Here is a 57,671-nt window from a genome sequence, read left to right as displayed (position 1 = left end):
GTAAATTCGATCAGTTATATACATATAATTGTTCATATTACTTTTATGATTAAATAATCTAAATATTTTAACTAAAACAAATAAAAACAAAAATATTCCTAAAATGTATAATAAAACGCTAATCATACTACTGACACCTATGTATTTTTTTAAAATTGCATGATTGAATATATATATAGATTTTAATTGAATTAAATTAAATAATTTCATAAAACTATCCATATCATATTGAATTAAAATAACTTTATTTTATTTGATTAGACATCAACTTTATAATACGAACACCATATTTATTATTATGAACAACCAATTCTCCTAAAGCAATTAAAAAATTATTTACAAAAATATTTAATGGCTCATCTACTTTATCTTCTAATGCTAAAATAGAACCATTTGATAATTGTAATAATTCTTGAATAGTAATTTTCTTTTTTCCTAATTCTACAGTTAAATGTAAAGGAACGGACATAAAAACAGAATTATCCAGTTTAGAAGAATCTATTTTTTGAAATATATCATCTGACGCACTTCTTTTTTTTTTAAAAAAATTAGCATTATTAGAATAATTTTTATTTTTTTCTAATACTGAGTTATTTGTTATTTCTGTTGAATCCATTTTATTTAATTCTTTATTTTTTTCTTTCATGATATTACCTATATAATTTATATTTTTTTAAAATTGAATTATCAGATACATGTCACTATGTATTACATTACAGTTAACATCATAGATAAATAAAATTTTTATAAAAATAATTTAAATTATAACTAAAAATTTATTTTTGAAAATTTTTTACCATATTTAAAGGTATATAGATATATAAATTAGTAACAATTCTATTTAAAAATACTTTAAAAATTAAACAAGCATAAGAATCACTAGAAAAGCAATGACATTGAAAATATTTTAATTTTACATACTCAAAATTATTAATAATAGAACAGTTGAAATCAAAAAAAAGTGTCTTATTCAAAATTTTAAATATTTTTTCAAAGAAAGATTCTGCAATAATTATTTCATTCTTTGTTAAAGATTTATTATTCTTATGTATAGAAAATTGCCTATTTCCAAATAAATAATTAATAAAAAAAGAAAAAAAATTTTTTTTAATTATAATAGCGCATATATCTGTAATACTTTCTTTTAAAAAAAACTGTTTTCCTATATATTGAGAACATAAATATTCTATATCTGTTCGAGGATTGACAAAACATCGCAAAAAATCTATTGTAATATTACAAGAAAAAAATTCTTCAAATTTTTTTTTAAACAACAAACAAAAATCATGCAAAATAAATTGAAAAAAGAAAGTTTTTCTTTTTAAATAAAAATTAATAAAATTTATTCGATTCAACTTTTTATTTTTAGAATCATGACAAAATAATTTAGATTGTAATTTTAACATAAATATTTTTTTAAATAGATAGAGAAGGGATAATATTTTTTATAAAAATTATTATACATTATATTTAAAAAATAATACAAATAATAAAAATCTAGATCATATCTAATTTTTATTTTAAATAAATATTATAAATATTTAAACACATAATATTTTCTTCGCGTTGTTCTGTTAACATTCGTTTTTTTTTTATTCGATACTTGAAACGCGATTCTAATATTTTCCATTGTTCTAAAGTAGAATATAGTCGATTATATATAACATATTTCCTTCTAATCTTTTTCTTAAAATATGTTACCCAAAAATTTTGCTTTTTCATGGCTACTTGTAACATTAATATAAAATTAATATATACTTTAATGATATATTTTTTAATTCCATATAAATATTTCTTATATAATAAAAAAATGTATTTTTTTATATATCTTTTAATTTTTAATAAATATTCTTGTATTTTTTTTTTTTTATTTTTATAAAAATTTAAAGAAGTTAGATTCTTTTTAATATCTAATTCTATTTTTTTTTCATAATATATATATGTGATACATTAAAAACCATACAACCTCCCGTATTTAAAATTTAACTTTATTTTAATAACTTTGATAAACCTATAACAGACTCGTAATATGAAAAACTACTCAAAAGATCTTGCTGTAAAAAATCTGTTAAATATGGCCAAATACGTATTGATTTATCTAGTAGTTTATTTGTTCCTGGAGAGTAAACACCCAAATTAATTATATCATAATGATTATTATAACATGAAATTATTTTTTTAGCATAAATAGCATTTTTATAATGATCACTATCTATAATAGAATGCATAGATCGACTAATAGATTTTTGAACATCAATAGCCGGATAATGTCCTGATTGCGATAAAGTATTAGATAATATAATATGACCATCCAATACAGATTTTGCTATATCTAAAACAGGATCGTTATACAAATCTCCTTCAGTTAGGACTGTATAAAAAGAAGTAATTGATCCTAATCTATTATGGATATTACCTGTACGCTCAACTAAATATGGAATACTCGAAAAAATAGATGCAGGATATCCTTTTAATACCGGAGCTTCTTTCATTGAATTAGATATCTCTCTATAAGCCATAGCATATCGCGTTAAAGAATCTACTATTAATAATACATGATTCCCTTGTTTGCAAAAATATTCTGCTATAGATGTAGCATATTGTACTGACTGTATCTTATACATCGGTGTAACATCAGCCGGGGAAACAATTACAACAGATTTTTTTAAACTCTTTAATCCTAAAATATTATCAATAAAATCTTTTACTTCTCTTCCTCTTTCTCCAACTAAAGAAACTACAATAATATCAGCGTCTGAATGCCTAGAAATCATACCAAGCAACATACTTTTCCCTATCCCGGCTTGAGAGAATATTCCCATCCTTTGTCCTTTACCAATCGTTAATAGACTGTTAATAACACGAACTCCAGTATCTAAAATTTCTGTAACAGGAGCCCTTTTAAGGGGATTGATAGGAGTTTTAAAAAAATTAAATAATTTTTTCTTAGAATGAACAATCCCTTTATTATCTAAAGGAAATCCTAGCCCATCTAAGACACGACCTAATAAATTTTTACTTAAAGGAAAAATATTATTTTTTATACCATGATTGGTTGTATCATTCTGATTAAAAACTCTAGCTCCAGGAAAAATACCATCTAAATTTTGCAAAGGTGTTACAAAAACAATTTTTTTATTAAAACCAACTATCTTACACATCATTAAAGAAATTTGTTCTTTATGTATTCGCTCAACCCAGCAAAAATTCCCAATAGGCGCATATATCCCAGTAATTTCAATGATTGAGTTATTAACACTTAATACTCGACCCGAATATATTGTATTAGTCAGATAGGATATATTTTCTTCAAATATATCAATTTTATTAAACCAAGAATTTAATGATATATTCATATATTTTTAATCCGATAAATTAGCCGCATTATTTACTCGATTCCAAAAAGATGACATAGAAGCATCTAATTCTCCTTCTTGTGTAATAATTTTATAGCTATTAGTATCTATTTTTTCGTTTAAAACTATTATCCAACCATACATGTTCATTAATGTTCCAAATTTCTTCTTTACTATATCATAATCTTCTGGATGAACATGTAGTTGTAATTTTTTAAACATAAGATGTGATTTTTGTGTTAATTGTTTAATTTTTTCTTTTATATAATTTTTATTAATTATAAAAATATCATCTACTAAAATTTTTGATAATCGTAGTACAATTCTCATTAAACGTTTTGAAAAACCATCATTAAAATGATATATAGCTATCTGAAATTTTTTTAATAAATTTGCGCATTGTATTTGAATACAACGAGAAAAAGTTTCTAGAAATAAATTATTTCCAGCAACACGGCCTTGAAACCAACCAGAATAATATCCTTTTTTATAACCGTCTAACCACCCTTGATTATATCCTTTTTTATAAATATGAGAATATTTTAATTTATCAAATTTTTTTTCTTTAGAAAAAGGTTCAGATAAAATTTTTTTATATTTTTTTCCGTCTAGGAAATTGACTAAATGAAATGATTTGTCTAATTTCCTAGGATTCCACTTTTTCCATAAATCATTTTTTATAAATTTTTTCATATATTCTACCTAATTTTATTCTATGAATACCTTCCCGTCCCTTATATATTGTTTAATTTTTGTCAGCAATAAATTTCTTTTTAAATATATTTTTTCTAACGAGACCTGTGAATTCACGAAAGAAGTATCTTTGAAATATTTCAAGTTATTTATCGACATATTATTAATAAACTTTTTTTTTACAATATTATCTTCATGAGTTAATACAATACATAATTGATTAATATCAATATTATTAATAATAAACTTAATACTACTATCCGTTAGATCTATAATATTTTCAAATTTAAAATATTTAATAATTCTATTATTTAATATATATGAGTATGATGTATTTATTTTTTTGATCCATTGAATAATATTATTTTTTTTAAAAAATAATAGTATACTAATAATTTTATCAATTCTGCATTCTTCTAAAGACGATTTTTGATAATCTAATAAAATGCAGTGTACTATTTTATTTAATTCAATAAAAACTGTTTCCTGAAGATCTACACAATACATTATTCTAATTAAAATATCTGATCTTTTTTTTTTCTCAAATAATGCCAAAATCTGTGCAGATATATTATAATTTATATACATTAATAAAGTTGAAATAATATTTAAATTTTCATTTTGAATTAAAAAAAATATATTCTTTGAACCTAACAACTCTAATCTAGAAATATTATGTAAAAAAACACTTTTCATAAAACTATTTTTTAGTAATTTATTAGATTTCCGTTTTCCTATAGATTTTTCTACTATTCCAGATATATGTGATTTCATATCAAAATTAAAAATTTGATTTTTTTTTAAAATAACATAGAAATCATGAAGCACTACATCAGAAAACTGAATTATATTTGCATCAAAGGATACAATCGTTTCCATAAAAACACTAATTTCTAATTCAGTAAAAAATTTTAATACCTGTACGGACTCTTCTAAATCTAGAGATAATAACAATAAAGCGCTTTTTTGTATACCATTTAAATGAATCATTTCCTTTTTATCCAATAACGTATTACTCTCTCAACAATTTTAGGATTTTTATTAAGTACAACTTTCTTAATACAAAAATTATTATTTTTTAATTTATTATTTTCTTTATGATTTGAGATAATATTTGTATGTGTACCCCGAGAAATATCATTTTTTTTAAAATTATCTAACCAAAAATTTAAAAAAACTTTTTTTAAAAACCATACAAAAAAAAGGGAGAAGATACCCAGACAAAAGAATAAAAGATAATAAAAATAATAATAAACTAAGACAGATGAGTTCTTAACTGGTATTTCATTTTTTGAGTCATTGAACATAAAATTAATTATATTAACTCGATCACCTCTTTCTTTTGAAAAATTAATTACGGATTTAGTTAATAAATTTATTCTTTTTAACTCTTCATTAGATAAAGGAACAAAAATACCTGATTTGTTTTTTTTATAATTTACTAAAATTGTTATTGTAAAATTTTTAATTTCATTTTTTCTAAATCCAGGGAAAAAATCATTTTTATTTGTTTGTTTTAAATCATTACTCCTTAATTTAGTATCTTGAAGATTATTCATAAATTTATGAAAATCTAACTGATCTGATTTAACATGAGGAGTTGATTTAATATTAAATAAGTCTAGATATATTAATTTTCCTATATCATCGTTATTAATAAAACAATTACCAAAAAAATTTGGAAAAAAAAATTTTAAGAAATTAAATCTCAAAACATTAAATAATGTAACATTATTTTTAGAATCAGACTGAAGATATACAGAATTATTTAACAATTGTTTAGTTGGATATGATACAAGTGGAGTTTTTTTATGGATTAGATTTATAGAATCACTATAAAACGATACATTAGCTTGAACATTAACAACTAAATTTTTTAATCCAAATAATGGAGTTAAAATTTTTTTAATACGATTACAATAATATTCTTCTAAAATATCAATTTTTTTATACTTATTTTCATTAAAAAATTCAGTTTTCAGTAAATTATATTTATTAAGTATAACTCCAGATTGATTGACTAATACTATATGATCAAAGGATAGATTGGGGACACTACTAGAAACTAGCAAAGTAATAGCATCAATTTGCTCCTGTTTCAATTCTGTATTTGGAAGTAATGTCAATACTACAGATGCAGAAGGAATCTGTGAGTCTTGAAAAAAATCAGTATCTTTTTTAAAAACTAAATGAATACGAGCATTTTGAATAGGAAAAATACGCTCTAAAGTTTCAGATAATTCACCTTCTAAACCTCGATGATAATTTACCTGTTCATGAAATTGACTAATTCCAAATTTTTCTTGATCTAATAAATCTAGACCATATCTTTTTTTCTGATCATGATTATTGTGCATTAAAGAAAAATGTAATTGGGATATATTTTTCTCAGGAACTAACAGAGTTTTTGAAGAATCACGTAATTGATATGGGATATGCATCTTCTGTAATCTAGATTTAATACATTGACTTTCTAGGGTGGAAAGATTTTTATATAAAACTATATAATGAGTTTTTTTATTCCATAAAAAAAAAGAAAACATTGTGATACAAAAAATTAAAAAAATGCAGATAAAAAACTTTAACTGAAAGGACCAATCAAACAAAAAACTCTTTCCTTGTTGTTTAATTTGTAAAAATAATTTTTTAATCCAATCCATAATTTTTTCCTAAAAATAATTGTGATAAAAATATAAATTTGCAACGATAAAATTATAAATTAATGACATTTAATTATTTAAAATAAAAACATATCTACTAATAAACTTTTTTTATATGATAAAATAAAAATTTTACTATAAAATATAGTATATCAAAAATAAGGAAAATATTATGAAAATAAATTACAACCACCCAAAAACAACGACATCAAATAAAATAATAAATCTATATAATAAAAATCAGAATAAAAAATCCTATAAAATTTGGAATAACTTTTTACAAATATCTTATAAAATTAAAAAAATTAAAGAAAAAGAAAAAAATAATATTCAAAAAAAAAATTTTTTTTTAAAAAAAAACAATACAACCTCAAAAATTAAAAACAAAAAAGAAATAATTAAAATTTTTATGCAAGCTCAAAATAAATTGCTTAGTATATATGAAGAAATAATGCATATACAAGTATAATCAAAATAACATTCTTATTATATTTAATTTTAACACGAATATATTAATAAATTAATTTAATTATAAAATATCAAATTAAATATCCTATACATATTATATGTCTAATTAAATTTAATAATATTTAACATTGAAAAGAATTATAAATTTATTATTATTCTATAAGAATGACATATAATATGTAGTTACTTAATTATAAATATCACTACAAAAAATTCCCTAATTGTCAGTTAAATCATTTAAAATTATAAATAAAATATTATTTATTTAAATAATATTTTATATATTCTATAAAATTATTTATACGAAACAATAATTTATCTTTCCCTATATAAAGTATAATAGAAGAAATATTAGGTGTATTTTTTTTTCCTGAAATTCCAATTCTAAGTAAAATTGCTACATCTTGAAAAAATATCTTAAAATATAATACCGATTTTTGTATTTCTTCTAAAATATTTTTAGTATTCCATACATTTAATAAAGAAAAATTTTGATGTAAAAATTTTAAAATTTTTACATTCATAGCACTACAATAAAAATGCATATTATCTACTTTAGATAAATTAATATCTTCATAAAAATAACTATATGAAATAGAAAATTCTTTTAAAGTATTGTAATGACATAAAAAATCTTTTATTAAGCCTCGAATATCGCTTTTTGAATCTAAAATAATTTTTTTATCTTTTATATAAGTAGAAAAATACTTATATTTTTCTTTTAAAGATAAATGATTAAAATAGTAATGATTTAACCACAATAGTTTTTTATAATTTAAAATACTAGGAGATTTACTAATAGATTTTAAATTAAATAAACTTATCATTTCCTCTCTAGAAAATATTTCCTTATCTTTATAAGACCAACCAAGACGAACAATATAATTTAATATAGCTTCAGGAACAAATCCTTCCTCAATGTAACTTTTAAGACTCATAACATTATTTCGTTTAGACAACTTTTTTCTACTAGGATCTAAAATCATAGAAGCGTGTGCATACATAGGAATTTCAGCTCCTAAAGCATTTAATAAATTAATTTGTCTAGGCGTATTATTAATATGATCATCTCCTCTAATCACATGAGTAATATTCATCTTCCAGTCATCTACAACAACACAAAAATTATATGTTGGTGTACCATTAGATCTCTGTAAAATTAAATCATCTAATTCTTCATTAGAAAATCTAATATTTCCTCTAACCATATCTTTAAATGTCACAAACCCTTTATCAGGATTTTTAAAACGAATAACGTACGGGATATTAGATTTCTTGAAAATAAACAAAGCATTGCGACACTTTTTATCATATTTTGGTTTTTTTTTATTTAAAATTTGTTTTTTCCGTAATTTTTCTAAACGTTTTTGAGAACAATAGCATTTATATGCTATCTTTTTTTTTAACATAAACAATATTATGTCTTGATATATTTTCAACCGATCACTTTGATAAATAGGACCTTTGTCCCATGACAATCCTAAATATTTTAATCCAAACAAAATATCAGTAACTGAGTCTTTTTTAATGCGCTGAATATCTGTATCTTCAATACGTAAAATAAATGAGCCTCCATATTTGCGAGCAAATAACCATGAATACAAAGCAGTGCGTACCCCGCCAATATGTAAAAAACCAGTAGGACTAGGAGAAAATCTTGTTGTAATTTTCATAAAATACTCAATTTTAAAATTTTATCACTAAAAAGATCAATTAAAACAAACTAAATTCATATTAATTGTATATTTTTTAATCAAATAAACTAATATATATAAAATATATATTGACTCATAATATATCTACTCTTACAATAGAATGTAAGGGTGATTAGCTCAGTTGGTAGAGCTTCTCCTTTACACGGAGAAGGTCGGCGGTTCGAGACCGTCATCACCCAAAGAATAAAAGGGTCGTTAGCTCAGTTGGTAGAGCAGTTGACTTTTAATCAATTGGTCGCAGGTTCAAATCCTGCACGACCCAATACTTTAATATTTATCAATTTAATTTATATATAAAAAATAATTATTTATAAACAAATGAAATATTTAATAATTTAATTAAACGTAATATAATTTTGATATTATTTTTATTTTTTATAAATGTCATAATTGACTGATTAATATTACTTCCAATTCCATTAATTTTTGATAATTCATATTTATTAGTATATAAAAATTTTTTTGCAGACTGGTAATAATTCGATATGCTTTTAGCAATCGCTTTACCTACACCTAATATACCTAATGAACAGATAAATTTATCTAACGTAACACAATTTTTAGCTAGTTCAATATTCTTAATAATTTTAATAGATAATTTTTCCCCTATTCCAGGTATATTTCCTAAAATCTTTATATTTAAAATAAAAAAATCTACAGGGGTTCGTAAATAAGCATATTTTATTAATTTAATAATATTTTTTTTTCCTAAACCTTGAATATTAATTCCACTTTTAGAAGCAAAATAAATTAATCTTCTTGAATTTTGATCAGGACATGAAAAACCAGCAGGACAATAAAATTCATGAAAATGAGATGAGAAAATTAATTTAGTATGACATGAAACACAATGTTTAGGAAAAAAAATTTTTTTAACTAACTTAATATCTCGTTTATTTATTAAAATATCCCTAATTTTAGGAATAACGTCTCCTGCTCTATACACAGTAACTACATCATGAATATGGATATTCAATCTTTCCATAGTTTTTAAATTATATAAAGATGCTTTTCGAATGACTACACCTGAAATATTAACAGGATTAAAATAAGCGACTGGTGTAATTACTCCTGTTCTACCTACTTGAAAAGAAATTTTAGTAATTCTTGTTTCTACATCATGAGAAAAAAATTTTAAAGCTATAGCCCATCTCGGGTATTTTTCAACATATCCTAACTTTTCTTGAGAAAAAACTGAATTTACTTTTACGACAATACCATCAATTTCAAAATCTAAACGAGATCGTTTATTATTTGCTTGATTATAAAAATCTATTATATCCGTTAATTTATTGGAAACAATATAATCCGTGTATACAGGGAATCCCCATTTTTTTATTTGCAGCAATCGATTAAAATGACTATTTATATATTTTTTATAAGAAAACAAACCATATCCATAAGCAAAAAACATTAAATTTCTCTTCTGAGTAATCTCTGGATTTAACTGACGCAAAGAACCAGCAGCAGCATTTCTTGGGTTTGAGAATAACTTTCTTCCTAATTGTTTACAAGACTGATTTAAAAGAAAAAAATCAGATTTCTTCATAAAAACTTCCCCACGTACTTCTATTTTTCTAGGAATATCTTTTCCTAAAATTTGACGAGGTATTGAAGATATAGTATGAATATTTCTAGTAATATTTTCTCCAACTCTTCCATCCCCCCGGGTAGAAGCAGATTTTAAAAAACCATTTTTATAATATAAATTAACAGCTAAACCATCAAATTTAAAATCACAATAATACAAAATATCATCTATATTATTTAAATATTTTTTTATTTTTTTATTAAAACACACAATCCGATTAATATCGTGAGTGCTTTGTAAAGAAAGCATAGGAGTTTTATGAAAAGATTCAGAAAAAACTTGTAATTTACATCCACCAATTTGTTTTAATAATGGCTGGGATAATGGTAATAAACTACTATTTCTATATTTTTTTTCTAAATTTATTAAATTTTCATATAATGAATCATATACATCATCAGAAATAACAGGGGAATCTAAAGTATAATACAGGTAATTATGATATCTTAGTTGTAACCTTAATTCTTTAATTTTTGCGTGAATAAATTTCATAATATATCCGTAATAAAAATAAAAATTTCATATTAATAAAAATCAATCAATACTTCAAAAATTCAAAATAAACGCTTTTATAAATAAAATAAAAAAAATCTTTAATCTAAAATTAAATTGAACTCTATAAAACTTCTAAAAATAACTACTAAAAATATAAACAGTTAATTATATATAAAATTATAAGGATATATAAAAATGGATAATAAAAAATATATTTTTTCACCAATCTCTGGAAATATCAAAAAAATCTTTGAAAAAAAAAAAAATAAAATTTATAAAAAAAAAATAACTATATGCTCTCAAGGAAACATCATTGTTGCTCCATGTAACGGAATTATTTATAATTGTCAATTAGAAAAAATGTCTTTCATAATGCAATTAGATTCAAATATAACAATTACAATAAAAAATAAATATAAAAAAAAAAATAAAGTATATCAAATGATTAAAAATAAAAAAAATCAAAAGATTTGTGCCGGAACTATTATTTTTACCATAAAAAACTCTAATATAAAAAAAAATATTATAAATCTTGATACATTAATAAAAATATATAGTAACAAAAAAATGAAGAAAAAAAAAAATTTTTTATACTATGTACGAGCTGGAATCAGTATATTAGCAGTAATATAAATTTTTTAAAAAAAATTATATTCATTACAATAATGAATATAATTTAATAAATAAAAACTAGAAAAACGATGGAATATATATAGAAAACCAAAATAGTAAATTTTACTTTAATAAAAGTGATATATTTTTTTAAAAAAAAATTAAAATTTATAAAAATAAAATTGTAACACCTATAAAAAAGCAAAAAATCAAAAATTATTTTTTCTCCATTGTTGTAATCTCTGTACTCGCAAACGATACAATTCATTTTTTATTTGAATACCTTGAAATAACTTTTTATCTGAAAGTGAATCAATAGATACAGTTTTAACAATTAAAAACATGCGTTGTAACAAAAAACCTAATGATTTATTTCGATTAATACTTTTATAAAATGTTAAATCATAATCAAAATCTAAGTATAATAATTGATCCACCCGGTTTGGTTTTCTCCATAAATCCATGATATTAAAAAAATTAACAATTAGCTCAGAACTTTGTATTTCTATAGTTTGTAAAAAATAATGGAATCCGCATAATAATATCGAAAATTTCTGCGTTTCTTTAGGAACCTTTAATCTTTTAAATAAGTTATTTAATAAAAAAACTGAATTTTTACAAAAAAAAATATTTTTTTTATTCATATGAGAGAAAAAATAAATTTGACCAACAAATTGAAAAAAATAAGCTAAACGAATATCAACATTTTGAGTCTTCTTAGAAACTCTAGATAATTGAATAAAACTTTTGTTAACAATATTAATATATTTGTTAGCAAATACAGAAGAAAATTCTCTTGAATAAAAATAATTAATTTCTGGAAATAAATACATTAACGCATTACAACGATGAAGTACTTGAAAATAAACTTGGGGATTAGGAGTGCATAACCCCTTATAAGTTTCTTTCCATATTCGCTCTGGAGTTAAATATAATAATTCTTTACTATTACAAATACTTTTCATGAAAGACAAAGTTTTTTTTGAAATATAAAAACCTAAATGTGATAACATTGCAGCAAACCGAGCAACTCGAAGCACCCTTAAAGGATCTTCTTTAAAAGAAGAAGATACATGTCTTAAAACTCTCCTCTTAATATCTTTTTGACCACCAAAAAAATCAATAATTTTTCCTGATTCATCTTGTGCCATTGAGTTAATAGTTAAATCACGCCTCATCAGATCTTCTTTTAAAGTAATATTAGGAGAAAAATTACATAAAAAACCTAAATAACCCAATCCATTTTTTTTTTCAGTTCTTGCTAAAGCATACTCTTCATGAGTAATTGGGTGTATAAAAACAGGAAAATCTTTTCCTACTTGTTGATATTTTTTTTTTAACATATCCTGAGGACTAGAACCTACTACTACCCAATCACGATCATTAATAGGGAAACCTAATAAGCGATTTCGAACCGCTCCTCCAACTAAATAAATTTTCAAAACTATACCCACGATAAAATAAAAAGTATAAAAATTATAAAAATTACTTTAATATAAAAAGTAATAATAATTTTATAGTAATATTTTGATAATTAATAATATATTTTGTATGACAAATCTAATTATAATGTTTATTATAAAAATGATTAAATCATGTCATTAATCAATAAATTTGGATGCACTGAAATTAATGTATCTTCAAAATATAAACCTAATTTATATCTCAAAAAACCTACATATGCAATCATAGCTGCATTATCTGTACAAAATTTTTTTTTAGAAACAATAAACCGCCCGTTATATGATCTTGTTAAAAATTTTAATTTTTTTCTTAATAAGGAATTTGAACTTACTCCACCACAAACAAGAATATTCCTTAAATTAGTTTTTCTAAGAGCTAACTCACACTTTATGACTAAAGTATCTACTACAGCTTCTTCAAAAGCTTTAGCAATATTAGCTTTTTCTTGACAAGAACCAGAACTACTTAAAATAACATTTTTTACATGTGTCTTTAAACCAGAAAAACTAAAATTTAAATTAGGATATTTAGTCATTGGACGAGGAAAAAAATATTTTCCCGACCAACCATGTTTTGCTAAATTCGACAATTTTTTACCACCAGGATAACCTAAACCTAATAATCTTGCTATATAATCAAAAATATTTCCAACAGAATCATCTAAAGTATCTCCTAATATAGAATACTTTCCTAAACGCTGAGCATCAATTAATTGCGTATGAGCACCTGATACTAATAACACTAAAAAAGGAAACGTATCTTTTGTATTATTTAACATAAACGATAATAAATGTCCTTCTAAATGATTAACTAAAATACAAGGAATACCTAAAGAAAAAGATAACGAGCAAGCAATAGTTGCTCCAACTAATAATGATCCAACTAAACCGGGACCTGTTGTATAAGCTATAGCATTCAAAACTCCACTATGAACACCTAATTTCATATCAATAGAAAATTTTAAAACAACTTTTTTAACCAATAAAATTAATTTTTCTAAATGAGATCTAGCTGCTAATTCAGGTACAATTCCGTGAAATGGGGCATGAACTTTATTTTGATTTAAAGTAGAATGAAAAACTAATCCTAATTTTTCATCATAAATAGCTACAGAAGTATCGTCACACGAAGTTTCTATTCCTAATATTTTCATAATTCTTCCAAAATTAAATTATTAAATTTTTAATTAACAAAATATAGAATATATATCGCGTAATGTATATTAAATAAATATGATATAATATATACTAAACAAAAAATTATTCATATAATATATTTGAATAAAATTATATTTTATCTAAATAAATTGTTTATTTTTGTTAATTTAAAATATAAAAATCCGCTTTAAAAAATAAGAAACCTACATGGGAATGATTATGCCCTTCATTAAAATCAGAGAAAATGAACCCTTTGATGTTGCTCTACGAAGATTTAAGAGATCTTGTGAAAAAGCTGGAATACTCGCAGAGATACGTAGAAGAGAATTTTATGAAAAACCTACTACTAAAAGAAAAAGATCAAAAGCATCAGCTATTAAACGATTAGCTAAAAAACTAGCACGAGAAAATTCTAAACGTATACGAATGTATTAATAAATAATTATTTTAATACTCTAAAATATTGAGACCGTTTATTTTAAATAATGACGGTCGAAAAAAATTAAAAATTAATATATGATAATTAAAAAACCGAGAAAAAAAATCCCTCAAAATTTTATCCATGAATTAATAGAACGTACGGATATTGTAGAATTAATCAACAAACATCTTTCATTAAAAAAAACTGGTAATAATTATAAAACTTTATGTCCTTTTCACTATGAAAAAACACCATCATTTACAGTAAATCCACAAAAACAATTTTTTTATTGCTTTGGGTGCGGGGTACACGGGAATGCAATAGACTTTCTTATTAAACATGAAAAATTAGACTTCTTAAGTAGCATTAAAGAATTAACTGAATTAAACGGAATTGATTTACCTTACATTCAAAAAAATAGTGAATTAAAAAAAAAATATTTTTATAAAAAAAATATATATTTTCTTTTAAAAAAAATATCAAGTATATATAAAAAAAATTTACTTAAAATTCCAAATGAAGCATATAGTTACTTAGTTAAACGCGGGATTACATATATATCAATGAAAAAATTTTCATTAGGATTCGCAATATCAGAAAATAATCAAATAACTAATTATATTAAAGAAAAAACTGCTATTAATACATCTATTTTAATAGATTGTGGGATAAGCATTCAAAATATAAAAAATAATTATATTGATCGATTTAAAAAAAGAATTATATTTCCAATAAAAGATCAATACGGTAGAATAAAAGGTTTTGGAGGAAGAATAGTAAATGATAAAAATTACCCTAAATACCTAAATTCACCTGAAACAATAACATTTCATAAAAAAAAAAACCTATACGGAATATACGAACTTTATTTACATAATCCTAAACCTAAAAAAATATTAGTAGTAGAGGGATATTTAGATGTTATTTCACTAACTCAATTTAAAATTAACTATGCAGTAGCTTTACTAGGAACAATAATTACTTCATATCAAGTAAAAAAACTTTTTCAGATTAGTAAAAATATTATATTTTGTTTTGATGGAGATGATGCTGGTCGAAAAGCAAATTGGGCCTTACTAAATACATGTCTACCTTTTTTATATGATCACTATAAAATAGATTTTTTGTTATTACCTAATAATGAAGATCCTAGTAGTTTAATTCATAAAGAAGGAAAGAAAAAATTTGAAAAAAGAATACAGCAATCTGAACCACTCTATTCATTTTTATTTAAAAGAATTCCTTACAAAATTAATTTTAACTGTATTCAGGATTGCATTAAACTAAGCCTATTCATAATTCCATTAATTAAAAAAATACCTAGCACGGTCATAAAGATTCATCTAAGAAAAATTTTAGGGGATACGATAGGGATATTAGATACATACCAATTAAAAAAATTAATTAAAATCAAAAAAAAAAATACCAGTCCATTAAAAATTAAAACAATTAAAATGACTACAATGCGATTACTAATAAGTTTAATTATACAAAATCCAATATTAGTAAAAAAAATCAAAAATATTAAAAAAATTCAAACATTTCAAATTAACGGAAAAAGCATTTTTATAGATTTAATTCAATTAATTATTAAAAAAAAAATCTTTAAAACTGGGCATCTTTTAGAATTTTATAGATTTACTAAATGGGAAAAAATTTTTCAATATTTTAGTATTTGGGATCATATGATTTCAAAAAAAAACGTACATAATATATTTAAGGAACTCTTACATAATCTTGAAATACAAGACCTAGAATATCAATACAATCAGTTAATTATACAAGAAAAAAAAAACGGGTTAAATACCTCTGAAAAAAAAAAATTATGGAACATAACTAAAAAATTAATAAAAATTAAAAACTTTATATATCAGTAATTAATAATTTTCTGTCACTATATACCTCCCTTAAATAAGTTATACGATAAAGTAAATCAAGATTTATTTATATAAAAATATATACACAATACTATATAAAAAAATTACTTACATAGTTTAATATATATCATTATTTATCGCAAATAAATTAATCAGCGTACATGGATATTCGTCTTATGAAAAAAAAACCAAAATCACAATTACAACTATTGGTGTCACATGGGAAAGAACAAGGATATTTAACATACTCAGAAGTTCATGATCACCTCCCAGATGATATCATTGACTCAGACCAAATTAAAAATATCATACAAATGATAAAAGATTTAGGTATTCAAGTAGTAGAAGAAGCCAGAGAAATCGAGGAATTAATTATAAACGAGACGCCAGCCGATACTGATGAAGACTCAGTAGAAGCCGCTGCACATGTCTTATCTACAGTAGAAACGGAAATTGGAAGAACAACAGATCCTGTAAGGATGTACATGAGAGAAATGGGAGCGGTAGAACTACTAACACGAGAAGGTGAAATAGATATAGCCAAAAGAATTGAGGATGGTATTAACCAAGTTCAAGGAACTGTCTCAGAATATCCTGAAGCAATATTATATTTACTAAAACAATATAATAAAGTTGAATCAGGAGATATTAGACTATCCGAGTTAATTACAGGATTTATAGACATAAATACAGAATCTAAATTAAACAAAATTTCAGATAACCAAATAAAACAAACATTTTCTTCAGACCAAGATAATCATTTAAAATTAGAACAAAACGAAGATACTATAGAAGATTATAATAATATTGATCCAGAATTAGCAAAAAAGAAATTTTTACAACTTAAAAAACAATATTACATTACTCATAATACTATAAAAAAAAAAAAAAGAAATCATATAGATTCCATACAAGCTATTCATGAATTATCTGAAATATTCAAACAATTCCGTTTAGTACCAAAGCAATTTGATTATTTAATAAAAAATATGAGAAAAATAATTAAAAAAATTCGCTTACAGGAACGTGAGATACTACAGTTGGTTACTAGAACCTGTAAAATACCTAAAAAAATTTTTTTACAAATTTTTCAAGAAAATAAAACAAAAAATAAGTGGTTTAAAATAATTGTTAAAAATAAAAAATATCAACCTTTAAAAATAGATCGAATAAAAAAAGATATAAAAAAAAGTATAAAGAAATTATTAAAAATTGAAAAAAAAACAGGATTAACAATTAAACAAGCAAAAGATTTGAATAAAAGAATACTACTTGGAGAAGAAAAAGCTAAAAGAGCAAAAAAAGAAATGGTAGAAGCAAATCTTAGATTAGTGATTTCCATTGCAAAAAAATATACAAATCGAGGATTGCAATTTCTAGATCTTATTCAGGAAGGAAATATTGGATTAATGAAAGCTGTAGATAAATTTGAATACCGAAGAGGATATAAATTTTCTACTTATGCAACATGGTGGATACGTCAAGCTATAACTAGATCCATAGCTGATCAAGCAAGAACTATCCGTATCCCTGTGCACATGATAGAAACAATTAATAAATTAAATAGAATTTCACGACAAATGCTTCAAGAAATAGGGAGGGAACCAACTCCAGAAGAATTATCTGAAAAAATGTTACTCCCAGAAGAAAAAATTAGAAAAGTTTTAAAAATTGCAAAAGAACCAATTTCAATGGAAACTCCTGTAGGTGAAGATGATGACGCTCATCTAGGTGATTTTATTGAAGATACAAATTTAGAATTACCTTTAGAATCAGCTACTTCAGAAAGTTTAAAAGCCATTACTAATGATATTTTATCTGGTTTAACGGAAAGAGAAGCAAAAGTATTAAGAATGCGCTTTGGAATTGATATGAATACAGATCATACCTTAGAAGAAGTTGGAAAACAATTCGATGTTACAAGAGAACGAATACGTCAAATTGAAGCAAAAGCACTAAGAAAACTGAGACATCCTAGTCGATCAGAAATACTAAAAAGTTTCTTAGATAACTCTTAAAATATACTAATCAAAACATTTAATTAAAAAATTCAATCTAAATTAAAAATATTTGTTTTAATAACACAGCTGCCTATTACCAAAAATAACTTCACGAATATCATCATCATTCATAGTAATATAATACTAACTGTTCTAACCAATAAAATTAAAAAGTTTAATAATATGCTTATTTTATTTAATTTCATTAAAAGATTTTGTAATATACAAAAAATTTATATTTATTCTAATAAATATTAAGTAGCATAACTATGCCCTAATAATAGTCTAATTATATAAATTATTATTCAAAAAAAAATAATATGAGTATTATACTCACTAGATATAAAAAATAAAAAAAATCAAAAATAATATTTTTTTTTAAAATAAATAATATTAAAAATATTCTTTTAATTAATTGAAGAAACGTAGTGATAGAAATAATTCTTAATGAATTATCATTTGAATGTAAATATCTAAATTTTAATAAATTTAAACAAATAAATAATATTATTATTTTTAATAAATAATTGATTCAAAAAACTTAAGGATTTATAAAATATTTCTAGTACTTTTTACTAAAAAAATAATATCTTAATAAAATTAAATCTATAAAATATCATAAATCTATCTTCTTAATATCACGCGATATAAAGAATATCGCGTGATTTCATAAAGAATATAATTCTATATACTATTTAAAATAAAAATATTCTTATTTTTCTAAAATTAATAAACGCTGAGCTACACAATCTAATGCAATTTTTATTTGCTTTTTAGAAACACCACCAACTATATTTCTCTTTTCCAAACATGCTTCTAATGTTAAATCTTGATATATATCTTTCTTAATAACAGGACAAAATTTCTTTAAAGTTACTAAATCTAATTCTTCAAGAAACTTATTTTGACGAATAGACTCTAAAACAATTTTTCCAGAAATATGATGAGAATCACGAAAAGATATTCCTTTTCTCACTAAATAATCAGCTAATTCAGTTGCGTTCCCGTAACCTTCTTCAGCTAACACTCTTGCTCTTTCCGTATCTAATCTCATATTCTTTAAAACTAATTTACTCATTCTTAAACACTCTTCCCATATATCTAAACCTTGAAATAAATATTTTTTATCTTCTTGAAAATCTTTATTATAAGATAATGGCAAACCTTTTAATAAAGTAAATGTAGAAAATAACGATCCATATACACCACTACATTTTCCTCTAATTAACTCCAAAATATCAGGATTTTTCTTTTGCGGCATTAAGGACGAACCAGAAGTAATAGAGTCAGATAACTCAATGAAATTAACTTCACCTGAATTATAAAAGATTAAATCTTCAGAAAATCGAGATAAATGCATCATACTAGTAGATGCTGTAAATAAAATATCTAAAATAAAATCACGATCTGATACACTATCTAATGCATTTTTTGTAACACTCGTAAACCCCATAAGCTCTGCTAATTTTTTTCTATTAATATTCCATGACGTTCCAGAAATAGATCCTGACCCTAAGGGAGAATAATCTAGACGTTTTACCACATCTAATACTCGTAACCGATCTCTTTCTAACATTTCAATGTATGCTAAACACCAATACGAAAATGTTATTGGTTGTGCTTTTTGTAAATGAGTATAACCTGGAATAATAGAATCTTGATACAAACGAGCTTGACTTAAAAAAATACTTTGTAACTGAAGAATTTTTTTACAAATAATTTTAGACTTATTCTTACACCATAACTTTAAATCAGTTGCAATTTGATCATTTCGACTTCTACCTGTATATAGTTTTTTTCCTATATTACCAATTTTATCGATTAAAATATTTTCTATAAAACTATGAATATCTTCTGCACCAGAAGATAATACCTTTTCAGAGTTATTTAAATATTTTTCTAAAATCCAATACAATGTTTTTTCTATCAGTTTTTGCTCTTCATTTGTTAATATATTTACATTACATAATACCTTAGACCAAGCAATAGAAGACTGTATATCTTCTTTTATTAATCTATAATCTATATATAATGAATTGTTAAACTGTTTAAACTTTATATCCGAAGACTCAGAAAACCTTCCGCCCCAAAGAGCCATATATTTACCTCAAAAAAAATAAAAAAATCAAACAAAAACTATTATAGTTTCTAACTACATATTATTTCTTATTTTTTAATGCTCGAATACGTGACGATAATGAAAATAAACGAATAAAACCATGAGCATCCATTTGATTATATACACTATCCTTTCCGAAGGTAGCATATTCTTTAGAATATAATGTATGTAATGATCTTTTCTGTAAAACAGTAACAGATCCTTTATATAGTTCTACTATTACTTCTCCAGAAATACTTCTAGATAATATATCCGAAGATTTTTGAAGAGATCGACGAACAGGGGTAAACCATTTTCCATCATATATTATAGCAGCCATATCCAATGCAATTTTATTTTTCCAATACATGCTTTCACGATCCAATATTAATTGTTCTAAACCTCTTAAAGCATGATAAATAATAGTTCCTCCGGGCGTTTCATAACAACCTCTAGATTTAATTCCTATTAGACGATTTTCAATAATATCAACACGACCAATAGAATGAATTTTTCCTAAATTATTTAATCTTTTTAAACATTCATAAGGGTTTAAAGTTTCATGATCGACTTTTATTACATTCCCATTTTTAATTGTTAAAGATATTTTTTTCGGTTCATTAGGAGCGTCATAAACGCTTCGTGTCCATACCCAACAATCATTATTAGGAGCATTCCATGGATCCTCTAATACTCCACCTTCGGTAGAAATATGAAAGATGTTTTCATCTCTACTATAAATCTTTTCTTTAGTTACATTAGTAGAAATATTTTTTTGACGTAAAAATTTTAATAAATCTTCTCTAGAATGAAATGACCATTCTCTCCAAGGGGCTATTACAATTAATTCTGGATCTAAAGCCGCATATGACAACTCAAAACGTACCTGGTCATTCCCTTTCCCTGTAGCACCATGGCTTACACCAATAGCATGAATTTCATGAGCAAAATCTACTTGCGCTTTGGCAATTAACGGTCTAGCAATAGCTGTTCCTAATAAATATTGTCCTTCATAAATAGAACCAGTTTTTAACATGGGATAAACATAATTACTCACAAAATCATGTCTTAAATCAACTACTCTGCAATCTATTGCTCCTGATAAAATTGCTTTTTCTTGAATATTATCCAAATCCTTTTTTGATTGACCAATATTAGCAACAAAAGCTACTACATTAAAGTTATAATTCTCCTTGATCCAAGGTATAATTGCCGAAGTATCTAAACCACCAGAATATGCTAATACTATCGTATTTTTTATATTTTTTTTTTTCATAAATTTTATATAAACCTATTATATTTTATTCTATAATTCTAGTACCAATAGATTTTCCTTGAAGTAGATTAATAAAATCATTTTCATAATGCCAGCTAGCTATTTCAACTGATTTTTTTAAATACTTTGATACAACTAAAGCAGATTGTACCTTTATTATCATTCCATTAGTAATGAATCCGGAATCAATTAAATTATATGCACTATGACTAGAAATTTTTTTAATTCGCTCTCCTTTGCTATTTAGAATAGAACTAACATCTGTCAATAAAATTAAGTTCCCTTTAAGTATAATTGTTAAAATCATAACTACTATATCCGAATTAATATTAAAAATATTACCTTTAGAATCTAAACCCATAGAACAAATAAATGGAATAGTATTATTTTTTAATAAATCTTTAATCAAATTTAAATATGGTGACATTCTGTTAATAATTTTTTTTAAAAAATATTCAATATTTAAAAAAATATCAGCTTGACCAACTAATTGACTAAAAAAATCTGGTAAAAAAACTGATTGTCCTAAAATATTATGCTTTTTTGCCCACGCTAATAAGCGGATATTAGAAATACTTGGTAATATTGAATATAAAAATTTTTTATCTTTTAATTTATTTAGTAAACAGGATCCACTATTAATAGTAGACTGATTAAAATTTTGAGGGAAAAATCCAAAAGAAGATGTTGCTCCATTAACTATTATGATATCTCTTTTATTTAAAGATTTATAACGATATAATTCTGTAAATAATCGTTCAATAGAATTATGATTATTTAATAAAATCCCACCTAACTTCACAAGTAAAGGGCTTTCCATTATTAAAACCTTATATTTTTAATACTTGCAATAACATAAGAAAATTATTATTCATATTTTAAAAATACCTAAAATATAAATTTATATCAATTATAAAATTTATTATTTAGTAAAATTATTAACATCTTTAATTATAAAAATACACTTTATAAAAAAAATTCATCCAAATCATATATATTTTTAAAAATTATTTCAATTCATTACTAATAATATAAAATTTATTTTTATTAAATTAACCCTAACTTTTGACAAATCTGAAGACTTAAATAAGATTGATTTAATGTATATAAATGAAAATGTCTTATACCTTCATGGTACAAGCGCATAATTAAATTTACAGCAATATTTACACTTAAATTAATTCGTTGTTTTTCATTATTCGAAAATTTCTCAAAAGAGCTAAAAATCCACTTAGGAACATCAACACGTGTCATATTGGAAAATTTCTTTAATTGCTCCATATTAAGTATCGGTAATATTCCAGGAATTAAATTTATATCTAATCCAAAGTTTAGACATTTTTCACGAAATTTAATAAATTTTTCAACACTAAAAAAAAATTGCGTAATTGCGTTTTTAACACCTAAATCAGATTTTTTTTTTAAATTAATCAAGTCTTCTTGTAAATTACGTGACTCAGGATGTATTTCGGGATATGCTGCTACCCATATCTCAAAATTATTTATTAAATTTAATAATTTTATTAAATCTGAAGCATAAATAACTTTTTGAGAACATTGATCAGGTAAATCACCGCGTAATGCAATAATATTTTTAATACCATTATTCCAGTATTGAGATGCTAAATCATTAATTTCATAAGTAGTCAATCCAGCAGAAGTAAAATGAGCAAATACAATAGCATTTGTCAATACTCGTATTTTTTGAATAATTAAAAAAGTTTTATTACGACTATCTACTCGAGTACTACTTGTTACTGAAAAGAAATCTGGGCGACATTGATTTAATATTCTTACTGAATTTAACAATGAATCTTCTAAAAAAGAATTACTTGGAGGAAAAACCTCAAAAGAAATTTTAATTTTATTTTTTAAATTATATGATTTATGATTATATTTCTGATTAAAATTTTTAATAATCATCCTTATATCTATCCTTAATATCATTTATTCACAAAAACTAGAATCGTAAAAATTTTGAAAATACATGAAAATATTTGATATATTAAAAACTTGCAACACAAATATACATTTTATTTAATAAAATTTATAATTAAAAAATATTTTAATATTTATCAAAAAAATATAAACTTAAGTAATATTTTTCGTTTTATTACCAATTTAACAATACAGATATTCAAAAAATATTAATTGCTATAAAAAATCATTTTAAAAAAACCACTATTAGATAATCTATTTTCAGTTCAGTACAATAAAAATTGTATCTGAATACACATCATAATATATAAACAATTAATGAAAAAATGAATATATAAATATTGCATGAAATATATTAAATTTTCTTAAAAATTTTTTTTAAATTAGTATAACATTTATTAAAAAATTAAAACACTATGAAATAAAATGAATATTTATTTTATAAAACTGAAAAATATTTAAATCTTGATTTAATTAGATAAAAATTATAAATTTAATAATTTAAAATCTATGTAAAAATATTCTTCATTAAAAATAAATCTATTAATTAATATATTGACATATTAAAATATGTTATAATAAAAAAATAAAATTTATTTTTATAAAAAAAAGTTGACTTTCGTTATTATTAATATATATAATTAAATATAATTCTGTCATTTAAATGACAAAGAAATACGAAATAAATTAATTTTATCAATTAAGACTTTTATTATTAAAATTTATAAAAATTAATTTTAGCCGGCTTAGCTCAGAAGGTAGAGCAACTGACTTGTAATCAGTAGGTCACCAGTTCAATTCCGGTAGCCGGCAAAAAATATAAAAGGTGGGGTTCCCGAGCGGTTAAAGGGGGCAGACTGTAAATCTGACGTCATCGACTTCGAAGGTTCGAATCCTTCCCCCACCAAAAAGCGGGCATCGTATAAAGGATATTACCTCAGCCTTCCAAGCTGATGATGCGGGTTCAATTCCCGCTGACCGCTAAAATAAAAATACTGCTGATATAGCTTAGTTTGGTAGAGCACATCCTTGGTATGGATGAGGTCCCTAGTTCAAATCTAGGTATCAGCAAAAAAAATATTTATTCAAAAAAATTGAAAATATGAATTTATTTTTTAATAAAAAATTTTTAAATATATTTTTCTTGATCTAAAAATAAAAGTATATCTCAAAATTAGAAAATATAACATTCCAAAAATTATTCTTTATTTTAATATAAAAATTCCATCTCTATCAAAAAATTCATTTTAAAAAATTAAAAAAATATAGTCTATCTATTTTTAAGTAGAGAAAAATTATGCACATTCATAAATTATATCAAATATATAAAAACCAAAGAGAAAAAATCAAATGGTTTTGCATAATTACTATAGCTGCATCAATAACATCTATTTATTATTTTTTTTTTAATAAAAATATCACGGTATTAAAAATAATACTTTTAAATATATTTAGTATCTTATTACTCAATATATTTTTTCAAACAAAAATAGAAAAAAAAATATTAATATTTATTAAAAATATTAAATTAGAATTGTCTAAAATAGTTTGGCCTAATTATCATGAAACTTTAAAAATTACTGGAATTGTATTATTACTAATCATATTAACATCTGCATTCTTATGGATATTAGATAACTTAATATTGAGTATAATATCCTGGGTACTTTCTCCGAGGTTATAAAAATTGTGTGTAAATAAAAAACAATGGTACGTCCTGCAAGCGTTTTCAGGATTTGAGAATAGAGTAGCTCAATCAATAAGAAATCATGAAAAAATAAAAAAAATGAAAGATATCTTTGGAACTGTAATAGTACCTTCAGAAGAAGTAATTGAAATCCGAAAAGGAAAAAGAAAAAAAAGTGATTATAAATTTTTTCCTGGATATATTCTAATAAACATGATTATGAATAATGATAGTTGGCACTTAATTAAAAATTTACCTAAAGTATTAGGGTTTATTGGAAGTACTTCAGAAAAACCTACACCAATGAATGATAGTGAAATCAATATTATTCTTGAAAAACTAAAAAAAATAGGAAATAAACCAAGACCTAAAAAAATGTTTGAGCCAGGAGAAAACATTCGAGTTAACGATGGACCATTTTCAGATTTTAATGGTATTGTTGAAACTATTGATTATGAAAAAAATAGATTAAAAGTATCAGTGTCAATATTTGGACGCTCTACACCAGTCGAATTAGATTTTAGACAAGTAGAAAAATGCTAAATCAAATAAAGTAATTTATATCATCCACTCTTTTATAGAAATATTATATATTAAAAATATTCTAGGAATAATATGAATAAAAAAATTAACTCTTATATAAAACTACAAGTACTATCAGGAATGGCAAATCCCAGTCCTCCAGTAGGTCCTGCATTAGGACAAAAAGGCGTTAATATTATGGAATTTTGTAAAAACTTTAATTCACAAACTGCTCACTTAGAAAAAGGAATACCAACACCAGTTATTATAACAGTATATTTCGATAAAACATTTACCTTTATTATTAAAACTCCACCTGCTTCTGCATTAATTAAAAAATTCCTTGGAATTAAAAAAGGGTCTCAAAAACCAAAACATGAAGTTGTTGGAAAAATTACAAAAAATCAAATATATGATATCGCTCAAAAAAAAATGACAGATATGACTGGATCTAACTTAAAAAAAATTGCAAAAACAATCGAAGGAACTGCTCGTTCTATGGGAATTACTGTAATAACGGAGTAAATGTGAAAAAAAAATCCAAAAAAATGATAATTAATCTAATTCATAAAAAAAAAAAAAAAATTTATTCTTTTTATGAAGCAATAAAAATCCTAAAAAAAAACAAACCTGCAAATTTTATAGAAAGCATAGATGCAAATTTTAACTTAAATATCAATTCTAAAAAATCCGAACAAAATATTCGTGGATCTACAATTTTACCTTATGGAACTGGAAAAAAAATAAAAATAGGAGTCTTTACAACTGGAAAAAATATAATAATAGCTCAATCTTCTGGTGCTGATTTTGTTGGAATGGAAGATTTAGCTGATATAATTAAGAAAAAAAAAATGATATTTGATGTCATTATTGCATCTCCTGAATCAATGGAAACTGTTAGAAAATTAGGGCCTATTTTAGGACCTAAAGGAATTATGCCTAACCCAAAATTAGGAACAGTTACTACCGATATCCAAAGAGCTATAGCCGATTATAGGAATGGAAAAATAAATTATAAAAATGATAAAAATGGAATTATACACAGTAGTTTTGGAAAAATAAATTTTTCTGATAAACAATTATATAAAAATTTTATAGAACTATATCAATCCATAAAAAAATCTAAACCTGCACAATTAAAAGGAATATTTTTCAAAAAAATCAGTTTATCTACAACCATGGGGCCAGGAATAATAATTGATCACCTATCCCTTTAAAAAAATTTTGTCATAATTGTATAACTTAAGTCTTTTATACTAAATATTTTTTAAAAATATTGATATCCTCTATATGAATATTTCATAAAAAATTTAAACGCCTTATATCCTGAAAATTTATAACATAAATTTATTAATAATTATTTATAAACATTATCGTTCATAGGATAAAAAAATGGCATTAAATCATACTCAAAAAAAAAATATAATTAAAAAAATAAATAAAATTGCAAAAAAATCATTATCTGTTATTATGGCTGACCCATCTAGGTTAACAGTAAATACTATTAATACTCTGCGAAAAAAAGCCTTGCACTCTCATGTAAAAATTTTTGTTATAAAAAATACATTATTAAAAAAATCTTTACAAAAAACAAATTTTTCTAAACTCAATACTACGTTAAACGGACCTAGTTTAATAGCTTTTTCTATTAAACATCCAGGTAGTGCCAGTCGATTATTTATAAAATTTCAAAAAAAAAACACTCAATTTAAAATAAAAAATGCTGTTTATGAAAAAAAAATACTAGATTTAAAATCTATACTGACATTATCTAAACTACCTACATACAAAGAAGCTATAACCCAACTAACCATAACATTAAAAGAAATTTCTTTAGGAAAATTACTAAGAACACTACACCAAATTACTAAAAAAAAACAAAAATGTATTAATTAAAAAGTTCATTTTATCTATATTTAAGATATTTTGGGAAAAAATTATGTCAATAAATCAAGAAAAAATTTTAAATTCTATTTCAGAAATGTCTGTAAACGAAATTATGCAATTAATTTCCGAAATAGAAAAAAAATTTAATGTCTCATCTAACGCAATAGTTAATTCTACAAAAAACTCTGAAGAACCAATTAAAGAAGAAAAAATATCATTTAATGTAAAACTTACTACAATTGGACCAAATAAAATATCTATTATAAAAATAATACGCAGTACAACAGGGTTAGGGTTAAAAGAATCTAAAGATCTAGTAGAGTCTGCACCTACAATAATAAAAGAAAATATAACTAAAGAAAACGCAGAAAATCTACAAAAAACTCTTTTAGATGCCGGAGCAACAGTAGAAATTACATAAAAATATATAATATTATAAATTCACCTAAATATATAAAATTCTAGTGGCTGACTATTATTATAAGTCACTAGTTTCTTGTAATAAAAACTATTCAAAAACTAAAAAAGTTGACAAGAAAATTGAATTATTATTTCATAAAACAATACAATTCATTAAAAAACAAAAATTTATATTTTTATATATTTAAAAATAAAAAATTTTTATATTAAAAATAAGGAACCAGATGGTTTATTCTCATACCGAAAAAAAACGCATTCGAAAAAATTTTGGAAAACAACCAAAAATTCTAGAAATTCCTTATCTATTATCTATTCAAATAGATTCATTTAAACAATTTATTCACTCAAATGCACAGAATAATCAAGGATTAGAATCGGCATTTCAATCAGTCTTTCCTATTCGTAGTTATAATGGATGCGCAGAATTACAGTATGTATCTTATAAACTAGGAAAAAAAATATTTGATATGCAGGAATCTCAAATGCGAGGGTTAACATATTCAGTCCCTCTAAGAGTAAAACTTCAATTAGTCGTTTATGAAAAAGACTCAAATAATATTGTAAAGTATATAAAAGAACAAGAAGTGTATATGGGAGAATTACCACTAATGACAAAAAATGGAACTTTTATTATTAATGGAACAGAGAGAGTAGTAGTATCCCAATTACATCGGAGCCCCGGTGTATTTTTTGATAGCGATAAAGGAAAAACGCATTCATCTGGAAAAATATTATATCATGCTCGAATTATACCTTATAGGGGATCCTGGTTAGATTTTGAATTTGATCCTAAAGATCATTTATTTATACGAATTGATCGTCGAAAAAAAATGCCAGTAACTGTATTACTACATGCTTTAAATTTTACTACGGAAAAAATTCTTAAAAAATTTTTCAAAAATAATGTTTTTCATATAAAAAAAGATAAAATTACCATGGATCTAATTCCAAAACGATTAAAAGGCGAAATTATACCATTTAATATTATAAAAAATAAAAAAATTTATATAAAAAAAGGAAAAAGAGTTACTCAAGAACACGTTAATATTCTCAAAAAAAATAAAATTGTATCCATCAAAGTACCTGAAGAATATCTTTATGGAAAAATTATTAGCAAAAATTATCTTGATCCAAATACTGGGACTATTTTAATAAAAGCAAACACTAAACTAACCAAAGAAGATTTTCAAAAAATAAAAAAATCTGGTTATAAAAAAATATTTATCTTGTTTACCAATGATCTAGATAACGGATCGTATATTTCAGATACCTTAAAAATCGATTCTACTAAAGATAGATACACAGCATTAATTGAAATATATAGAATGATGAGACCCGGGGAACCCCCTACTAAAGAATCTACTGAAAACTTATTTCATAATCTTTTTTTTTCAAAGGAAAGATATGATCTTTCTCCCGTAGGAAGAATGAAATTTAATAAATCATTACAACGCTGCAATATTCAAGGTCCAGGGACACTAAATAAAAAAGATATTATCGATGTAATAAAAAAACTCATTTATATACGAAATGGAAAAGGAGAAATAGATGATATTGATCATTTAGGAAATCGTCGTGTACGATCAGTAGGTGAAATGGTAGAAAATCAATTTAGAGTAGGTTTAGTTCGAGTAGAACGAGCTGTAAGAGAACGATTATCATCAAGTGATTTAGATACCCTAATGCCTCAAGATATTATTAATGCAAAACCAATTTCATCAGCAATAAAAGAATTTTTTGGATCTAGTCAATTATCTCAATTTATGGATCAAAACAATCCATTATCTGAAATCACGCACAAACGTAGAATTTCTGCATTAGGAATTGGTGGTTTAACTAGAGAAAGAGCTGGATTTGAAGTTAGAGATGTACATCCTACACACTATGGGAGAGTTTGTCCAGTTGAAACCCCCGAAGGACCTAATATAGGATTAATTAATTCATTATCAATATATGCACGAACAAATCCATATGGTTTTTTAGAAACACCATACAGAACAATAATAAACGGAGTAATAACTACCAATATTCAATACATATCTGCTATTGAAGAAGGTAATTACATTATTGCACAAGCAAATTCAAAAATCAATCCAAATGGACAATTTCATGAAAATTTTGTTACATGTAGATATAAAGGAGAATTCGGTTTATTTAACAAAAATCAAATACACTACATGGATGTGTCTACACAACAAATCGTATCAGTCGGAGCATCATTAATACCCTTTTTAGAACATAACGATGCAAATCGAGCTCTAATGGGCGCAAATATGCAAAGACAAGCAGTTCCAACTATCAAATCAGAAAAACCCCTGGTTGGAACAGGAATGGAACGAGTTGTAGCAATAGATTCAGGAGTAACAATTACAGCTAAAAGAAAAGGTGTTGTACAATATATAGATGCTTCTAAAATAGTAATTAATGTAAGTTGCAGAGATATTACATCTAACGATTCGGGAATTGATATATATTATTTAAAAAAATATATTAGATCCAATCAAAATACTTGTATAAATCAAATTCCATGTGTAAATCTTCAAGATAAAATAAAAAAAGGAGATATCTTAGCAGACGGTCCTGCTACTGATTTAGGAGAGTTAGCATTAGGGCAAAACATGCGAGTCGCTTTTATGCCTTGGAATGGATACAATTTTGAAGACTCTATATTAATTTCAGAAAAAGTTGTACAAGAAGATCGATTTACAACTATTCATATTCAAGAGTTATCATGTATATGTCGAGATACAAAATTAGGAATAGAAGAAATAACTGCTGATATACCAAATATAGGAGAAGCAGCTTTATTACAATTAGATTCTTCTGGAATTATATATATTGGAGCTGATGTATCTAGCGGAGATGTTTTAGTTGGAAAAGTAACCCCAAAGGGAGAAACTCAATTAACACCTGAGGAAAAACTATTAAGAGCTATTTTTGGAGAAAAAGCTTCTGATGTCAAAGATTCATCACTGCGCGTACCTAATGGTGTACACGGGACTGTTATTGACATACAAATATTTACTAGAGATGGTGTAAAAAAAGATCAACGTACATTAGAAATAGAAGAAATGTTACTCAAAAAATCAAAAAAAGAACTAAAAGAAGAATTAAAAATATTTAAATTAAATATTATTACAAGAATAGAAAATATATTAAAATCTTTAAATATAAAAAATACAAATATAAACAATCATACTATAAAAAAATATCACAATCTTCCTATCCATACACCTGACCATATAAAAAATGATATTCATCAATTAAACAAACAATATAAAAAATTAAAAATAAAATTTAAAAAAAAAATACAAAAACAAAAAAAAAAAATCGTACAAGGAGACGAACTTGCTCCTGGAATTTTAAAAATTGTAAAAGTTTACCTAGCTGTAAAAAGAAAAATACAGCCGGGAGACAAAATGGCTGGTCGACATGGAAACAAAGGAGTAGTATCAAAAATTAATCCAGTAGAAGACATGCCTTACGATGAAAACGGGATACCAATAGATATAGTATTAAATCCCTTAGGCGTACCATCACGTATGAATTTAGGTCAAATTTTAGAAACGCATCTCGGACTCGCAGCAAAAGGAATTGGAAATATAATTAATGATATGTTAAATCAACATAAAAAAATAATAAAAATTCGAAAATTCTTAAAAAAAGTTTACAACCTCGGAAACACTTCAAATCAAAAAGTTAATTTAGATAATTTTTCTGATCAAGAAATATTAAATTTAGCAAAAAATTTAAGAAATGGTATGCCAATGGCTACACCAGTATTTGATGGAATTAATGAAAAAGAATTAAAATTGTTGCTAAAAATAAGTAAATTTTCAACTTCTGGACAAATTACACTATTTGATGGACGTACAGGGGAAAAATTTGAAAGAAACGTAACAGTTGGATACATGTATATGTTAAAACTAAATCATTTAGTTGACGATAAAATGCATGCCCGATCAACTGGATCATACAGTTTAATTACACAGCAACCATTAGGAGGAAAAGCTCAGTTTGGGGGACAAAGATTTGGTGAAATGGAAGTATGGGCTTTAGAAGCCTACGGCGCATCTCATATTCTTCAAGAAATGTTAACTGTAAAATCAGATGATGTAACAGGAAGAACTAAAATGTACAAAAATATTGTTGGAGGGAAACAAAAAATGGAACCTGGGATGCCTGAATCATTTAATGTATTAATTAAAGAAATACGCTCTTTAGGAATAAATATTGAATTAAACAATGATTAAAAATATTAAATAAAAAGAAAAAAACCAAGTTTTTAATTATTAATCTAAATTATTAACAATAATATATACATAAAAACCACCTATGAAAGATATATTAAAATTTTTTAAAAAAAATACTAAAATTGAAGAATTCGATTCTATTAGAATTTCACTAGCTTCCCCTGAAATTATACGATCATGGTCTTTTGGGGAAGTTAAAAAACCCGAAACAATAAATTATCGTACTTTCAAACCTGAACGCGATGGATTATTTTGTGCTCGAATATTTGGACCAATAAAAGATTATGAATGTCTGTGTGGGAAATACAAACGTTTAAAACATCGAGGTGTTATATGTGAAAAATGTGGGGTTGAAGTTACACAAAGTAAAGTACGAAGAGAAAGAATGGGTCATATAGAATTAGCTGCGCCTATAGCACATATTTGGTTTTTAAAATCACTACCTTCTCGTATTGGTTTGTTATTAGATATGCCCTTAAGAGACATAGAAAGAGTGTTATATTTTGAATCTTATGTAGTTATTAATCCTGGAATGACAAATTTAGAATTATATCAAATTTTAACAGAAGATCAATATATAAATGCGTTTAATGAATTTGGTGATGACTTTAACGCTAAAATGGGAGCTGAAGCTATACAAAAACTTTTAAAAAAGATAGACTTAAAAAATACATGTATAAAACTAAAAAAAGAAGTATCCAAGATAAATTCAGAAACAAAAAGAAAAAAAGTCACGAAAAGAATAAAGTTAATAGAGTCACTGTTAATTTCTAAAAATAAACCAGAATGGATGATTTTAACTGTTTTGCCAATCTTACCTCCTGACTTAAGACCTTTAGTCCCTCTGGATGGAGGAAGATTTGCTACTTCAGATTTAAATGATTTATATAGACGAGTAATTAACCGAAATAATAGATTAAAACGCTTATTAGAACTCTCAGCTCCTGAAATTATTGTGAGAAACGAAAAAAGAATGTTACAGGAAGCAATTGATGCATTATTAGATAACGGAAGACGTGGGAGATCAATTACCGGTTCTAATAAAAGACCACTAAAATCTTTAGCTGACATGATAAAAGGAAAACAAGGACGATTTAGGCAAAATTTATTAGGAAAAAGAGTAGATTATTCCGGAAGATCTGTTATTACTGTTGGCCCGTATTTACATTTAAATCAATGTGGGATACCAAAAAAAATGGCTTTAGAACTTTTTAAACCATTTATATACGGAAAATTAGAACAAAAAAATTTAGCTACTACAATCAAGTCTGCAAAAAAAATGGTGGAAAAAGAAGAACCGGTAGTATGGGACATACTAGATAATGTAATTCGAAAACATCCAATTTTATTAAATCGAGCTCCAACACTACATCGATTAGGTATCCAAGCGTTTGAACCTATTTTAATTGAAGGGAAGGCTATACAATTACATCCATTAGTTTGTGTTGCGTATAATGCTGATTTTGATGGTGATCAAATGGCTATTCATATTCCGCTAACTAAAACAGCTCAGAAAGAAGCTCAAAAATTAATGATGTCGACAAAAAATATACTTTCTCCGGCAAACGGGGAACCTATTATAGTTCCTTCTCAAGATGTTATTTTAGGGATATATTATATGACACGAAAAAAACAACAAGGAAGAAGTGAAAATATGCTGCTATCTAGCCCAAAAGAAGCTGAAAAAATGTATATGCTTGGGGCTGTAGACTTACATTCTACTGTCACCATTCGTGTCAATGAATATAAAAAAAATAAATATAATCTTTTTAAAAAAAAACAAAAAACCATAAAAACTACTATTGGAAGAGCAATTTTTTGGACTATTATACCTCGTGGATTAAAATTTAAAATTATTAATAAAACTTTAAAAAAACCAGATATATCTAATATTCTAAATACTTGTTATAGAATCTTAGGATTAAAAGAAACTGTAAATTTAGCTGACCAAATTATGTATATGGGATTTTCTTATGCTGCAAAATCTGGTGTATCTGTCGGAATTAATGATATTGTAATTCCTGAAGAAAAAAAAGAAATTTTATCAAAATCTGAAATCGAAGTAGAGGAAATACATAAACAATTCCAAACCGGGTTAGTTACTGAAGGAGAACGATATAATAAAATTATAGATATTTGGGCAACTACAAATGATAAAATTGCTACAGCTATGATGAAAAATCTATCTTATGAAAATATATATGATAATAACCAAAAAAAAGTAAAACAAAAATCTTTCAATAATATTTTTATAATGGCTGATTCTGGAGCTAGGGGATCAGCTGCTCAAATTAGACAATTAGCAGGTATGCGCGGGTTAATGGCTAAACCAGATGGTTCAATTATAGAAACACCAATTACTGCAAATTTTAAAGAAGGATTAAATGTACTACAATACTTTATTTCTACACATGGTGCTAGAAAAGGATTAGCGGATACAGCCTTAAAAACAGCAAACTCAGGATATCTTACTAGACGTCTAGTAGATGTGGCTCAAGATTTAGTAGTGACAGAAACAGATTGTAAAACCAAGAAGGGTATATTAATGAGCGCTTTAATTGAAGGAGGAGATATTAAAGAGCCACTGCGAGAACGTGTATTGGGACGAATTACTGTTGAAGACATTTTTTATCTAGATTCCAAAAAAATTATGATTCCTCAAAATACACTATTAAATGAAAAATTATGCGATATGCTAGAAAAAAATTCTATAGATACAATTAAAGTCAGATCTGTTGTGCATTGTGAAACAAGTTTTGGAGTATGCGCATACTGCTATGGACGTGATCTAGCTCGAGGAGAATTAGTAAAAAAAGGTGAAGCCATTGGAGTAATTGCAGCACAATCAATTGGAGAACCTGGCACACAACTAACTATGAGAACCTTTCATATTGGAGGGGCAGCTTCAAAAGTAGCTTCTGAATCTAGTATTCAAATTCGAAAAAACGGAATTATTCATCTAAATCAATCTAAATCTATTAAAAACTCTAACGGAAATATTATTATTACTTCACGAAATGTAGAATTAAAGATGTTAGATGAACTTGGAAAGACGCAGGAAAGCTATAAAATACCATACGGATCTATTTTAATGAAAGGTAATGGGGAAAAAGCTCAATCAGGAGAAATAATCGCTAAATGGGATCCACATACTATCCCTGTAATTACGGAAGTTAACGGATATATTAAATTTATTGATATGGTTGAAGGAAAAAGTATTACTAAACAAAATGATGAATTAACTGGTCTTTCCTCTATAGTAATTTTAGATACATCTGAAAGAAGTATTCAGGGGAAAGACTTAAAACCATCATTAAAAATTGTTAATAAAAATGGGCTGGATATTTTTATCCCTGGAACTGATATGCCGGCTCAATACTTTTTACCAGGGAAATCAATTATCCAGTTAGAAAATGGTATGAAAATATCTTCAGGTGATACATTAGCTCGAATTCCATTAGAATCAGTAGGGACAAAAGATATTACAGGAGGATTACCTAGAGTAGCTGATTTGTTTGAAGCAAGAAAACCAAAAGAATTAGCTATTTTAGCTGAAATTAACGGAATCGTATCATTCGGAAAAGAAACAAAAGGAAAAAGAAGATTAATTCTCACCCCTCCGGATGGAAATAACACTTATGAAGAAATGATTCCTAAATGGAGACAATTAAATGTATTTGAAGGAGAGCGAGTAGAGAAAGGTGATATAATTTCAGATGGTCCTGAATCACCTCACGATATACTACGATTAAGAGGAGTTCAAGCAGTAACAAACTATATAGTCAATGAAGTACAAGAAGTATATAGACTACAAGGAGTTAAAATAAACAATAAACATATTGAAGTAATAATTAGACAAATGTTAAGAAAAGCTACTATTGTTAATTCAGGTGATTCTCATTTTTTAAAAGGCGAACAAATAGAATACTCCCGAATTATGCTAGAAAACAAAAAAATAAAAAAAAACCAAAAAAATATAGCTACATTTTCAAGAGATCTATTAGGGATTACAAAAGCCTCTTTAGCAACAGAATCTTTTATTTCAGCTGCTTCATTCCAAGAAACAACTAGAGTACTTACAGAAGCTGCAGTAGCTGGAAAAAAAGATAAATTACGTGGATTAAAAGAAAACGTCATTGTTGGAAGATTAATTCCAGCTGGAACAGGATATCAATATCATAAACGACGATTAAAGAATCGAACTAAAAGCTTATCTATTAAAAATAATCATTCTAAATCTGTCAGTGTAGAAGAAGCAACTGCTAATTTATCTGAACTATTAAATTCTTCTGAAAAAATTAATACTAATATATAAATTCAATATAACTCGAGCTGATATATGTATAAAACAGCTCGATATCAACTAAAAAGTTACCCTAAATCTTGATTACTTAAAAAATTCAAATCTATTGAAACTACACTTGAAAATAAAATATACATATATCAGAATATTAAACATAGATATAATAAATCTATTAAAAAATACTAAAAATAATTAAAAAAAATAACCACAAAATACAACCAATAATATTAATGATTGTATTAAGCGGGATGATAAATTAAAATTTATTTTTTTAAGAATTTTTTTCGAATATTAGAAGTTGCCTTTATCATATTTTGTAATGCCAAGGATGTTTCTGTCCAGTTACGAGTTTTTAGTCCACAATCAGGATTCACCCATAATTTTTCAATCGGGATATATCGTAAAGCTTTTATTAATAATTTTTCAATCCAGTCAATAGAGGGAATACTAGGAGAATGAATATCATATACACCTGGTCCAATTTCATTTGGATATTGAAACGTTTTAAAAAAATCAAGTAATTCCATATCTGATCTTGATGTTTCAATAGTAATCACGTCTGCATCTAAATCTACAATTGCTGGCATAATATCATTAAATTCACAATAACACATATGTGTATGAATTTGAGTACTATTTTTTACACCTGATGAACATAATTTAAACGATTGAACGGACCATCGTAAATAATCGCTCCATTCTTTAGTTCTTAACGGTAAGCCTTCTCTTAATGCCGGTTCATCAATTTGAATAACATGAATTCCAGAATTTTCTAAATCTAATACTTCGTCTCTTAATGCTAATGCAATTTGATTAGAAATCTCTTCTTTAGAAATATCTTCACGAGGAAAAGACCAACATAAAATTGTTACTGGTCCAGTCAACATAGCTTTAACTGGTTTTTTAGTTAACGATTGAGCGTATTTAGAATACATTACTGTCATAGGAGTAATTCTGCTAATATCTCCAACAATAATTGGTGGTTTTACACATCTAGAACCATAACTTTGAACCCATCCATACTTAGTAAATACAAATCCCTCTAAAAATTCGCTAAAATATTCAACCATATCATTTCGTTCAGGTTCACCATGAACTAACACATCTAATCCAATTTGTTCCTGTTGAAGAATATTGTTTTTAATCTGTTTTTTAATTAAACGTTCATAATCTAGTTGACTTATTTTTTTATTTTTGTATTTTAAACGTAATTCCCTAATTTCTTGAGTTTGAGGGAATGATCCAATGGTAGTAGTTGGGAGAACTGGTAGATTTAAATTTTTTTTCTGAATATCAGAGCGAACTGAAAAAGTATCTTTTCGTGTACACTGCTCTGAAGAAATTTGTAATAAACGTTTTTGTACTGTTACATTATTAACTAAATTAGATGATTTATATGCTTGAATAGGTTTAACCCAATTATATATTTCTTTAATATCTATTTTTTTATTCAGTGCTCTTGATAAAATTGATATTTCTAAACATTTTTGTATACCAAAGGAAAACCAAGATTTTACAAAATCTGTTAAATTATCTTCTAAAGATAGATCTAATGGAACATGCAATAATGAACATGAGGAACTAATCCAAAAATTTTTACGTAATTTCATGAAAGATTTTAATTGATGAAACCATTTTACAAGATCAGCTTTCCAAATATTGCGCCCATTAATTATACCTAAAGATAATAAAAACTTATTATTAACAGTATTACTAAAATCTAATAAATCATATTTTCCAGCTACCAGGTCAATGTGTAACCCATTAATCGATAAAGTATTAATTATATCTAAATTATGATGTACATCACCAAAATAAGTAGTTAATAAAATTTTTATAGATCCATTTAATGTATTATAAGCATATTTAATTGCTTTTTTCCATTCTTTAGAAATATCTAAAACTAAAATAGGCTCATCAATTTGAACCCATTCTAAATTTCTAGAATGAAATTCTTCTAATACCTTTTTATAAATAGGTAATATTTTATTTAAAAGATCTAATTTATTAAAATATATCCCTTTTACTTTTCCCAACCATAGATAAGTTAACGGACCTAATAAAACTGGCTTAACTTTATAACCTAGAGATAATGCTTCATCAGTTTCTTGAATTACTTGTTTCCAAGAAAAATAAAACTCCTGATCTTTAATAAATTCTGGAACGATATAATGATAATTTGTGTTAAACCATTTCGTCATTTCGGAAGCAGAACAATTTTTACCAATATCTACGGATCCTCTTGCAACACGGAACAAGGTATCTAAATCAATTTTTTTTTTATTTAAACGATGTCGATTAGGTATATTACCTAACATCATGCTAGTGCCTAAAACATGATCGTACCAAGAAAAATCCCCTACTGTAACATATTCAATACCGCTATTAAATTGATTTTTCCAATTAGTTTTTCTAATATTTTTTCCTACTTGTAATAAATCAATTAATGAAATTTTTCCAGACCAATAATTCTCTTGAGCAATTTTTAATTCTCGATTTAAACCAATTCTAGGAAATCCTAGTATATGATTTTTTATAGCCATACATAATTTTTCCTATTTATGATGAAAAAAATTTTTATCTTTTAGAAAAATTTAAAGAATTATTTTTTTGAATTAAATTTAAATAGTTATATAATAGAAATATTAAATATTAAATTTATATATTAAATAATATTGTTTAATATCAATTAAATTTATCAAATAAAATAATTTTATTCAAATTTAAAAGAATAAAAAATACTTAATAACTTTAAAAATTTTAATTATATAAAATAATAAAATAGATAAATTTTAAAATAATATTCAAAAAATATTATACATAGAATTATAGTATAAATACACTTAATAAGTTTTAGTTTACAAATATATAAATATCTATTCAATCTCAATATCAAAGTAATTTATAAAAATAAATTTTTATCACAAAAACACCTAAAAATAATAAAATTATAATAATATAATTTATTGAATATACCACATCATAAATACTATAATTTAACAGTTATATATTATTTATTACTTACCCCCCTATATACTATATATAGTAACATGAAATATATACTTTTTATCTTTTAAATAATATAAGTTGTCAAAATTAAAAATCTCATTTATATAGTTAATAAGAACCTTATGCTTCAATAGCAAGTTTTAATTTTTTCATAGCATTTTGTTCTAGTTGTCGTACTCTTTCTGCAGAAATACCATAATCTTGAGCAATAGATTGTAATGTTATCCTAGAATTATTTTGTGCTAACCAACGTCGTTTAATAATTTGTTGACTGCGTTCATCTAAAACTAATAGCGCATTACTTAACTTATTTGTAGCATGAAATGCCCAATTTTCTTTTTCTACCTGTGTAGCAAAATTAGACTTCTTATCTTCTAAATACAAAGAAGAACGGGTGCTATTATTATAAATATCTATATGAGAAGTTTGAGGCGGGATATCAAAAGTAATATCTTGTGCTGACATACGTGCTTCCATCTCTTTTACCTCTTGTTTACTAACCCCCAATTCTTTTGCTACGATAGAAATTTCATGATGATTAAACCAACCTAGTCTCTTTTTTGATTTTCTTAAATTAAAAAATAACTTTCGTTGAGCTTTAGTTGTTGCAACTTTTACTATTCTCCAATTTTTTAAAACATATTCATGAATTTCAGATTTTATCCAATGTACCGCAAAAGAAACTAATCGAACATTAACATCTGGATTAAAACGTCGTATCGCTTTCATTAATCCAATATTTCCTTCCTGAATTAAATCTGCTTGAGGTAAACCATATCCAGAATAATTTTTAGCAACATGAATAACAAATCGTAAATTTGATAAAATTAACAACTTTGCAGATTCTATATCTCTATAAAAAAATAATTTTTTTGCCAAAGATTTTTCTTTTTTAGATGTTAATATAGAAAAAGAATTAGCCATACGAATATAAGCATCTAAGCTTCCAATACTAAAAAAACTAATTGTATTCATTTGATTTTTTATTTTTTTCATTTTACCCTAATAAACAACGACATAATATATACTAATAAATAAAATTATTTTTTTAAAAACTACTTTTTATCTTTTTAAACAATTAAAAAAGATTATCAATAAAAATTTTACTATCAAAAATTTTAAAATCTGTAATTTTTTCTCCAGTCCCTACATAACGAACCGGAATCATTAAATCAGTTACTATAGAAAAAATAATACCACCTTTAGCAGTACCGTCTAATTTTGTAACAATAGAACCAGTAATATTCATTGTATCAGAAAAAATTCTAGCCTGTTGTATTGAATTTTGTCCAATTCCAGCATCTAATACGATAAATGTCTCATGAGGTGCTTTCGGATAACATTTTTTAATAACTCGATCAATTTTTTTTAATTCTTGAATCAAATGACTCTTATTGTGTAAACGACCAGCAGTATCGATAATTAAAATATCTTTTTTCTTTTTGATGGACTCTTTTACTGAATCAAATACAACAGAAGCGGGATCTACTCCATAAGTTTTTGAAAATACCGGGATATTATACCGAAGTCCAAATTCTTTAATTTGATCAATAGCAGCAGCTCGAAAAGTATCTCCTGCTGATAACATTACAGATTTACCTAAATTTTTGTAGTAATAAGCTAGTTTAGCAATTGTAGTAGTTTTTCCTACCCCGTTAACACCCACAATTAATATAATAAATGGCATATTCATATCATTCAGTACAGAATGATTATTTGGAATTTTCAACATTTTTAATAACTGTTTTTTAAAATATAAAAGAGCAATATCTGATTTTTGAATATTTTTTTTTTTAATACCATTTTTAAATTTATCTAAAATTTTTTGTGTAGCGTTCATGCCAAAATCAGATAATAATAATACATCTTGTAATTTTCGAAAAATATTTTTATCTAAATTAGGCGACGAAAATATATTTTTTATTTTTTTGATAAATTTATTTTTTAAAAAAATTAGAGAGTTTTTGAAAAAAGATAAATGTGATTTTTTTTTTATATAAGAATTAAATTCAATAGAATTATTTTTATTATCTTTTTTTAATTGAAGATTAGATTTTGATTTTTTAGAAAAAAAGTTTAACTTAGAAAAAAAATTTTTTTTTTTATTACACATGTAAACCTCAATCTTTTATTGTATTATATTTGATAAATATTTAAATTTATAATTACTAAATAAAAAAATAAAAAAATGAAAAAAAAATTAAAAAAAATCCGTATTACAGGCGGATTATTTAAAGGACGGGTATTACATTCTGTTTCAAAAATAGATGTTCGACCTACAGGAAACCGAATAAAACATATATTGTTTAGTTGGTTAAAACCATACATAGAAAAATCTTTGTGTTTAGATTGTTTTGCTGGTAGTGGTAGTTTAAGTATAGAATCTGTATCTAGATTAGCTAAATTTGTAACTGCATTAGAAAAAAACTATATTTTAGTTAAAAAACTAAAAAAAACATTAAAAAACTTTTCAATTAATAATATATCTATATTACAATTTAATACAATAAGGTGGTTAAAAAATTCAGGTAATCCTCATGATATTATCTATCTTGACCCACCATTTTCAAATAAAAAGTTATTAAACCAATCTATTACATATCTAGAAAAATATAATTGGACTCATAAAGATTCTATTATATATATTGAACATATTGATAACAAAATTGAATTACCAAAAAATTGGAAACTCATGAAAACTAAAAAAATAGGAGCAGTATTATTTTCTTTGTATTGGAAATTATAATACACTTATTTTTAAATTTTAAAAACATACAACAATATATCATATATACAAAAATAATTATATAATTCTGATAAAAGAATATAAATAAATTAGTGTATTAAAACTTATCAGTTAAAATTTATATAGTTAAATTAAACTTAACATCATTAATCAACGATTACAATAAATAATTCATATTTTTGAAATTTATGCTGTAAAAACAATTACTTTTAAAAAATAATATAAAATGAATAATTTTTTTAATAAACTCAAAAAAATCATGCCAGTATATGTACAACCTAAGTTTTATAATGCTCAAGAACTGTTGAAGTGGAATCAAGCTCAAGGGGAAAAATATTCAGAATCTATTATACAAAAAAACAAAGCAATGAAAATGCAAAAAATATTAGGTCGATCAGGTATAAGAGAATTATATATGAATTGTTCTTTTGAAAATTATAATATACATCATGAAGGACAGAGAAGAGTTTTAAATGCTGCTCGTAGATATGCTGAAAATTTTAAAAATAACATTGCTAGTTTTATATTTTCAGGTCGCCCTGGAACAGGAAAAAACCATTTAGCTTCAGCTATTGGAAATTACTTAATATTACAAGGAAATAGCGTTCTAATTATTACTGTAGCAGATTTAATGTCAAATATTAAAAGTACGTTCAATCAGTCTTCTAAAATAATGACTGAAGAAAGATTATTAAATAATTTAAGCACAGTTGATTTGCTAATGATTGATGAAATTGGAATGCAATTAGAGTCACGATATGAAAAAATTATTATTAATCAAATTATAGACAGACGATCATCATCTAAAAAATCTACCGGAATATTATCTAATTTAAGTCACAGAAGGTTAAAAATTTTATTGGGAGAACGAGTAATAGATCGCATGAGACTTGGAAATAGTTTATGGCTAACATTTGGATGGAATAGTTATAGAAAAAATATACGTGGAAATGAATATTAAAGATATTTTTAATAAATAATTAAAAATATTATTTAATAACACGTGATACATATCTCTCAGTACGTGTATCTATTTTAACATAATCTCCTATTTTTATAAATAGAGGAACGCGTATTGTTGCCCCAGTTTCTAAAGTAACAAGTTTATTAGATGTATTAACAGTATCTCCTTTTACAGCCGCTTCTGTATTACATACTTTTAATTCTATAAAATTATCTATACTTACAGAAATAGGAGAATTATTCCATAAAGTAATAATACAATTGGAAAATATTGTTATCCATTTATAGAAATTAGACAAATACTTTTTAGAAACGTGAATATGTTCAAAACTTTTTTTATTCATAAAAAACCAAGTTATCCCGTTATTATATAGATATGCAGCATGAACTTCAACAATATCGGTCGAATAAAAAATATCAGTTGCTTTTACTGTTTTACACAATAACTTTCCAGTTAATAATTGTTTTAGTTTAATTCTAACAAAAGCTTGTCCTTTTCCTGGTTTTATAAATTCGCTGTATTGCACTTCATATGGTTGGCAATCAATTAAAATTTTTAATCCTGATTTTAAGGAGTTTCCACTATATGTAGACATAATGAATATCTCAAAATATACTATTAAATTATAAAAATAAAACAACCCCTTGTTCTCAATATTATCTTGTCAAGAGAACAAGGAGACCGTCAAAAATATGACAAAATTAATAAATAATTAATTATTTGTCAACAATAACGTAAAATTTATCTAAACTAGAAATCAAAAAAATGATGCGATTACATCATTCCACCCATTCCTCCGCCCATTCCACTACCTGGTGAAGTGTTTAAATCAGATGAAGATTTTTCATCTTTAGATAAATCTGTTACCATGCATTCTGTTGTAATCATTAATCCAGCAACAGAAGCTGCATATTGTAATGCAGATCGAGTAACTTTAGTTGGATCTAAAATACCAAAAGATATCATATCCCCATACTCATCAGTAGCAGCATTATAACCATAATTACCACGTCCGTCTTTTACATTATTAGTTACAACCGATGGCTCTTCTCCGGAATTTGCAACAATTTGACGTAAAGGAGCTTCCATAGCTCGTAATGCAACGCGTATCCCAACATTCTGATCTTCATTTTGTCCATTTAAACGGGATATTTTTTCAGCTACGCGCACTAAAGCAACTCCCCCTCCTGGAACTACCCCTTCTTCTACAGCTGCTCTTGTTGCATGTAAAGCGTCTTCAACTCGAGCTTTTTTTTCTTTCATCTCTACTTCAGTAGCAGCTCCAACTTTAAGAACGGCCACACCACCAGATAATTTAGCTAAACGTTCATTTAATTTTTCTTTGTCATAATCTGATGTTGCTTCATGTATTTCTTGTTTAATTTGATTAATTCGACACTTAATAGAATTTTTGTTTCCATTACCACCAATAATGGTAGTTGAATCTTTATTAATAACTACACGTTTTGCTTGACCTAAATCTTCCAAAGAGGATTTCTCTAACTCCATTGCTAATTCTTCAGATATTACTGATCCTCCAGTTAGAATAGAAATGTCTTGTAACATTGCTTTTCTACGATCTCCAAAACCTGGAGCCTTGACTGCAGAGACTTTAACAATTCCTCTCATTGAATTCACTACTAATGTCGCTAAAGCTTCACCTTCTAAATCTTCAGAAATAATTAATAATGGTTTACTAGATTTTGCTACAGCTTCTAAAATTGGAAGTAACTCTCGAATATTAGAAATTTTTTTATCTGCCATTAAAATATATGGATTATCTAATTCGACTAATCCAGTTTCTGGTTTATTAATAAAATATGGGGACAGATACCCTCTATCAAATTGCATTCCTTTAACAACTTCTAACTCATTTTGTAATCCTGTTCCTTCTTCAACAGTAATAACACCATCATTTCCTACTTTTTCCATAGCTTCTGCTATCAAACTACCAACTTTTTCATCTGCATTTGCAGAAATAGTTCCAACTTGTGTAATTGCTTTTGAATCTGAACAAGGAACAGATAATTTTTTTAATTCTTCTACAGCATTAATAACTGCTTTATCAATTCCACGTTTTAAATCCATTGGATTCATTCCAGCAGCAACTGCTTTTAACCCTTCATTCACTATTGATTGAGCTAATAAAGTCGCAGTAGTTGTTCCATCACCAGCAGCATCATTTGCTTTAGATGCTACTTCTTTAACCATCTGTGCACCCATATTTTCAAATTTATCTTCTAATTCAATTTCTCTAGCCACTGATACGCCATCTTTAGTAATACTAGGTGGGCCAAAAGATTTATCTAAAACAACATTTCTTCCTTTAGGACCTAATGTTACTTTTACAGCGTCTGCTAATACATTAACTCCTTGAAGCATTTTAATTCGCGCTTCGTTTCCAAATTTTACATCTTTTGCTGTCATTATGGATGTCCTCTAAAAGTTTTAAATCAAAAAAAATACAGTTATGTATTATTCTTCTATAACTGCTAGAATATCACTCTCTGTAAGAATCAAAACTTCTTCATTATCAATTGTTTCAGTTTTTGCTCCATATCCTTCATTAAAAATTACAACATCTCCAACCTTTACATCTAATGGTTTTATAGTTCCATTCTCTAAAATCCGACCATTACCAGTAGATAAAACTATTCCTCGAGTAGATTTACCAGCTGCAGAACCAGTTAAAACAATTCCTCCAGCTGATTTTAATTCTGCTTCATTTCGTTTTACGATTACTCTATCATGCAATGGACGAAGCTTCATATTATGATCCTCTTCAAATATAATTTAATCACATATTTTACATTAATAAATAAGAGATAATTATTTCAAATATGTTCTTATCTTGTAAGAATATATGGACCTAAATAAAGAATTTCAAGGGGGAAAATAAATTTTTATTCAATTCTTTTAGAATATTTTTGTTTAAAAAATCAAAATAACTAAATAAATAATTAATACTAAAACAGTAAAAACAACTTTTCATACAAATACTTTAAAAATTTTTAAAATAAATAATTATAAAATTATTTTTTTTATCTCAAAAAAAATTAAAAAATTAAAAAAGTTGACAAAAATATAATTTTAATGTTTAATAATTCAATTGCCCGGATAGCTCAGTCGGTAGAGCAGGGGACTGAAAATCCCCGTGTCGGTGGTTCAATTCCGCCTCCGGGCATAGCTATCATACCAGGATGAGAAAAAATAAAAAAATAAAAATTTATTTACCAATACAAAAATCAGAAAAAATTTTGTTCAATAAATCTTCTGAACTTAATTTTCCAGTTATAATAGATAATTCTTCTATTGCTAAACGAAGATTATCTGATAAAAATTCAAGACATGAGTTTAAATTCCATTTTTTATAACCACTTATTAAATATTTTAAAGATTTTTTTAAAGCTAATAAATGCCTTCTCCTTGCTAAAAAAATACCTTCAATATTATTACATTTAACTGATATTTTATTAATGTGGTTTTTTAAAAAATCAAGACCCAATTTTTTTTGAATTGATAGAAGAATACAAAAATGTTTTTTATAAATCATTTTTACAGATGGAGTTTGATTAATTAAATCAATTTTATTAAAAATAATAGTAATACTTTGATTATCTTTTAAATTATTTATATATTTTTTTACTAATTGATTGTTAAAAATTTGATCTTGAGTAATATCTAATATTAAAAAAATATGATCACAGGAATGTATATTTTTTTTTGCTAATTTTATTCCAATAATTTCAACAATATTTTCACTTTCGCGCAACCCAGCAGTATCTAAAAGCTCAAAACGAATTCCATTAACCAATATAGTTTGTCGTATTACATCACGAGTTGTCCCGGGGATATCGGTAACAATAGATGCTGTTTGATTAACTAAATAATTAAATAAACTAGATTTTCCTACATTTGGAGGCCCTGCAATAACAGCTTTGATACCTTTATTTAAGAAATCGCTTTTACGTGCTGTATCAATTAAATTTTTAATTAATGTAATAATCTGTATTAAATATTTTTCTATATCTTTCAATATAGTTGGATTATTTATTTCATCTGGAAAATTAATATACCCTTCAATTCTAGAATAAATCTCCTTTAATTTTTTGATAATAGAATTTATTTTTTTAGAAAAATTACCACTTAAAGATCGTAAAGATGCTTCGATAGATAATTTAGATTGAGAATTAATTAAATCACTAATTGCTTCTGCTTGAATTAAATCTATTTTTTGATTTAAAAAAGCTCGTTCTGAAAATTCTCCCGGTTTAGCAATACGAACGTTTTTAATTAAAACAATATTTTGAATTAATAAATCCATTAAAATTGGATTTCCATGACCCTGAAATTCCAATACATCTTCCCCAGTAAAAGACTGGGGACTAGGAAAAAATACAGCAATTCCCTTATCAATAACATCTCCATTAAAATCTAAAAAAGAAACATAGTGCGCAAATCTTGCTTTCATTGAAATTTTAAAAAAAACATTAATTATTTTTAAAACAGCCGGACCAGAAATTCGTATAATTCCAACACCCGATCTACTCATAGCAGTAATAGGAGCCACAATTGTTTCGTAAAACATTATCATATATTTAAATCCGTAATTATAAAAATTATATTTATAATAATATTTTAACAATCAGTTATTTTTTTATAAAATAGATATTATGATGTCGAATTATTGGAAATAGACTCACGTATAAAAAAATACTGAAATAAAGTACAAATATTGCTAGTAATATAATACAAAACAAGACCTGAGGGAAACCAAATAAAAAATATAGAAAATAACATTGGAGCCATATAAAGAAGATTTTTTTTAATACTAGAATCATGATCTTTTAATTCATAATACTGTATAAAAAACATACTTAATCCCATTAAAAATGGTAAAACATAATAAGGGTCATAACTTGATAAATCTTTAATCCATAAACAAAATGGTGCTTGACGTAACTCAGTTGCATGTTTTAAAACATAATAAAAAGACAAAAATATTGGAGCTTGAATTAACATTGAAGCCAAACTATAAAAGGGATTAATTTTTTTAGATTGATATAATTTTAAAATTTTTTGATTAACTTGTTCATCATTTTCATTAAACTGATCTTTAATTTTTTTAACTTTTAATTGAATTTTTTTCATATCTAACATTGACATATACTGAATTTTAGTTAACGGATACAGTAAAATTTTAATAAAAATTGTCACACAAATAATAGATATTCCCCAATTATGTAAATAAGTGTGAAAAAAAGTTAAAATTATAAATAAAGGGCGTACAAAAAAAAATAGCCATCCATAATCCATTGCTAAATATAAAAATCTAATAACATTAGAGAGTTGATTTTTTATGTTAAATCTAACTGATAAATTAGAATAATTATTTAAACATGAATGTAAAAAAAAATGATAAATACGAGATATAAAACTAATAGGAGAAGTAGTGTTACTTGAATCATTAGAATAAAATATATATTTTTTAAAAAAATCTGAAATCCAAAAAGTTAAAAAGTACTGTTTTAACATAGAAGCTCAACCTCTTTATCAGTATTAATGATTATATGTTTCATGCGACTTAAAAAATAAAATTATACTTTTCATACTTCATTACATTACTGAATAAATTAATTTTCTAAAATACTGTAATATTTAAAAAATTACTTAAATTTTTTTTGAAAATATTACTATTTTCAGTATGTTTCTAAAAAGTTTTATTAATAAAGAGGATTCAATTATATTGAAAACTTTTTTTCAAAAAAATAACAATCAGTTAATTAAATTATTTTACATACCAATAAATTTAATTATTCAGTATGCTTGCTAAATAAGCAGATATTCAAAAAAAATAAATTATCAATCACATTAATAATAGAATTAATTTTTAAAAATTACATTATCTTAGAATTTTATATAATTAATCACTGAACTATCGTATTGTCGAATATAAATTATAATATTTATACTAAAAATATTGTATTAAAAAAAAATCATCTACATTAGAATAACATAAAAATTACGTTTCAATACTTTATTAGATTTCCTTATTAATTTAAATTAATAAATCTTAATACATTAAGATCAAAAAAATATAGTATTAAAATCTATTTTTTTATATAAAAATATTTTTTATTTACCAAATACCAAAAATTCTGTAAAAGACAAAAAATAATTTTATTGTTTAATTTATGTATATTTTTTTTTAAAATAAAGAAAAAATCCATGCAAATTAGATCATGTTGAAATAAACGAAAACTTTCCTTAATAAGACGTTTAATTCTGTTTCGATTATGTGATTTTTTGATATTTTTTTTTGAAATAGAAACTCCTAATCGAGGAAAATTTAATCCTCTAGAATATAATAAAACAGTAAATTCTTTTGTATTAATTAAATACTTTTTATTGTATATAGAATTCAATGAGGCGCAAGTAAATAAACGTAATTTTTTTTTAAAAAAATACCGAGACATAAAATAATATTATTAAATACTTAAACGCACAAACAGGAACGTAATTTAGAACGCCGATTTGATAAAATTTTACGACCACTTTTAGACGACATTCTCAAACGAAAACCATGAGTACGATTACGTTTAATATTAGAAGGCTGAAAAGTACGTTTCATATTAAATATTTCCTTTTTAAAATTTAAACTATATATTTATTATAAAATTAATAAAATTAATTATTAATTTATTTGTATCAATTCAAATGTAAAAATATACCACTGTTATTGAAGAATTTATACAGTGATTTATTTAAACAAAAATAATATACTATATTGTTTTATTATATTTAAAAATATATTAATAAATTTATTTATTTCTTAAAAAATTGTATTTATATTTATTTTAATAAATAATACAAAAATATAAATATAATTCTTTTTTTTACTTAAAACTAAAATTAAAAAACTCAATTTTTTCAAGGAAATCAATGATATGTCATTGTCAATTTGGAAAAAATGTTTAATGCATTTAAAATTACAATTATCACCTAAAGAGTTCAGTATGTGGATTTTACCATTAAAAGCTGTAATAAGAAATAATATAATTAGTTTATATGCACCAAACAATTTTGTATTACAATGGGTTAAAAATCAATATATTAAAAATTTTAAAGAATTATTATATAGAATTTGTGATCACAACCCACCATTTATTATACTACAAGTAATAAATAAAGATTTCAAATTTATAAAAAATAATCAATTTTTATATAATCAAATAGCGAAAAAAAAAACAGAAGATGAAGTAACATCAAAAAAAAAAATATTAAACATACCTACATACTTATATACTGGAATTAATAAAAAATATCAATTTCATAATTTTATTGAAGGAAAATCAAATCAATTAGCTCGTTATTCCTCTTATGTTTTTACAAATAATTTCAAAAATTTCTACAATCCACTGTTTTTATATAGTAATACAGGATTAGGAAAGACACATTTACTTCATGCTATTGGAAATAAAATATTAATTGAAAATAAAAAAAAAAAAGTAATTTATATTCATGCAGAAGATTTTATTCAAAATATGGTTAATTCATTAAAAAACAAATCTATTGAAAAATTTAAGAATTATTATCGTTCTATCGATGTTTTACTATTAGACGATATTCAGTTCTTTTCAAATAAAAAACATTCACAAGAAGAATTATTTAATACTTTTAATGCTTTATTTAACAAAGAACAAAAAATTGTTTTAACAGCTAATTGTTGCCCAAATCGTATTAAAGGAATTGCTGAAAATTTAAAATCTAGATTCAAATGGGGGTTAACAATTTCAATTGATCCCCCTGAATTAAATGCTAGAATTAATATTCTCTTACAAAAAGCAGTTGAAAATAAAATTAATTTATCTTATGAAGTAGCAAAATTCATTGCTCAACAACTTCATTCTAATATTAGAGAATTAGAAGGAATTCTAAAAAAAATTCAAATTACAGCATTGTTTACTAAAAAAACAATTACTATAGAATTAGTTAAAAAAACTTTAAAAAAAGTTTTTAGAAAAAAAAAAAAAAATATAGGAATTATACTAATTCAAAAAACAGTTGCTGAATATTTTAATATTACAGTTAAAGAAATGATTTCAAAAAAAAGATCTCGATTTATTGTTCAACCTAGACAAATAGCGATGGCATTAATAAAAAAAATAACTAACTATAGTTTTTCTGATATAGGGGTAGCTTTTGGAAAAAAAGACCATACAACAGCATTACATGCTTATAAAAAAATACATCAACTTAAAAAAAAAAAAAATAAAATCTATAATGATTTTATATATTTATTAAACCAATTAAATTCGTAAAAATATGGAATTCAAAATAAAAAAAAACGATTTTCTAGATCCTTTAAAAAAAATTAATAGAATTATTACAAAAAATGTAGTATTTCCAATACTAGAAAATATAATAATAAAAATTAATGAAAAAGTATTAAAATTAACTAGTTCTAACCTAGATATTGAATTAAACGCATATATAAAAAAAAAATTATTTATTTTATATAATCCAGGGCGTATTATCGTTTCCGGGAAAAAAATACTTAATATTTGTCGAAATATATCTAATAATGAAGAATTATATTTTCGGGTAATTAATAAACAAATTTATATTAAAGTAAAAAAAAGCTTATTTAAAATAAATTTGATTAAAAATACTAAATTTCCTATTTTTAAAAAATTTTGTAGTATTAAAAAATTTTCTATCTCTCAAAAGATTTTAAAAGAAATGATTCTATCTGTTTACTTTTCAATAGCTAATAATGATATCAGAACTTCTTTAAATGGAATATTAATTGAATACCAAGATAATTTTTTATATGGAGTCACAACAGATGGGCATAGATTATCTATGTATAAAACACCATTACAGTTAAATATAACCTACTTTAATATTATTGTTAGTAAAAAAAGTATATTGGAAATACATAAATTATTAGAACTATCTAAAAATAAAGACATACAAATAAAAATTAAAAAAAACTATGCTTCTTTTAAATTACATAATATATTACTTACAACAAAATTATTGCATGGAAATTTTCCAAACTATAAGGATGTCATTTTAAGCCAATCTACACACCGCATATTAGTTCCAAGAGAAAAATTAAGAGAATCGTTATTAAAGATATCTGTTTTATGTAATACTACCTTTAAAGGAGTTTATTTAGAATTTTCAAAAAATCAATTAACAATAAAATCTAAAAACCAAGAAGATGAAGAATCTAGCGATTCATTTTATATTAATAATAAATATGAAAAAATATCATTTTTTATTAATGTTTTTTATCTACTTGATGTTTTAAATGCTCTAAATATTAATTTAATTAATTTTATATTTAACATACCAATCTCATGTATTCAAATTCAATCTGAAATGAAAAAAGAGATATTATACATAATCATGCCTTTGAAATTATAAAATTTTTTTTATATATTTTATATATAAAGATATGAATATTATTTAAATAAATAATATTTTAAAATAAAATAAATTATTTATAAAACAAGTATTTTAAAAATTGTTCAATAATACAGGAAAAAAAATGTCAAATTTATACACCTCATCTAATATAAAAATATTAAAAGGATTAGATGCAGTCAGGAAGAGACCCGGGATGTACATCGGAGATACCGATGATGGTACTGGATTACATCATATGGTATTTGAAGTTGTAGATAACGCTATAGATGAAGCGTTAGCAGGATATTGTGATTGCATTATTGTAAAAATACATCAAGACAATTCAGTTTCTATAAAAGATAATGGAAGAGGGATACCAGTTGACATTCATCCCGAAGCTGGAATATCTGCAGCAGAAGTTATCATGACAGTATTACATGCCGGCGGTAAATTTGATGATCAATCTTATAAAGTATCAGGGGGATTACATGGTGTAGGTATTTCAGTAGTAAATGCTTTGTCAGAGAAACTAAAACTATATATTTATCGAGATAAAAAAAAATATACACAAACATATTTTAATGGAAATCCTAAGAAATCTTTAATTTGTATTGGTTCTACTCAAAAAAAAGGAACAAAAATTCGATTTTGGCCTAATAAAAAAATATTTATTAATAAAAATATTTTTCAATGTAATATTTTAAAAAAAAGATTAAAAGAATTATCATTTTTAAATTCTAATTTATTAATCAAATTAAAAGATATAAAAAATAAAACAACATTTAAATATTTCCATAAAGGTGGAATAAAATCATTTATTAAATTTATTAATAGAAATAAGAAAATAATACATAACAAAATATTTATTTTTCAACAGAGAAAAAAAAATATTGAAGTTAATATTGCTATGCAATGGAATGCTACCTTTCAGGAAAAAATACTTTGCTTTACAAATAACGTTCCACAACAAGATGGAGGAAGTCATTTATCAGGTTTTCGTGCAGCTTTAACAAGAACTTTAAATTATTTTTCTGATCGAGAGCTATCAAGTAAAAAAAACAAAATTACGATTACTGGGGATGATGCCCGAGAAGGATTAACTGCGTTAATATCAATTAAAATGTTTAATCCTAAATTTTCTTCTCAAACAAAAGAAAAATTAGTATCTTCAGAAGTAAAATCAGTCGTAGAAACCTTATTAAACGAATATTTAATGGATTTTTTATTAGAGAATCCAAAAGATGCAAAAACAATTATAGCTAAAGTAATTCAATCAGCTCAATCTCGAGAAGCTGCAAAAAAAGCAAGAGAAATTACACGTAAAAAAGGAACTTTAGAGAATACTAATTTACCAGGGAAATTATCCGATTGTCAAGAAAAGGATCCTATATTATCAGAAATTTACCTTGTCGAAGGGGATTCAGCTGGAGGGTCTGCTAAACAGGGAAGGAATAGAAAGAATCAAGCAATATTACCTCTAAAGGGTAAAATACTAAACATAGAAAAAGCACGATTTGAAAAAATTGTCAATTCACCAGAACTAATTACTTTAATTACAGCTTTAGGGTGTGGTTTTGGAAAAGATGAATATAACATAAATAAATTACGATATCATTATATAATTATAATGACTGATGCTGATGTAGACGGGCTTCATATTAGAACACTGTTATTAACATTTTTTTTTCGACAAATGCCTGAAATTATAGAAAAAGGACATATTTATATTGCGCAACCTCCATTATATAAAATTAAAAAAGGTAAAACAGAAAAATATTTTACAGATTCAAAAGAACTGCATCAATATAAATATAAATTAATAAAAAAAAATAGTTATATATTTTATAAAAATCCAAAAAAACAAAAAGAACCGCTTTCTTTGATAATAAATGAATATATAAAAATAAAAAAAATACTTTTTTTAAAAAAAAATAAAATTCCAAAATTTATTTATAAAATAATGATTTATATAACTCCATTAAAAAATTTAAAAAATAAAATTTTAGTAAAAAAATGGATAAAAGAATTAACAAAAAATTTAAATAAAAAAAATTTTTTAAAAAATGTCAAAATATATTCTTATTATATTAAAAAAAATAAAGAAAATTATGAACCAGTATTAAATATAAGTGATAAAAAAATTTTTTGTTCGTATCATTTTAACAGTAATTTTTTAGAAACACAGACATATAAAAAATTTCTTGAATTTTCAAAAAAAATTCGTTATATGATTAAAAATAGTGCAATTATACAATTTAACAAAAAAAAATTTATATTTAAAAATTTAGATCAAATTATTTTTTTCTTAATAAAAGAAACAAAAAAATTAATGATTATACAAAGATATAAAGGGTTAGGGGAAATGAATCCGGAACAATTATGGACAACTACCATGAATCCTAAAACAAGAAAAATGTTACAGATTACTATGGATGATGCTGTTTCAGCTAATAATTTATTTAGTACATTGATGGGGGATTCAGTTGAACCTAGAAGGAAGTTTATTAAAAATAATGCTTTATATGCAAAAAATATTGATATTTAAATTTTAATGAAAAATTAAAAAATATTTTTTTTTATTTAAAAATTGGCAGGAAAAATATAGATGGAGCCTGCCTAAAAGTATAGAAATATAAAAATATTTATTAAAAATTAATATTTTTTTTTTTTAAAAAAATAAGTAAAATAGAAATTGCAACTGGTGTAATTCCTGAAATACGAGATGCTTGACCTAATGACTCTGGGCGATAATAATTTAATTTTGCTATGACTTCATTAGATAAACCATAAATACTATTATAATCATCTATTCTTGATAACGATATATTTTCATAACGCATATTTTTTTCTATTTCTTTATTTTGACGTTTAATGTATCCTGAGTATTTACTACACACTTCTATTTCTTCAATTATTTTTTGATCTAGAAGAGGTTGATTATTCGGTAAATAAGAATCAAGAAATTTCATTAAAAAAGAGTAATTTATTTCTGGCTTACGTAGTAAGTCAAATGCAGTACAATTATTTTTTAAGTTAATAGAATATTTTTTTTTTTTACAAAAAGAATCAAATAGTTTTGTAGAAATTTGAATTTTTTTTAAACGACTATGTTCTACAGTAAATTGTTTTTTTTTTTTAGAAAAAATATCCCATTTCTGATTATTGATTAATCCTAATTTATAAGCTATTTCAGTTAAACGTTCATCAGCATTATTTTCTCTTAACAACAATCGATATTCAGCTCGTGCTGTAAACATTCTGTAAGGTTCTGTAGTTCCTTTATTACATAAATCATCTATTAAAACTCCAATATATGCTTCATTTCTTTTTGGAAACCAAAATTTTTTTTTTTGACACAATAAAGCAGAATTTATTCCAGCAATTAAACCTTGAGCGGCCGCTTCTTCATAACCCGTTGTCCCGTTTATTTGACCTGCTAAAAATAAATTTTTAATAATTTTAGATTCTAATGTCATTTTTAAATCTCTAGGATCGAAATAATCATATTCGACAGCATATCCAGGGTGAATAATTTTAGCTTTCTCTAAACCTTTAATGGAATGCACAATTTCTTTTTGAACTAATTCAGGTAAACTAGTTGATATACCATTAGGGTAAATTACATCACTATCAAGACCTTCTGGTTCTAAAAATATTTGATGACGTTTTTTGTCAGAAAAACGAATTACTTTATCTTCAATTGAAGGGCAATATCTAGGACCAACTCCTTTAATCAGGCCACTGTATAGCGGACTTTTATTTAAATTGTTTTTTATACAATTATGTGTATTTACATTTGTATACGTAATATAACAGGGAACTTGTTTTGGATGTTTCGCAGTACTACTCCAAAAAGAAAAAAAAGGAGTAGGATGATCTCCCCATTGTTTTTCTAAAATATCTAGATTGATTGTTTTTAACTGCAATCTAGGGGGGGTTCCAGTTTTTAATCTTCCTATACGAAATGAAAAATGTTTCAAATACTCGGCTAATAATAATGAAGTTTTATCTCCTCTTCTGCCACCAAAAGAAACATCGGGGCCAATATACATACAACCATTTAAAAAAGTCCCAGCAGTTAATATAACTGTTTTACTATTAAAAGAAATTTTATTCAGTAAACGAACACCATAAACTTTTTCTTTTTTAATAATCAAACTAGATACTTCCGCTTCAATAATTTTTAAATTTTTTTGTTTATTTAAAAATTTTTGAATGGTTTTTTGATATAGTTTTCTATCTGTTTGTGCACGAGTAGATTGAACTGCAGCTCCTTTTTTAGAATTCAATATTCGAAATTGAATTCCAGAATAATCAGTAGCTCTTGCCATCAATCCTCCCATAGCATCTACTTCTTTTACTAACTGGCTTTTCCCTAATCCGCCTATAGCAGGGTTGCATGACAATCTCCCAATAGTACTTATTTTTTGTGTTATTAACAAAGTTTTTTGACCCATTCTTGAAGAAGCAGACGCTGCTTCTGTACCAGCATGCCCAGCTCCAATTACAATAATATCAAATTTTTCATAAAAAACCATTTTTTTTTTCCTTTCAATATATTTTTATATATATATATATATATTTTTATATATATATATATATATTTTTATATATATATATATATATTTTTTTATATATATAT

General features: G+C 24.6%; 45 protein-coding genes and 7 tRNA genes (1 of these 52 running past the window's edge). 25 read left to right on the top strand and 27 right to left on the bottom strand.

The window, feature by feature from the left end:
* The 8 genes from EAO23_RS00260 to fliF form a co-directional block, all read right to left on the bottom strand.
* Window positions 1-210, bottom strand: partial view of a flagellar biosynthetic protein FliO gene (locus EAO23_RS00260; RefSeq protein ID WP_158348920.1) — the 5' portion only. It extends 195 nt beyond the left edge of the window; only the first 210 of its 405 coding nucleotides appear in the window; the start codon lies at window positions 208-210; its stop codon lies off the left edge, out of view.
* A 34-nt stretch (window positions 211-244) separates the two neighbouring features.
* The gene (gene fliN, locus EAO23_RS00255; protein WP_158348919.1) at window positions 245-646 is read right to left on the bottom strand and encodes a flagellar motor switch protein FliN; all 402 of its coding nucleotides are present in this window, start codon (window positions 644-646) and stop codon (window positions 245-247) included.
* Window positions 647-776: 130 nt separating this feature from the next.
* Complete coding sequence (locus tag EAO23_RS00250; RefSeq protein ID WP_158348918.1) at window positions 777-1,406, bottom strand: hypothetical protein; 630 nt, start codon at window positions 1,404-1,406, stop codon at window positions 777-779.
* A gap of 109 nt (window positions 1,407-1,515) precedes the next feature.
* The gene (locus EAO23_RS00245; RefSeq protein WP_158348917.1) at window positions 1,516-1,722 is read right to left on the bottom strand and encodes a hypothetical protein; all 207 of its coding nucleotides are present in this window, start codon (window positions 1,720-1,722) and stop codon (window positions 1,516-1,518) included.
* 266 nt (window positions 1,723-1,988) lie between these two features.
* Window positions 1,989-3,356, bottom strand: coding sequence for a FliI/YscN family ATPase (locus EAO23_RS00240; RefSeq protein ID WP_158348916.1), 1,368 nt, complete (start codon window positions 3,354-3,356; stop codon window positions 1,989-1,991).
* Between the two features lie 6 nt (window positions 3,357-3,362).
* A complete protein-coding gene (locus tag EAO23_RS00235) occupies window positions 3,363-4,049 on the bottom strand; it encodes a FliH/SctL family protein (protein ID WP_158348915.1) in 687 nt (228 codons plus the stop codon).
* A gap of 15 nt (window positions 4,050-4,064) precedes the next feature.
* The gene (locus tag EAO23_RS00230; RefSeq protein ID WP_158348914.1) at window positions 4,065-5,039 is read right to left on the bottom strand and encodes a FliG C-terminal domain-containing protein; all 975 of its coding nucleotides are present in this window, start codon (window positions 5,037-5,039) and stop codon (window positions 4,065-4,067) included.
* Window positions 5,036-6,709: a flagellar basal-body MS-ring/collar protein FliF gene (gene fliF, locus EAO23_RS00225; RefSeq protein ID WP_158348913.1), complete on the bottom strand. Its 1,674-nt coding sequence runs from the start codon at window positions 6,707-6,709 to the stop codon at window positions 5,036-5,038. The genes EAO23_RS00230 and fliF overlap by 4 nt, the downstream gene beginning before the upstream one ends.
* Before the next feature lie 172 nt (window positions 6,710-6,881).
* Here fliF and EAO23_RS00220 point away from each other — a divergent pair, with 172 nt between their 5' ends.
* Window positions 6,882-7,178 (top strand): hypothetical protein, encoded by a 297-nt coding sequence (locus EAO23_RS00220; RefSeq protein WP_158348912.1) that lies wholly within the window; start codon window positions 6,882-6,884, stop codon window positions 7,176-7,178.
* Between the two features lie 256 nt (window positions 7,179-7,434).
* On the opposite strand, the gene gltX is transcribed toward EAO23_RS00220, so the two are convergent.
* Complete coding sequence (gene gltX / locus EAO23_RS00215; RefSeq protein WP_158348911.1) at window positions 7,435-8,850, bottom strand: glutamate--tRNA ligase; 1,416 nt, start codon at window positions 8,848-8,850, stop codon at window positions 7,435-7,437.
* A gap of 148 nt (window positions 8,851-8,998) precedes the next feature.
* Between gltX and EAO23_RS00210 the strand changes: the two genes are divergently transcribed.
* Window positions 8,999-9,071: transfer RNA gene (locus EAO23_RS00210), tRNA-Val, on the top strand.
* A gap of 10 nt (window positions 9,072-9,081) precedes the next feature.
* A tRNA-Lys gene (locus tag EAO23_RS00205) sits at window positions 9,082-9,154 on the top strand.
* A 42-nt stretch (window positions 9,155-9,196) separates the two neighbouring features.
* On the opposite strand, the gene ligA is transcribed toward EAO23_RS00205, so the two are convergent.
* Entirely contained in the window at window positions 9,197-10,975 is a 1,779-nt protein-coding gene (gene ligA, locus EAO23_RS00200) for an NAD-dependent DNA ligase LigA (protein ID WP_158348910.1), read from the bottom strand.
* A 198-nt stretch (window positions 10,976-11,173) separates the two neighbouring features.
* On the opposite strand from ligA, the gene EAO23_RS00195 reads away from it, so the two are divergent.
* Window positions 11,174-11,611: a hypothetical protein gene (locus tag EAO23_RS00195; RefSeq protein WP_158348909.1), complete on the top strand. Its 438-nt coding sequence runs from the start codon at window positions 11,174-11,176 to the stop codon at window positions 11,609-11,611.
* A 188-nt stretch (window positions 11,612-11,799) separates the two neighbouring features.
* Here EAO23_RS00195 and EAO23_RS00190 read toward each other — a convergent pair whose 3' ends face one another.
* Both EAO23_RS00190 and tsaD read right to left on the bottom strand, forming a co-directional pair.
* Window positions 11,800-13,032 (bottom strand): CCA-adding protein, encoded by a 1,233-nt coding sequence (locus tag EAO23_RS00190; protein WP_158348908.1) that lies wholly within the window; start codon window positions 13,030-13,032, stop codon window positions 11,800-11,802.
* Window positions 13,033-13,178: 146 nt separating this feature from the next.
* Complete coding sequence (gene tsaD, locus EAO23_RS00185) at window positions 13,179-14,207, bottom strand: tRNA (adenosine(37)-N6)-threonylcarbamoyltransferase complex transferase subunit TsaD (RefSeq protein WP_158348907.1); 1,029 nt, start codon at window positions 14,205-14,207, stop codon at window positions 13,179-13,181.
* Window positions 14,208-14,430: 223 nt separating this feature from the next.
* Between tsaD and rpsU the strand changes: the two genes are divergently transcribed.
* From rpsU to rpoD, 3 genes are all read left to right on the top strand, one after another.
* Window positions 14,431-14,646 (top strand): 30S ribosomal protein S21, encoded by a 216-nt coding sequence (gene rpsU, locus EAO23_RS00180; protein WP_158348906.1) that lies wholly within the window; start codon window positions 14,431-14,433, stop codon window positions 14,644-14,646.
* Window positions 14,647-14,727: 81 nt separating this feature from the next.
* Window positions 14,728-16,509 (top strand): DNA primase, encoded by a 1,782-nt coding sequence (dnaG, locus tag EAO23_RS00175; RefSeq protein WP_231996023.1) that lies wholly within the window; start codon window positions 14,728-14,730, stop codon window positions 16,507-16,509.
* A 161-nt stretch (window positions 16,510-16,670) separates the two neighbouring features.
* Window positions 16,671-18,527: an RNA polymerase sigma factor RpoD gene (rpoD, locus tag EAO23_RS00170; protein ID WP_420021822.1), complete on the top strand. Its 1,857-nt coding sequence runs from the start codon at window positions 16,671-16,673 to the stop codon at window positions 18,525-18,527.
* A 694-nt stretch (window positions 18,528-19,221) separates the two neighbouring features.
* On the opposite strand, the gene argH is transcribed toward rpoD, so the two are convergent.
* The 4 genes from argH to EAO23_RS00150 all read right to left on the bottom strand — a co-directional run bounded on the left by argH (window position 19,222) and on the right by EAO23_RS00150 (window position 23,806).
* Entirely contained in the window at window positions 19,222-20,607 is a 1,386-nt protein-coding gene (argH, locus tag EAO23_RS00165; protein ID WP_158348905.1) for an argininosuccinate lyase, read from the bottom strand.
* A 61-nt stretch (window positions 20,608-20,668) separates the two neighbouring features.
* The gene (locus tag EAO23_RS00160) at window positions 20,669-21,883 is read right to left on the bottom strand and encodes an argininosuccinate synthase (protein WP_158348904.1); all 1,215 of its coding nucleotides are present in this window, start codon (window positions 21,881-21,883) and stop codon (window positions 20,669-20,671) included.
* A gap of 25 nt (window positions 21,884-21,908) precedes the next feature.
* Window positions 21,909-22,703: a hypothetical protein gene (locus EAO23_RS00155; RefSeq protein WP_158348903.1), complete on the bottom strand. Its 795-nt coding sequence runs from the start codon at window positions 22,701-22,703 to the stop codon at window positions 21,909-21,911.
* 227 nt (window positions 22,704-22,930) lie between these two features.
* Window positions 22,931-23,806, bottom strand: a complete 876-nt coding sequence (locus tag EAO23_RS00150; protein WP_158348902.1) for a methylenetetrahydrofolate reductase — start codon at window positions 23,804-23,806, stop codon at window positions 22,931-22,933.
* 755 nt (window positions 23,807-24,561) lie between these two features.
* On the opposite strand from EAO23_RS00150, the gene EAO23_RS00145 reads away from it, so the two are divergent.
* The 12 genes from EAO23_RS00145 to rpoC all read left to right on the top strand — a co-directional run bounded on the left by EAO23_RS00145 (window position 24,562) and on the right by rpoC (window position 36,905).
* Window positions 24,562-24,634, top strand: a tRNA-Thr gene (locus EAO23_RS00145).
* A 12-nt stretch (window positions 24,635-24,646) separates the two neighbouring features.
* Window positions 24,647-24,728: transfer RNA gene (locus EAO23_RS00140), tRNA-Tyr, on the top strand.
* A gap of 3 nt (window positions 24,729-24,731) precedes the next feature.
* A tRNA-Gly gene (locus EAO23_RS00135) sits at window positions 24,732-24,805 on the top strand.
* 13 nt (window positions 24,806-24,818) lie between these two features.
* Window positions 24,819-24,892: transfer RNA gene (locus EAO23_RS00130), tRNA-Thr, on the top strand.
* A 226-nt stretch (window positions 24,893-25,118) separates the two neighbouring features.
* Window positions 25,119-25,505, top strand: a complete 387-nt coding sequence (secE, locus tag EAO23_RS00125; RefSeq protein WP_158348901.1) for a preprotein translocase subunit SecE — start codon at window positions 25,119-25,121, stop codon at window positions 25,503-25,505.
* A 3-nt stretch (window positions 25,506-25,508) separates the two neighbouring features.
* Window positions 25,509-26,051 carry a transcription termination/antitermination protein NusG gene (gene nusG, locus EAO23_RS00120; RefSeq protein ID WP_158348900.1) on the top strand — a complete coding sequence of 181 codons (543 nt, stop codon included), beginning with the start codon at window positions 25,509-25,511 and terminating at the stop codon, window positions 26,049-26,051.
* 72 nt (window positions 26,052-26,123) lie between these two features.
* A complete protein-coding gene (gene rplK, locus EAO23_RS00115) occupies window positions 26,124-26,555 on the top strand; it encodes a 50S ribosomal protein L11 (RefSeq protein ID WP_158348899.1) in 432 nt (143 codons plus the stop codon).
* A gap of 2 nt (window positions 26,556-26,557) precedes the next feature.
* The gene (rplA, locus tag EAO23_RS00110; protein ID WP_158348898.1) at window positions 26,558-27,247 is read left to right on the top strand and encodes a 50S ribosomal protein L1; all 690 of its coding nucleotides are present in this window, start codon (window positions 26,558-26,560) and stop codon (window positions 27,245-27,247) included.
* A 175-nt stretch (window positions 27,248-27,422) separates the two neighbouring features.
* Window positions 27,423-27,926, top strand: a complete 504-nt coding sequence (rplJ, locus tag EAO23_RS00105) for a 50S ribosomal protein L10 (RefSeq protein ID WP_158348897.1) — start codon at window positions 27,423-27,425, stop codon at window positions 27,924-27,926.
* 43 nt (window positions 27,927-27,969) lie between these two features.
* Window positions 27,970-28,338, top strand: coding sequence for a 50S ribosomal protein L7/L12 (gene rplL, locus EAO23_RS00100; protein ID WP_158348896.1), 369 nt, complete (start codon window positions 27,970-27,972; stop codon window positions 28,336-28,338).
* Between the two features lie 223 nt (window positions 28,339-28,561).
* Complete coding sequence (gene rpoB / locus EAO23_RS00095) at window positions 28,562-32,590, top strand: DNA-directed RNA polymerase subunit beta (protein WP_158348895.1); 4,029 nt, start codon at window positions 28,562-28,564, stop codon at window positions 32,588-32,590.
* Between the two features lie 82 nt (window positions 32,591-32,672).
* Window positions 32,673-36,905, top strand: a complete 4,233-nt coding sequence (gene rpoC, locus EAO23_RS00090; RefSeq protein ID WP_158348894.1) for a DNA-directed RNA polymerase subunit beta' — start codon at window positions 32,673-32,675, stop codon at window positions 36,903-36,905.
* Window positions 36,906-37,156: 251 nt separating this feature from the next.
* Here the strand turns inward: rpoC and metE are convergent, their stop codons facing one another.
* The 3 genes from metE to ftsY all read right to left on the bottom strand — a co-directional run bounded on the left by metE (window position 37,157) and on the right by ftsY (window position 42,015).
* Window positions 37,157-39,436 (bottom strand): 5-methyltetrahydropteroyltriglutamate--homocysteine S-methyltransferase, encoded by a 2,280-nt coding sequence (gene metE / locus EAO23_RS00085; RefSeq protein ID WP_158348893.1) that lies wholly within the window; start codon window positions 39,434-39,436, stop codon window positions 37,157-37,159.
* A 586-nt stretch (window positions 39,437-40,022) separates the two neighbouring features.
* Window positions 40,023-40,889 (bottom strand): RNA polymerase sigma factor RpoH, encoded by an 867-nt coding sequence (gene rpoH, locus EAO23_RS00080; protein WP_172575457.1) that lies wholly within the window; start codon window positions 40,887-40,889, stop codon window positions 40,023-40,025.
* A 91-nt stretch (window positions 40,890-40,980) separates the two neighbouring features.
* Window positions 40,981-42,015 (bottom strand): signal recognition particle-docking protein FtsY, encoded by a 1,035-nt coding sequence (gene ftsY / locus EAO23_RS00075; protein WP_158348891.1) that lies wholly within the window; start codon window positions 42,013-42,015, stop codon window positions 40,981-40,983.
* A 75-nt stretch (window positions 42,016-42,090) separates the two neighbouring features.
* On the opposite strand from ftsY, the gene rsmD reads away from it, so the two are divergent.
* Window positions 42,091-42,648, top strand: coding sequence for a 16S rRNA (guanine(966)-N(2))-methyltransferase RsmD (gene rsmD, locus EAO23_RS00070; RefSeq protein WP_158348890.1), 558 nt, complete (start codon window positions 42,091-42,093; stop codon window positions 42,646-42,648).
* A gap of 226 nt (window positions 42,649-42,874) precedes the next feature.
* A complete protein-coding gene (dnaC, locus tag EAO23_RS00065; RefSeq protein WP_158348889.1) occupies window positions 42,875-43,609 on the top strand; it encodes a DNA replication protein DnaC in 735 nt (244 codons plus the stop codon).
* 28 nt (window positions 43,610-43,637) lie between these two features.
* On the opposite strand, the gene efp is transcribed toward dnaC, so the two are convergent.
* From efp to EAO23_RS00050, 3 genes are all read right to left on the bottom strand, one after another.
* On the bottom strand, window positions 43,638-44,207 hold the full coding sequence (gene efp, locus EAO23_RS00060) for an elongation factor P (RefSeq protein WP_172575447.1): 570 nt from the start codon (window positions 44,205-44,207) through the stop codon (window positions 43,638-43,640).
* 179 nt (window positions 44,208-44,386) lie between these two features.
* A complete protein-coding gene (gene groL, locus EAO23_RS00055) occupies window positions 44,387-46,039 on the bottom strand; it encodes a chaperonin GroEL (RefSeq protein WP_158348888.1) in 1,653 nt (550 codons plus the stop codon).
* Window positions 46,040-46,087: 48 nt separating this feature from the next.
* The gene (locus EAO23_RS00050) at window positions 46,088-46,381 is read right to left on the bottom strand and encodes a co-chaperone GroES (RefSeq protein WP_158348887.1); all 294 of its coding nucleotides are present in this window, start codon (window positions 46,379-46,381) and stop codon (window positions 46,088-46,090) included.
* 342 nt (window positions 46,382-46,723) lie between these two features.
* Between EAO23_RS00050 and EAO23_RS00045 the strand changes: the two genes are divergently transcribed.
* Window positions 46,724-46,796, top strand: a tRNA-Phe gene (locus EAO23_RS00045).
* Between the two features lie 42 nt (window positions 46,797-46,838).
* Here EAO23_RS00045 and mnmE read toward each other — a convergent pair.
* From mnmE to rpmH, 4 genes are all read right to left on the bottom strand, one after another.
* Complete coding sequence (mnmE, locus tag EAO23_RS00040) at window positions 46,839-48,206, bottom strand: tRNA uridine-5-carboxymethylaminomethyl(34) synthesis GTPase MnmE (protein WP_231996022.1); 1,368 nt, start codon at window positions 48,204-48,206, stop codon at window positions 46,839-46,841.
* A gap of 77 nt (window positions 48,207-48,283) precedes the next feature.
* Window positions 48,284-49,147 (bottom strand): membrane protein insertase YidC, encoded by an 864-nt coding sequence (gene yidC / locus EAO23_RS00035; protein ID WP_158348886.1) that lies wholly within the window; start codon window positions 49,145-49,147, stop codon window positions 48,284-48,286.
* A 575-nt stretch (window positions 49,148-49,722) separates the two neighbouring features.
* Window positions 49,723-50,088 carry a ribonuclease P protein component gene (rnpA, locus tag EAO23_RS00030; protein WP_158348885.1) on the bottom strand — a complete coding sequence of 122 codons (366 nt, stop codon included), beginning with the start codon at window positions 50,086-50,088 and terminating at the stop codon, window positions 49,723-49,725.
* Between the two features lie 20 nt (window positions 50,089-50,108).
* The gene (rpmH, locus tag EAO23_RS00025; protein ID WP_158348884.1) at window positions 50,109-50,243 is read right to left on the bottom strand and encodes a 50S ribosomal protein L34; all 135 of its coding nucleotides are present in this window, start codon (window positions 50,241-50,243) and stop codon (window positions 50,109-50,111) included.
* 316 nt (window positions 50,244-50,559) lie between these two features.
* Here rpmH and dnaA point away from each other — a divergent pair, with 316 nt between their 5' ends.
* The 3 genes from dnaA to gyrB all read left to right on the top strand — a co-directional run bounded on the left by dnaA (window position 50,560) and on the right by gyrB (window position 55,574).
* Window positions 50,560-51,933, top strand: coding sequence for a chromosomal replication initiator protein DnaA (gene dnaA, locus EAO23_RS00020; protein WP_158348883.1), 1,374 nt, complete (start codon window positions 50,560-50,562; stop codon window positions 51,931-51,933).
* Between the two features lie 4 nt (window positions 51,934-51,937).
* Window positions 51,938-53,047, top strand: coding sequence for a DNA polymerase III subunit beta (gene dnaN / locus EAO23_RS00015; RefSeq protein WP_158348882.1), 1,110 nt, complete (start codon window positions 51,938-51,940; stop codon window positions 53,045-53,047).
* A gap of 124 nt (window positions 53,048-53,171) precedes the next feature.
* Entirely contained in the window at window positions 53,172-55,574 is a 2,403-nt protein-coding gene (gene gyrB / locus EAO23_RS00010; RefSeq protein ID WP_158348881.1) for a DNA topoisomerase (ATP-hydrolyzing) subunit B, read from the top strand.
* A 100-nt stretch (window positions 55,575-55,674) separates the two neighbouring features.
* On the opposite strand, the gene mnmG is transcribed toward gyrB, so the two are convergent.
* On the bottom strand, window positions 55,675-57,567 hold the full coding sequence (mnmG, locus tag EAO23_RS00005) for a tRNA uridine-5-carboxymethylaminomethyl(34) synthesis enzyme MnmG (protein WP_158348880.1): 1,893 nt from the start codon (window positions 57,565-57,567) through the stop codon (window positions 55,675-55,677).
* Window positions 57,568-57,671 lie beyond the last annotated feature (104 nt).

Source organism: Buchnera aphidicola (Cinara strobi), assembly GCF_900560745.1.
Lineage (GTDB): Bacteria > Pseudomonadota > Gammaproteobacteria > Enterobacterales > Enterobacteriaceae > Buchnera_F > Buchnera_F aphidicola_AJ.
Note: the sequence above shows the minus strand (reverse complement) of the source record. Positions and strands in the feature narration are given on the sequence as shown.

Coding starts and splice junctions, on each gene's coding strand:
- fliN (WP_158348919.1), bottom strand. CDS start 646: ATGAAAGAAAAAAATAAAGAATTAAATAAAATGGATTCAACAGAAATA.
- EAO23_RS00250 (WP_158348918.1), bottom strand. CDS start 1,406: ATGTTAAAATTACAATCTAAATTATTTTGTCATGATTCTAAAAATAAA.
- EAO23_RS00245 (WP_158348917.1), bottom strand. CDS start 1,722: ATGAAAAAGCAAAATTTTTGGGTAACATATTTTAAGAAAAAGATTAGA.
- EAO23_RS00240 (WP_158348916.1), bottom strand. CDS start 3,356: ATGAATATATCATTAAATTCTTGGTTTAATAAAATTGATATATTTGAA.
- EAO23_RS00235 (WP_158348915.1), bottom strand. CDS start 4,049: ATGAAAAAATTTATAAAAAATGATTTATGGAAAAAGTGGAATCCTAGG.
- EAO23_RS00230 (WP_158348914.1), bottom strand. CDS start 5,039: ATGATTCATTTAAATGGTATACAAAAAAGCGCTTTATTGTTATTATCT.
- fliF (WP_158348913.1), bottom strand. CDS start 6,709: ATGGATTGGATTAAAAAATTATTTTTACAAATTAAACAACAAGGAAAG.
- EAO23_RS00220 (WP_158348912.1), top strand. CDS start 6,882: ATGAAAATAAATTACAACCACCCAAAAACAACGACATCAAATAAAATA.
- gltX (WP_158348911.1), bottom strand. CDS start 8,850: ATGAAAATTACAACAAGATTTTCTCCTAGTCCTACTGGTTTTTTACAT.
- ligA (WP_158348910.1), bottom strand. CDS start 10,975: ATGAAATTTATTCACGCAAAAATTAAAGAATTAAGGTTACAACTAAGA.
- EAO23_RS00195 (WP_158348909.1), top strand. CDS start 11,174: ATGGATAATAAAAAATATATTTTTTCACCAATCTCTGGAAATATCAAA.
- tsaD (WP_158348907.1), bottom strand. CDS start 14,207: ATGAAAATATTAGGAATAGAAACTTCGTGTGACGATACTTCTGTAGCT.
- rpsU (WP_158348906.1), top strand. CDS start 14,431: ATGCCCTTCATTAAAATCAGAGAAAATGAACCCTTTGATGTTGCTCTA.
- dnaG (WP_231996023.1), top strand. CDS start 14,728: ATGATAATTAAAAAACCGAGAAAAAAAATCCCTCAAAATTTTATCCAT.
- rpoD (WP_420021822.1), top strand. CDS start 16,671: ATGGATATTCGTCTTATGAAAAAAAAACCAAAATCACAATTACAACTA.
- argH (WP_158348905.1), bottom strand. CDS start 20,607: ATGGCTCTTTGGGGCGGAAGGTTTTCTGAGTCTTCGGATATAAAGTTT.
- EAO23_RS00160 (WP_158348904.1), bottom strand. CDS start 21,883: ATGAAAAAAAAAAATATAAAAAATACGATAGTATTAGCATATTCTGGT.
- EAO23_RS00155 (WP_158348903.1), bottom strand. CDS start 22,703: ATGGAAAGCCCTTTACTTGTGAAGTTAGGTGGGATTTTATTAAATAAT.
- EAO23_RS00150 (WP_158348902.1), bottom strand. CDS start 23,806: ATGATTATTAAAAATTTTAATCAGAAATATAATCATAAATCATATAAT.
- secE (WP_158348901.1), top strand. CDS start 25,119: ATGCACATTCATAAATTATATCAAATATATAAAAACCAAAGAGAAAAA.
- rplK (WP_158348899.1), top strand. CDS start 26,124: ATGAATAAAAAAATTAACTCTTATATAAAACTACAAGTACTATCAGGA.
- rplJ (WP_158348897.1), top strand. CDS start 27,423: ATGGCATTAAATCATACTCAAAAAAAAAATATAATTAAAAAAATAAAT.
- rplL (WP_158348896.1), top strand. CDS start 27,970: ATGTCAATAAATCAAGAAAAAATTTTAAATTCTATTTCAGAAATGTCT.
- rpoB (WP_158348895.1), top strand. CDS start 28,562: ATGGTTTATTCTCATACCGAAAAAAAACGCATTCGAAAAAATTTTGGA.
- rpoC (WP_158348894.1), top strand. CDS start 32,673: ATGAAAGATATATTAAAATTTTTTAAAAAAAATACTAAAATTGAAGAA.
- metE (WP_158348893.1), bottom strand. CDS start 39,436: ATGGCTATAAAAAATCATATACTAGGATTTCCTAGAATTGGTTTAAAT.
- ftsY (WP_158348891.1), bottom strand. CDS start 42,015: ATGTGTAATAAAAAAAAAAATTTTTTTTCTAAGTTAAACTTTTTTTCT.
- rsmD (WP_158348890.1), top strand. CDS start 42,091: ATGAAAAAAAAATTAAAAAAAATCCGTATTACAGGCGGATTATTTAAA.
- dnaC (WP_158348889.1), top strand. CDS start 42,875: ATGAATAATTTTTTTAATAAACTCAAAAAAATCATGCCAGTATATGTA.
- efp (WP_172575447.1), bottom strand. CDS start 44,207: ATGTCTACATATAGTGGAAACTCCTTAAAATCAGGATTAAAAATTTTA.
- groL (WP_158348888.1), bottom strand. CDS start 46,039: ATGACAGCAAAAGATGTAAAATTTGGAAACGAAGCGCGAATTAAAATG.
- EAO23_RS00050 (WP_158348887.1), bottom strand. CDS start 46,381: ATGAAGCTTCGTCCATTGCATGATAGAGTAATCGTAAAACGAAATGAA.
- mnmE (WP_231996022.1), bottom strand. CDS start 48,206: ATGATAATGTTTTACGAAACAATTGTGGCTCCTATTACTGCTATGAGT.
- yidC (WP_158348886.1), bottom strand. CDS start 49,147: ATGTTAAAACAGTACTTTTTAACTTTTTGGATTTCAGATTTTTTTAAA.
- rnpA (WP_158348885.1), bottom strand. CDS start 50,088: ATGTCTCGGTATTTTTTTAAAAAAAAATTACGTTTATTTACTTGCGCC.
- rpmH (WP_158348884.1), bottom strand. CDS start 50,243: ATGAAACGTACTTTTCAGCCTTCTAATATTAAACGTAATCGTACTCAT.
- dnaA (WP_158348883.1), top strand. CDS start 50,560: ATGTCATTGTCAATTTGGAAAAAATGTTTAATGCATTTAAAATTACAA.
- dnaN (WP_158348882.1), top strand. CDS start 51,938: ATGGAATTCAAAATAAAAAAAAACGATTTTCTAGATCCTTTAAAAAAA.
- gyrB (WP_158348881.1), top strand. CDS start 53,172: ATGTCAAATTTATACACCTCATCTAATATAAAAATATTAAAAGGATTA.
- mnmG (WP_158348880.1), bottom strand. CDS start 57,567: ATGGTTTTTTATGAAAAATTTGATATTATTGTAATTGGAGCTGGGCAT.